Source organism: Methylobacterium sp. J-076 (assembly GCF_022829405.1).
Taxonomy (GTDB): domain Bacteria; phylum Pseudomonadota; class Alphaproteobacteria; order Rhizobiales; family Beijerinckiaceae; genus Methylobacterium.
Genome location: NZ_JAKSXW010000141.1, coordinates 52,028 through 98,972 on the forward strand (window position 1 = coordinate 52,028; position 46,945 = coordinate 98,972).

Genomic DNA, 46,945 nt, shown 5'->3' on the forward strand with positions numbered 1-46,945 from the left:
TCGGCCTCACCCCGCAGGCGGTGAACGTGATGGGCGGGTTCAAGGTGCAGGGCCGGGCGCCCGACGACGAGCGGCGCCTGCTGGAGGATGCCAGGGCGATCTCCGAGGCCGGGGCCTTCGCCATCGTGCTGGAGGGCATCGTCGAGCCCGTGGCCCGGGCCATCGCGCGCTCCCCGCAGGTGAGCGCCGCCACCATCGGCATCGGCGCCTCCTCCGTTTGCGACGGGCAGATCCTCGTGCTGGAGGACATGCTCGGCCTGTCCGAGCGGACGCCGAAATTCGTGCGCCAGTTCGGCTCCCTGCGCGGGCATATCGAAGGCGCGGTGAAGGCCTATGCGGAGGAGGTCCGCGCCGGCACGTTCCCGAGCGAGGAGCAGACCTACGGCTGACTGGGGGCCGTCATCGCCTTGCGACACGCGCGGTGAGGCAACGGCTCATCCGACCCGCCGCGAGGGCAGCCGCAGCCCCGGCGCCGGGCGTTCCAGCAGCACCTCCCGCCGGAACCGCACGAAGCGGGCGGGGCGCCCGGCCGCGCCGCTGGTCAGGCTCTCCGTCTCCTCGACGAGGCCCTGCTGGGCCACGAGGCGGCGGAAGTTCTGCTTGTGGAGCTGGATGCCGGACAGGGCCTCCACGGTGCGCTGCAGCTGCAGCAGCGTAAATTCCGGCGGCATCAGCTCGAACACCACCGGCCGGTACTTGATCTTGCCCCGCAGCCGGCCGATCGCCGTGGCGAGCACCCGGCGGTGGTCGAAGGCCATCGGGACCCCGGTCGGATCCCCCGCCCGGCCGGGGCCGGGATTGCCCCGCGACTCGGGGACGAGGGCCGCCTCGAACAGGAGCTCGTAGCGCTCCAGCACCCGCTCCTCGTTCCACGTCCCGCCATTCATGCCGAAGGTGAGGCCGAGGCGGTCGAGGCGCCGCTGGCGCAGGGCCTTGTCCGCCGCCTGCCCGGCCCAGGCCGTGAGCCGGGGCTCGATGGCGTCGAGCTCGGGCGGGCGGCCCCGGCGGAAATCCTCGTAGGGAAGGTAGCGGTACCAGTTGTGCCACGAGGCCTCGGCGAGGCCGGCGGGGCGCTCCTCCCGCACCAGGGCGAGGTAGGCCACCGACAGGGCGTGCGCCGCCGGGGCCTCCTCGCTCCCCGAGCGGTCCCGGTCGCCGAAGGTGTAGAGCTGCTCGACATAGCCGAGGCGCTGGTTGGTCTGCTGCTCGACCCAGGCCCGCAGGCCACGCTCCAGGGTGGCGTGCTCGGGCACGAGGGGGCCGGCGGGGAGCCCGTCGCCGCGGCAGGTCGCCTGCCCGGGGACGCGGATCGTCAGGGCGCGCGGCTCGCCGTCGGTCGCGGCGACGATCACCGCGACGAGGCCCACGGCCGAGCGATCGGTCACCGGCTGCCCGGCACCGCCCACCTCCGTCACGTCACCCGTCGTCTCCTCGGCGACCGGCATGCGTCCCGCGTCAGCCTCCAGCCTGCCCATCGCCGCCAGATGCGGGGCCATCCGGCGGGTATAGGCGCGACGACGGGGCATCCGTCAACGCGGCGGGTTGAACGGCGGGCCCCGCCGGGGCGGAAAACGTCCCGAACGAGGCGCGCACCCGGCCTGCGGGCCTCATCCGCCCGGCAAATGGGGAGGCCACGGGAATGTCATTGGGAAAAAAACGGCAAACACCGTTGCGTTTGGCGGGAAACCTAGATTGATTCCAAACTCAAGATGCCTGAACGCACCGCACCACAACTCTGGTGGCAATTGACCCCCGCGCAAAGGGCGATGCTGCGGCGCGTCTGGTGCGAGGGGCCCCTGCCGCCCCCCGATCCCAGCGAGATGCGCACCGTGCGCTCCCTCGTCCGCCGTGGCCTCCTCCGCACCCGTGACCGGGGGCGTGATCGGGCGTGCGAGCCCGGCTGCTGGTTCCTGACCGCGCGGGCGACCCGGCTCCTGGGGCAGGCGGAAGGCATGCCGCAGCCCGGCCCGTCGAAGATCGCGGCCCCCCGGGCGAGGGAGCGGGCGGGCGAGGGGGTGTGACGCCGGTTCGGGGCGGCACCGCTCGCCCGGGACCGCGCCCGTCTCGGCCTGTGCCGGGAGGCGACATGGCGCCCCCCGGATCGCTTCGTTGCCTCCGCGCCGCCGCCGACGGTCAGGCGCCGAGACCGCCGAGGCAGATGTACTTCACCTCCAGGTAGTCCTCGATCCCGAGGCGGCCGCCCTCGCGGCCAAGGCCCGATTCCTTCACGCCGCCGAAGGGCGCGACCTCGGTGGTGATGATCCCCTCGTTGACGCCGACCATGCCGTATTCGAGGGCCTCGGACACCCGGAAGGCCCGGCCCAGATCCTTCGTGTAGAAGTAGCAGGCGAGGCCGTACTCGGTGTCGTTGGCCATGCGGATCGCCTCGGCCTCGTCCCGGAAGCGGAACAGGGGGGCCAGCGGCCCGAAGGTCTCCTCCTTGGCGACGTCCATCGCCGGGGTGGCGTTCACCACCACCGTCGGCTCGAAGAACTGGCCCCCGAGCGTGTGGCGGTGGCCGCCCGCGATCACCCGGGCCCCCTTCGCGACGGCGTCGCGGATATGCGCCTCGGTCTTCTCCACGGCGGCCATGTCGATCAGCGGCCCCTGGGCGACGCCCTCTTCGGTGCCGTCGCCGACCTTCAGCGTGTTGGCGGCCTCGGCCATCCGCTCGGCGAAGGCGTCGTAGATGCCATCCTGCACGAGGAAGCGGTTGGTGCAGATGCAGGTCTGCCCGGAATTGCGGAACTTGGCGAGCATCGCCCCCGCCACCGCCCGGTCGAGGTCGGCGTCGTCGAAGACGATGAACGGCGCGTTGCCGCCGAGCTCCATCGAGACCTTCTTGACCGTGCCGGCCGCCTGCTGCAGCAGCACCTTGCCGACCTCGGTGGAACCGGTGAACGTGATCTTCTTGACCAGCGGGTTGCCCGTCAGCTCGCCGCCGATCGCCCGGGCCGGGCCGGTGAGGATCGACACCAGGCCGTCCGGGATGCCGGCCATCTGGCAGAGCTTGCCCCAGGCGAGCCCGGAGAGCGGTGTCTGCGAGGCGGGCTTGATGACGATGGGGCAGCCGGCCGCGAGCGCCGGGGCGAGCTTCCGGGCGATCATCGAGGAGGGGAAGTTCCAGGGCGTGATCGCCGCCACGACGCCGATCGGCTCCTTGGTGACCAAGATCTTCCGGTCGGCCCAGGGGGAGGGGACGGTCTCGCCGTAGACCCGGCGGGCCTCCTCGGCGAACCACAGGACGTAGGCGGTCGACATGCCGACCTCGCCCCGGGCCTCGGCCAGGGACTTGCCCTGCTCGGCGGTGAGGATCTGCGCCAGATCCTCTTGGTTCTCGGTGATGACCGCGGCGAGCCGGCGCAGGAGCACGGCCCGCTCGTTGGCGGTCTTGGCACGCCAGGCCGGATAGGCGGCGTGCGCCGCGGTGATCGCGCGCTTGGTCTCCTCGGCGCCGGCGCTCGGCACCCGCGCGATCACCGCGCCGGTGGCCGGGTTGGTGACGTCGATCCGGCCCGACCCGGATGTCGACCATTCCCCGCCGATCAGGCAGGATTCGACCAGAAGCTCGGGGTTCTTCAGCGTCGGGCGCGCACCGGTCTCAGGCATCCATCGGTTCCTTGGGCGGCGACGGCTCCGTCTGCGGCCGCAGGGGGACGCTTCGGGCCGCGCTGCGGGCCTGGGCCTCCGCGCGCGTCTCGAACACGTGGGGCGCAAGATCCCGCGATTGCAGGGAGACGCCGAGCTTCAACCGCATAAAGGCACTCGTCGTATATCGCGAGGCCGTGGCGTAGTAGCGGCTTTCCAGGTAGGCGATCATCGAGAAATAGGCTTCGGAAACCGCCGGATCAAGCTCGAACCCGTCGTAGTTGGCGATCAGGTGGACCCGCTTGCCGATCTCCTGACAAGTCCGCTCGAACTCGCGCCGGACCAGATCGACATCCTCGACAGTGCGGACCTGGAAGCCCTCGTAATTGGCAAACAGCGTATTGCGTTCGGCGTCGTAGGACATGCGCTCGGACAGGCTGAAACCCAGCAGCCACTGTTCGAGGCCCATCGCCTCGTCGCGGAACAGCCGCGTATCCATCGGCACCGGGTCGCGCACGATGGGCGTGAAATCCATGTGGGCGAGGATGTCCCGGTCGATGTCGATGCCGGGGGCGACCTCGACCAGCTCCATGCCCTCCGGCGTCCGCCGGAACACGCAGCGCTCGGTGACGTAGAGCACTGGCTGCCCGCGCTCGGCGGCGTAGGCGCCGGAGAAGGTCACCTGCTCCACGGTGCGTACGAACTTCTTGGAGCGCCCTTCCTGCACGATCCGCAGCCGGCCCTCGTCGATGGCGACGTCCAGGCCGCCCGCGGTGAAGCTGCCGGCGAAGACGAGGCGCTTGGCGTTTTGCGAGATGTTGATGAAGCCCCCGGCCCCGGCGAGCTTGGCGCCGAACCGGCTGACGTTGACGTTGCCCTCCGCGTCGGTCTCGGCGAGCCCGAGGCAGGCGAGGTCGAGGCCGCCGCCATCGTAGAAGTCGAACTGCTGGTTCTGGTGCAGCACCGCCGCCGGGTTCAGGGCGGCGCCGAAATCGAGCCCGCCCTGGGGCAGGCCGCCGATCACGCCGGGCTCGGCGGTCAGCGTCAGGTATTTCAGCACCCGCTCCTCGGCGGCGACCTTCGCGACGCCCTCCGGCACGCCGATGCCGAGGTTGACCACGCCGCCCATCGGCAGCTCGAAGGCGCAGCGCCGGGCGATCACCTTGCGGATGTCGAGGGCGAGGCCGCCGATCCGGTCGAGGGGCACCCGCTGCCGCCCGGTGAAGGCGTGGTTGTAGGGCGTCGCGTAGGTCTGGTGGTGGTTCTCCGGCTTGCTGAGCACCACGCAATCCACCAGCACCCCCGGCACCTGCACCTCCCGCGGGGCGAGCGACCCGTTCTCGGCGATGCGCTCCACCTGCGCGATGACGAAGCCGCCGGAGTTCTTCGCGGCCATGGCGGCGGCGAGGTTGTCCAGCGTCAGGGCCTCGCGCTCCATGGTGATGTTGCCGGCGGGGTCCGCGGTGGTGCCGCGGATCAGCGCGACGTTCACCGGGAAGGTCCGGTAGTGCAGCCACGGCTCGCCGTGCAGGTCGATGAGGCTGACGAGGTCCTCCGTCGTCCGGTCGTTGAGCTTGCCGCCGCCCTTGCGGGGGTCGACGAAGGTGTGCAGCCCCACCTTGGTGATGTGGCCCGCGGTCTTGGCCGCGATGTCCCGGTAGAGGTGCGAGACCACCCCGAGCGGCAGGTTGTAGGCTTCGATCGTCCCGCCGATCGCCATCGCCCCGAGCTTGGGCACCAGCGACCAGTGGCCGCCCACGACCCGGCGGATGAGGCCCGGCAGCGCCAGCCGGTTGAGGCCCCGGTCCTTGCCGTCGCCGGGGGCGGCGGCGAACATCAGGCCGAGGTCGCGGGGGCTGCCCGCATCCGTGAACCGGCGGGCCAGCGCCAGGATCAGCTCGTCCGGCGTGCCGATGCCGACGAAGCCCGAGACGGCCACCATGTCGCCGTCCTGCACGATGGCCATGGCCTCGTCGGCGGTGACGATCTTGTTCTTCAGGCCGGAGGGGATGCGTTGACCGTCAGCCACGGGCGGCGATCCACTCTGCGATGCCGGAGCCCAGCAGCTTCTGCGCCTTGCCGCCGACGAAGACGCCGACATGCCCGCCGGGAAGCCCGAGTTCGGTGTAATCCTCCGTGCCGATCTTGCCGCGCAGGGCCTGCGAGGTGGCGGGCGGGATGATGTGGTCGTCCTGGGCGAAGACGTTGAGCACGGGGCAGGTGATGTTCTTCAGCTCCACCGTGCGTCCGCCGAGTTCGAACGCGCTCCGTACGAGCTTGTTGTCCTGATACAGGTCCTTCAGCCATTGCTTGGCCGCCTCGCCCGGATGGTCCGGCCGGTCGGCGATCCATTTCTCCATGCGCAGGAAGTTCAAGAACTTCTTGCGGTCGTCCATGGCTTCGAGCAGATCGAGATTGTACTTGGTCATGGTGCGCATGGGGGTCATCATCGAGAAGATCGAGCCCATGAACTCGCCGGGGAGCGACCCCTGCGCCGCGATCAGCTGGTCGATGTCCTCGGCCGAGAGCGAGCGCACCCAGAGGTTGATGAAGCCGTGGCCGGGCCGGCTGTCCACCGTGTCGGCATGGAAGTCGACCGGGGTGATCGTCAGCACCATGGCGTTGACGGTGTCGGGGTAGAGGGCCGCGTAGCAGGTGGTGAAGACGCCGCCCTCGCAGATGCCGAGGAGGTTCACCGTCTCCCGCTCCGTCGCGTCGTTGATGAAGGCGACGCATTCGGCGAGGTAGCCATCGACGTAGTCGTCCATGGTGACGAAACGGTCGGCCCGGCCGGGATTGCCCCAATCGACCACGTAGAGGTCGAGGCCGAGGTTCAGCAGGTTGCGGACCAGGGAGCGGTCCTCCTGCAGGTCGGCCATCGTGTAGCGGCCTATGAGGCCGTAGACGATCAGCACCGGCGGCAGGCCCCGGCTCTCGGCCAGCGGCCGGTAGCGGTAGAGGCTCACCTTGTCCTGGCGCCAGACGAGGTCCTTCGGCGTCGTGGCGATCCGCACGTCCTCGTCGCGGATGCTGGCGAACAGCGTGGCGCCCTCGGCCATCTTGCGGCCCAGGGCGCTGACCTCCGCCAGCAGCTCGGCGGGCGTGAGGTCGAGGGGGGCGGCGACCGGCTTCCCCCGTTCGCCGCCATCGGTGGTGTCAGCCATGGCTTGCCTCCCCTGTCGCCCCGGTCTTCGCGCGCCGCGCGGCTGACCGCCGCTCTTTCTTGAGGGCCCGGACCTCCCGGCGAAGCTCGGTGAGGCTGCGGTGGACGTCGTCCAGTTCCGCCCGGGTCGGCTGGCCGTAGAGGTCGGCCATGAAGCCGGCCACGTCCTGCTGCGCGAGCCGCAGGTCGGTGGCGGCCTTGAGGACGTCGCGCTGGGACGCGAGGAACGGCTCGGAGCGCTGCACGTCGAGGAGCACGCCGTTGGCGGTCTCGATCCAGTGCTGCATCATGTCCCGGCCGGACGGGTAGGTCTGGCCCCGGGCGGCCCTGGCGTTCGCCTCACGGGCGAAGGCGCCCGCCGCCCGCGTCCAGGCGTCGAGCATCACGGCCTGATGCTTCCCCTGCGCCTGCCGGAGGGCGGCGAAGGCGTTGAACAGGGCGCCGAAGCGCTTCTCCGTCTGCCACAGGTCGGCGAGCTGCGGCCCCTCGGCCATCCGGTTGAGGGCCGCGCCGACATCCGTGGTGCCGCCGAGCCAGGCCTGCGGGTCGAAGATCCGCGCCAGCACGGCGCCCGCGGTCGGGTCGCCGGCGGGGCCCGCCCCCTGGACGGACGCGGTCAGCGTCTGCGACAGCGCCGTGGCCGCCGCCCAGGCGCGGGTGAGGGAACTCTGCGCCTCGGTGAAGCCGGCGAGGTCCGTGGCCTGCGGGAACGCGCCCCAGCCCCCCGTGCCGGGGCCCATGCCGGGCTGGGTCAGGAAGCCCAGGCCCGTCCGGGTCCAGAACTCGCCCATCGCCTTCAACGCGTCGAACTGGTCCATCCTGGCGTGTCCCCCGTCCGTGCTTATTCCGCTCTCGACCGCGGAGACTCACCGGAAAGCCCTTCGTTCCGATCCGTCCCCTCATCCTGAGGTGCCCGGCTTGCCGGGCACCTCAGGATGAGGTTTGGCGCAGGGAAAACGGGCTTCCCGATCGGGATCTCGGAACGAATCGGAGGATGGGCAGAGCCAACCCATCCTCCGGCATGGTCGTCAGGCCGCCGGGCGCGCCTCGCCGAGAGCCCCGGCATAGATCGCGTAGGCGTCGTCGTAGGTGACCTCCCGCGGGTTGTTCACGAGGAGGCGGGTCTGCTTCATGGCATCCGTCGCCATGCGCTCCAGATCGCCCGTCTTGACGCCGACTTCGGCGAGGGAGGCCGGCACCTTGCAGTCGTGGCAGATCGCCTGGAGGCACTCCACGAACCGGGCGGCGGCCGCGTCCTGCGGCAGGTCCGCCGCGGCGGGGTCGAGGATCGGCGCCAGCTCCGCGTAGAGCGCCCCGGCATGGCTGAGGTTGAAACGCATCACCCCCATCAGCACGAGGGCGTTGGAGAGGCCGTGCGGCACGTGGAAGATCGCCCCCACGGGGTAGGCGAGCGCGTGGACGGCGGCGACCGGCGCGTTGGCGAAGGCCATGCCCGCCAGCATCGAGCCGAGCAGCATGCCCGCCCGCGCCTCGACGTTCCGGCCATCGGTGCAGGCCGTGCGGATGTTGGCCGAGAGCAGGGCCAGCGCCTGCTTGGCGAGCTGGTCCGAGATCGGGTTCTTCTTGTTCTTGCTGGTGAACGCCTCGATGGCGTGGACCATGGCGTCGATGCCGGTGGCGGCGGTGACGGGGGCCGGCAGGCCCAGCGTCAGCTCGGGGTCGAGCACGGCCCAGTCCGGCAGGAGCTTGGGGGCGACGACGCCCTTCTTCTCAGTGGTCGGGGTGGTGACGATGGAGATCGGCGTCACCTCGGAGCCCGTCCCGGCGGTGGTCGGCGCGAGGATCAGGGGCAGGCGGTCACCCTTGGCGAGGCCGACGCCGTAGATGTCCTCCAGCCTCTCGTCGGACTTGGCGAGGTAGGCCACGAGCTTGGCCGTATCGAGGGCCGAGCCCCCGCCGATGGACAGGACGAGGTCCGTCCCCAGCTCCCGCGCGCGGGCGGCTGCGGCCTCGATCACCGTCGAGGGCGGGTCGGCGACCACGTCCTCGTAGACGTCGATGGTGACGCCCGCGGCGGCGAGCGCCTCCTCGGCCGAGCGGGTCAGCCCGGCCGCCCGGACACCCTTGTCGGTGACGAGCATCACGCGCTTGGCGCCGTAGCCCGCGACGATGTCGGGGAGCTTTTTAACGGCGCCGGCCTCGAACAGGACGTTCGGTGTGGTCTGGAAGGTGAAGGGATTCATGGGTTCGCCTCTCTTCCGTTTCAGTGCGCGTGCTCGAACGGCTTCACCTTGGCGCGCAGCTCCTCGACCAGCACGCGGGTGTTCTCGGAATAGTCGATCGGCACGGCCACGAGGTGGACGCCGCCCGCGTTGAAGGCCCTGTCCAGGGTCGGCACGAGGTCCTCCACCGCCTCGATGCGGTGGCCGCTGGCCCCGTAGGACTCGGCGTACTTCACGAAGTCCGGGTTGCCGAACGTCATGCCGTAATCCTCGAAATGATCGACGGCCTGCTTCCAGCGGATCATCCCGTAGGCCGAGTCGTCGAGGATCAGCACCACGAGGTTGAGCCGCATGCGCACCGCGGTCTCCATTTCCTGGCTGTTCATCATGAAGCCGCCGTCGCCGCACACGGCCATGACGCGCCGCTCAGGATAGAGCATCGCCGCCATCATCGCCGAGGGCAGGCCCGCGCCCATCGTGGCGAGCGCGTTGTCGAGGAGCAGCGTGTTGGCGACGTAGGTGCGGTAGTTCCGGGCGAACCAGATCTTGTACATCCCGTTGTCGAGGCAGACGATTCCGTCCTCGGGGATCACCTGGCGCACGTCGTGGACCAGGCGCTGCGGCGTGACCGGGAAGCGGTCCTCCGTGGCGCGGTCGGCGATGTGGCCGAGGATGTGCTCCCGGAGGGACAGGAGCGCACCCGCGTTCTTCAGCTTGCCTTCGAGCTGGTCCGCCAGGAGCTTCAGCGTCGGGCCGAGGTCGCCCACCACCTCCGCGTCGGGATAGTACACCTCCTCGACGTTGGCCGGCATGTAGCCGATATGGACCACCTTCTGGTCCTTCTGGCCCATGAAGAACGGCGGCTTCTCGATGGTGTCGTGGCCGATGGCGATGATCAGGTCCGCCCGGTCGATCGCCTCGTGGACGTAGTCGCGCTCGGAGAGCGCCGCGGTGCCCATGTACAGGTTGGTGCCGCTGCCGACGGTGCCCTTGCCCATCTGGGTGGTGAAGTACGGGATCCGGGTGCGATGCACGAAACCGCCGAGGTCGCCCGTGGCGCGGGGCCGGCTCGCGGCGGCGCCGAGCATCACGAGGGGCCGCTCGGCCTGGAGGATCATCTCCGCGGCGCGGGCGATGGCCCTCGGATGCGCCACCGGGATGTCGATCGGGTGCGAGGGCACGAGGCTGGCGTCGGCCTGCTCGGAGGCGATGTCCTCCGGCAGCTCGAGCAGGACCGGGCCGGGCCGCTCCTCCATGGCGACGCGGAAGGCGTCGCGCACGATGGTCGGGATCGAGGCGGCGGAGACGATCTGCCGGGCCATCTTGGTGATCGGCTTCATCGAGCTGATCACGTCCACGATCTGGAACTTGGCCTGCCGCGAGGACAGGATGCCCTTCTGGCCGGTGATGATGATCATCGGCATGGCGCCGAGATGGGCGTAGGCCGCGCCCGTCGAGAAGTTCAGCGCCCCCGGCCCGAGCGTCGAGAGGCAGACGCCGGGGCGGCCGGTCAGGCGCCCGTGGGTCGCGGCCATGAAGGCGGCGGCCTGCTCGTGGCGCGTCAGCACCAGCTGGATCTTGGAGGTCCGCAGGGCCTCGACCACATCGAGGTTCTCCTCGCCCGGGATGCCGAAGATGCGATCGACGCCCTCATTCTCCAGGGCTGCGACGAGGAGGTCTGATCCTTTGGGCATCGGGTCTTCCGCTGAGGTGACGGGGGGGCGGAACGGAACGTTCGGCTTGGCAGCGCAGCCGCCCGTCTCCTCGGCGGCCCGCTCGGCGGGATCGTGTCGGTCGGGAAGAAGCGCTCTTTCCCAGGTCCCCCGTTTAGAGGATTCCCCCGCCCGCCCGGTCAAGGGCCGGATCGGGCTGCGGGTCACAGATGGTGCCGGTTCTCATTCCAGGGCCGCGATGGTGCCGATCGGATCGGCGGCGGCATCCTCCCCCGCGAGCCGAACGAGCAGGTTGCGCAGCCAGCGGTGGGCCGGATCCCCATCGTAGGAGGCGTGCCACAGCATCGAGACCGCCACCTCCTCCAGGCTCACCGGCACGGGGCTGACGCTGAGGCCGAGCGAACCGGCGAAGGAGGTGGCGAGCCGGGCATGCATCGTGGCCAGCACCGGCGCCGCCCTCACGAGGAACGGCACGACGAGGAAGCGCGGGGTCGTCACGGCCAGCACCCGCGAGCGTCCGATCAGCGCCAGCGCGTCGTCCACCACCCCGTGGGCGGTCTCCCGCAGGGAGGTCAGGACGTGGGGGAAGCGGAGATAGTCGTCCAGCCCGATGGGTGACGACAGGCCCACGAGTTCGGCGTTGAACAGCACCACGTAGCTGTCCCGATAGAGCCGGCGTTGCTTGTGGTGGACCTGCCCCTTGCTGAACAGGCCCAACGCGAGATCGACCCGGTCCGCGTCCAGTTCGTCGAGGATGCGCACCGCCTCCACCGAGCGCAGCAGCAGGTGGATCCCGGGGGCGTGGGCGCGCAGGTAGGCGATCAGCCGCGGCCCCAGCAGGATCTCCAGGCTGTCCGGCAGGCTGACCGTGAAGGTCCGCTCCAGGGTCGCCGGGTCGAAGTGCTCCTCCCGGTGGACCAGGGCCTGGACCCCCCGAAGCACCCCCCGCAGGGGTTCGGCCAGGGCGATGGCCCGGGGCGTCGGCCGCATGCCCTCGGGGGCGCGGGTGAGCAACTCGTCATCGAAAAGGCGGCGCAGGCGCGCGAGGCTCGCGCTCATCGCCGACTGGCCGACCCCGATGCGGGCGGCGGCCCGGGTGACGCTGCGCTCCTGAAGCAGGGCGTCGAGGGCCACGAGGAGGTTCAGGTCGAGCCGGGCGAGATCGACGTAATCGATAGCCATTACCGATACAATCGATTTGAATCATGCTGCGGCGCACAGCACATTGCGAACAACGGCGGGGCCAAGGGGCCTCGCCACAGACGAAGAGAGCCAGCCATGACCGTTCGCCCCCTCATCCTCGCCGCCGCCCTCGCCGCATCCGTCGCCTCGGCTAACGCCGCCGAGATCCGCTCCGGCTCCGGCGGCAGCATCGACCTCGGCACCCTGGCCGGCGTTGCGTATTACACCCCCGACGCGAAGGGCTACCACGTCGTAGTGACCCTCGCCCCCCGCGGGGCGGCCCCGGCCCTGCGCCTGGAGACGACCCTCGCGGCCGAGCAGAGCGTCACGCTCTCGACCCCGCGGATGCAGGACGAGCCCGCCACCGCGGTAGAGATCGCCCGCCGCGGCGAGCAGGTCTTCGTCTCGAAGTCCGGCGCCGTCGAACTCCGCCAGGAGGCCGACGCGACGCATTGAGCCGGTGACCGACCGTCCCGGACGGCCGGTCACCCCCGACCCCCGGCGCGTCGCGCCGGGGGAGGAACCGCCCGGTGCGGACGACGTCGTCAGGACGATCCGTCCCGCCCGTCCTCCCCCGCGGTCCCCAGGGCTTGCGGGGGCTTGTACTCGGCGGCGGGCTCGGCCCGCTGCAGGGCGGCGTGGGCCGCGTGGAACCACCAGAGGGGCAGGTCGCGGTTCAGGCCGGCGAGGTCCGACACCCAGCCCTCCTTCGGCATCATCTCGGCCCTGTCGGCGAAGAGCCTGAGGGCCCCCTCGATCCGCTCGCGCTGGGCGCGCTCGCGGATCGCCTCGCGTTCCGCCGCGGCCTGGGCCTCGCCGGCCTCCACGAGGCGCTGGGTGGCGAGATCGTCCGCATCAAAGGCGAATTGCTGCCAGAACGCCTCCGCCTCCCGGGCGACGTCCCGCTCCCGTTCGAGGGTCGCGCGGGCCGTCTCGGCCTCGGCCCGGGCGGCCTCGGCCGTGCGGGCGCGGTCCAGCATCCGGTTGTTGGCCGCGAGGAGCTCCCGCTCCCGTTCCGCCGCGATCCGCTGGCGCCGGAGGACGCGCAACTCCTCCTCCAGTTCGCCGCTGTGCTGTGCCCCAAGCGCGATCCCGGCCAGGAGGTCGGCGACGGGGCCGTCGAGGAGCGCGTCGGCCCGCCCGCGATAGCGCCCGCGCAGGCCGGGATGCTCGGCATCGAGCCGGTCCCCGTCCCAGGGGGGCGCACCGCCGAGCCCGCTCGCGTCATGCTCGTACAGGGTACGGGCGATGGCCTCGCCCAATGGCGAAGAACCGGAGGCGGGCGCGCTCATGACTCGATACTCGGGGCTTGCGAGACGCTGACGATGGCGGCGCCGGTCCCGCGCCACCGGTGCAAGATTCGCTGCAGGGGGAGGATGCCGCCTCGCGGCTCACACGGGAAGGGCCTCGCGCGGCTCCGTGTGGTCGAACAGCCGGGGCGCCGGGATCTCGTCGAGGGCACCCATGCGCGCGATCAGGCGGTCGGCCACCCGCAGGGCGTTGGCGATGATGGTCAGCGTCGGGTTCACCGCGCCGATCGACGGGAAGAAGCTCGCATCCGTCACGTAGAGGTTGTCGAGCCCGTGGGCCTTGCAGTCCCGGTCGAGGACGGAGGTGGCGGGGTCGGTGCCGAAGCGCAGGGTCCCGGCCTGGTGGGCGGTGCCGCCGATGGGCACGTCCTTGCCGAGGTAGAGCGAACGGTCGAACAGGTGCGGGTGGATGTGGGTCTTGTCGCAGATCTCCTGCAGCTTGCGCCGCAGGCGCTTGTGCGCCTCCGCGTTGGTCTCGGTGAGGTCGAGGTGGACCTTGCCGTCCTTGTAGAACACCCGGTTCTCCGCCTTCGGGATGTCCTCCGAGGTCAGCCAGAAATCGACCGAGTGCTTGGCGATCCAGTCGAACGGCTTCTCCGGGAACCATTGCAGGAAGCCCGGCAGCCCCTCGCCGTGGACCTGCGCCCCGTCCGACTTGCCGACCATCTGGATGTGGCCGAGGGGGAAATCCCAATCGTCCTTCGTCGGGTTCGGGTCGCCGAAATAGAAGTCGTTGATCCCCAGCGTCTTCTGGAATCTCGTCGGGTTCGGGATCTTCGAGATCGCCAGCACCGTCGAGTTGTTGTGGCGCATGTAGTTGCGGCCGACCTGCCCCGAGGCGTTGGCGAGGCCGTCCGGGTGGCGGTCCGTGGCCGAGCGCAGCATCAGCAGGGCGGAGGACAGGGCCCCGCAGGCGACCACCACGAGGTCGGCGCTCGCCTCGAAGGGCTTGCCGGCGCGGGTGCCGGCGATCCCGGTGACGCTGGTCCCGGCGGCGTCGGTGACGAGGCGCTCCACATAGGTGCGGGTGGAGAGGGTGAGGTTCGGGCAGTCGCGCAGCGCCGGATCGACGCACATCACCTGCGCGTCGGACTTGCCGTTGGTGGGGCAGGGGAAGCCGTCGAACGATTCGCACTTCACGCAGGGCGACGTGGAGAGCGGCTGCCCGTCGCGCTCCTGGAGGCGCACCCCCACCGGCAGGTGGAACGGGTGGTGCCCCTCGCGCTTCAGGTCCTCGGACAGTTGCTCGATGCGCGGCTCGTGCGTGACGGGGGGATGGGCGTAGGGCTTCCTCGCCCAGGGCTCCGTCGGATCCTCGCCGCGCAGGCCGTGGACGTGGAACAGCTCCTCGGCCGCCTGGTAATAGGGCTCGAACTCGTCGTATCCGACCGGCCATGCCGGGGACAGTCCGTCCTGGTGGCGGATCTCGCCGAAGTCCCGCTCGCGCAGGCGGAACAGGATCGACCCGTAGAATTTCGAGTTGCCGCCGACGTAATAGTGCAGGCCGGGGCGGAAGCTCTTCCCGGCGGAGGAGTACCACGTCTCGTTGGTCTGGTAGTAGCCATCCACGATCACCGCCTGGCTGTCCCAGTTGCGCGGCTCCCGGCGCAGGTAGTCGCCCCGCTCCACGAGCAGGATCCGCTTGCCGGTCTGAGCGAGGCGCCACGCCATCGTGCCCCCACCGGGGCCCGAACCGATGATGATGACGTCGTAGCGTTCGCCGGGCATCCATGTCTCCGAAGGGCCGTGTCCGCGCAGGCAACGCCCGACTTGGCCGTCGGATCGCCAGCCCGTCCCGTTTTCACGTGTGGCGTGTATCCACAGCAACCAGTGGTTAAGTGCTTTTCCTGACGTCACCTTCAGGTTCGCCTGCGAACGTCCCCGCGACTACCCGGCGCGGAGGTGTTCATGCCGATCTTCGAACTCGTCCTGGCTGCCATCCTGCTCGTCCTCGCGGCCGGCGTCGCCGGCCTGTCGCGGGCGCGGCGGTGGAAGGGCACGGTCAGCGAGACCGAGGAGGAGAATTTGCACGACCTCGTCTGGCGCGCCAGCGAGGGCGAGGAGCGTTACCGCACCCTGGTGGCGGCGACCACCGACCACGTGGTGCAGCGGGACGTGGACGGCCGCATCACCTACGCGGACGAGGGCTATGCCCGCCTCCTGGGCCGGGGGACGGACGAGCTTCTGGGCGAGGCGATCGAGCCGGAGATCCTGGAGGGTGAGACGGTCGCCGTCCGGGACGACGGCCTGCGCCGGATCGAGACCCGGATCCGCGCCGCCGACGGGCGCGAGCGGTGGTTCGACGTGGTCGAGGTGCCCGTCTCCGCCGGGGAGGGCCCGATGCAATGGATGCGCGCGGGCCGCGACATCACCGAACGCGTCGAGGCGGTGAAGGCCCTTGACGCGGCGCTCGCCCGGGCCGAGAGCGCGAGCGTGGCGAAATCCCGCTTCCTGGCGACGGTCAGCCACGAGATGCGCACCCCCCTGAACGGCATCCTCGGCATGACCGACCTGCTGATCGGGACCGGGCTCGACCCGGAGCAGCAGACCTATGTCGAGGCGGTGCGGGCGAGCGGCAAGGCGCTCCTCGGCCTGATCGACGGCATCCTCGACTTCTCGCGGATCGAGGCCGGGCGCATCGACCTCGCCGCCGAGCCCTTCGACGCCGCCGCCGTCGCCGAGGGCGTGGTGGAGCTGCTGGCGCCCCGGGCCCAGGACAAGGGCCTGGAGATCGCCCTGGACGTCGCCGCCGAGGTGCCCGCCGCGCTGATCGGCGATGCCGACCGGTTCCGGCAGATCCTGCTCAACCTCGCGGGCAACGCCATCAAGTTCACCGAGCGCGGCGGCATCGGCGTCGCCCTGTCCTTCGGGGGGGAGGGGCTGGTCCTGTCCGTCACCGATACGGGTCCCGGCATCCCCGAGGAGCGGCTTCCGCGCCTCTTCGAGGAGTTCGAGCAGGGCGAGGACAACGCCGCCAACCGCCACGAGGGCACCGGGCTCGGCCTCGCCATCTCCCGGCGGCTCGCCACCCGCATGGGCGGGCGGATCGACGCGCAGTCGCGGGTGGGCGCCGGCTCCACCTTCCGCACCGTGCTGCCCCTCCCGGCCGCGCCGGCCGAGGCCGAGGTCGCGCAGGAGGCGCCCCGCCTCGCCGGGCGCCGCTGCCTGATCGTGGCGGACTCGCCGTTCCAAGCGCCCTACCTCGCCAGCGCGCTCGCCCGGCACGGGGGGAACGCGGTGATCGTCCGCGGGCTGGAAGAGGGGCTCGATGCCCTGTCCGCCGTCGCCTTCGACGCCGTCATCGCGGACCGCGCCCTCGGGGACGCGGCGGTGCGCCGGATCGCCGAGGCCGCCCGCAGCTGCGGCGTGCGCCGCCGCCTCGTGCTGCTGTCGCCCTTCGACCGCCGGGATTTCGGGGCGCCCACCTCGGCCGGGTTCGACGGCTACCTCATCAAGCCGGTGCGCGCGCGCTCCCTGGTCGAGCGGCTGGCCGCCACCCCCACCGTCGCCCCGCCGGTGCGCACGGCCCCGCAGCCCGCGCCGGCCAGCGCCGGCCTGCGCGTGCTCCTCGCCGAGGACAACCCGATCAACACGCTGCTCGCCACCCGCGCTCTTGAGCGCCTCGGCTGCCATGTGGTGCACGCCCCGGACGGGGTCGATGCGATGGCGTGCTTCAGGGATTCGGGCCCGTTCGACCTCGCCCTCATCGACATCCGCATGCCCCGGCTCGACGGGCACGAGGTGGCGCGGCACATCCGCGAGGCCGAGGCGGGCGGGACGTCGCGGCTGCGCCTCATCGCCCTCACGGCCAATGCGAGCCGCGACGAGGAGGCGAAGGCCCACGCGATGGGGTTCGACGGGTTCCTCGCCAAGCCCCTCGACCTCAAGGTCCTGCCGGAGCTGCTCGCCCTCCATCGCCGCCGGGCGGCGTAGCAGGGGCCCTTAGTCGTCGTCGGAGACCGGGCGGCGCGCCTCCGGGGGCGCCTCCTCCTCGTCGTCCTCGACGGGGATCGCGTAGCGCTCGTTGAACCAGCGGCCGAGGTCGGCGTCGGCGCAGCGCTGGGAGCAGAACGGGCTGAACTCCGGCACCGGGGGGCGCCGGCAGATCGGGCAGGGTGTGGCGCGCCCGCCCGTCACGCCGCCGTGCCCCAGGTCGCCCGCACGGGATAGCCCTCGCCGTCGAGCAGGCTGACGGTCTCGTAGAGGGGCAGGCCCACCACCGCGCTGTAGGAGCCGACGAGCTTCACCACGAACGCCCCGGCGATCCCCTGGATCGCGTAGCCGCCGGCCTTGCCGCGCCACTCACCGGAATCGAGGTAGCCCTGGATGTCCCGGCCGGAGAGGCGCTTGAAGCGCACCCGCGTCTCGACCACGCGCTCCCGCCGGCCCTTGGGCGAGAGCAGGCACACCGCCGTGTAGACCCGGTGCTGCCGCCCGGAGAGCAGCCGCAGGCAATCGGCCGCCTCGTCGGGCAGCTCGGCCTTCGGCAGCACCCGGCGCCCCACCGCCACCACCGTGTCGGCGGCGAGCAGCCAGGTCGGGGTGGCGTCCTGCGCCCCGTGGAGGGCGGCCTCCGCCGCCGCCAGCTTGTCGCGGGCGAGGCGGCGGGCGAGGTCCCGCGGGGGCTCGGACTTGCGCGGCGTCTCGTCGATGTCCGCGGGCAGGAGCGAGTCGGGCTCGATCCCCACCTGCTGCAGCAGGGCGAGCCGGCGCGGCGAGGCCGAAGCGAGGACGAGGCGGGTGGCGCGTGGGGGGGCGCCGACGGGATCGGGGGAGGCGTCCATGATGCTCCGGTTCGGGCCGGTCCAGGCCACCGCTCGGCGCTTGATAGGGGAAGGCGCCGGGCTTGTGAACCACGCCGGCCGGGACAGCCGCCGGGCGGCAACGAGGGTGCGAACAACTGAGAACGAGGGCAGCCATAGGCGCAAATGCCTCGCGTTAACGGCGTTTTAACCATGATCGACCACGCTCGTCTTCACGCCACCAGGTTCGAGCCCATGCCGAGCACCGACCCCCGCATCCTCCGACCGGTCCTCGTCAACACCTTCGGTGTCGCCCGCGCCATGGACGAGCTGCGGCAGAAGGCGAACTCCACCGGCGAGATGTGGCGCCTCCTGACCGAGCGTTTCGTGGTCGATCTCGATGCGGTGGCGACCCTGCTGCCTTCCGAGGAGCCCGAGACCTTCTGGTTGCCGGCCCGGGCCTGACGCATACCGGGCCGCGACGGCCCCCGCCGACACGCCGCAATCCCGCGTGGCACGGCCCATGCTTATGCTTTTCACGGATGGGGAGGACGTCCAGGCAACCAGAACGCGGTAGCTCGCACGCCGGAGCACTCCGCGGACCTTTCGATGTCTCGAAGACGAGGTCCGTCATGCCCGAGTTGTTGTCCGTCGCCCTGGTCTGTGCCGGGACCCTCATCGCCCAGGATTGTTCCCGGGACACCGCCCTCGACATCATGGTCTCGCCGGCGCACTCGCCGATGGAGTGCCTGATGCACGCCCAGGCGATGGCCGCCCGGGCCGGGTTGCCCGGCGGCGGAGACCGCTACCTCAAAGTGGCCTGCGAGCACCGCCGCGGCGATGCCGGCCGCCCGGCCGTCGCCCGCCGCGCCTCCTGAGCCGTGCCCGGATCGGGGCGCCCCCGTCGGGGACGCCTGTAAAGTATCCGCACGCGAAAATACCGGTATCCCGACGTTTCGGGAGCGTCACGGCCTTTTCGGCTTTCGCAGTGCGGTCGGTTTCTATACGGCAAGCCCATCGAGAGACCGACCGGAGCACGCGATGTTTCCCAAGCCTGCCTCGGGCCTGCGGCCCAACACCTTCACCTACGAGCAGCAACCTCTGGTGAAGCCGACGGGCTTCCGGGAATACGACGCGCGCTGGCTCTACCCCGGCGAGCTGAACCTGATGGGCGTCCAGGCGCTGGGCCTCGGCATCGGCACCCTGGTGCACGAGCTGGGCGTGCGGCCCGACATCGTCACCGGCCACGATTTCCGCAGCTACTCCTCCGCTATCAAGCTCGCCCTGATCGCCGGGATGCAGGCGGCGGGCCTGCGGGTGAAGGATATCGGCCTCGCCCTGTCGCCGATGGCCTATTTCGGCCAGTTCGCCCTGGATTGCCGCTGCGTGGCGATGGTCACCGCCTCGCACAACGACAACGGCTGGACCGGCGTGAAGATGGGCGCCAACCGCCCGATGACCTTCGGCCCCGACGAGATGGGCCGCCTGAAGGAGATCGTGCTGGGGGGCACCTACCAGTACCGCAGCGGCGGCTCCTACGAGTTCGTGGAGGGCTTCGCCGAGACCTACCTGAAGGACCTTAAGTCCCGGGCCAAGCCGATCTCCCGCAAGCTCAAGGTCGTGGCCGCCTGCGGCAACGGCACCGCGGGCGCCTTCGCCCCGCGCCTGCTGGAGGCGCTGGGCGTCGAAGTCATCCCCCTCGACGTCGAGCCCGACTACAATTTCCCCCGGTACAACCCGAACCCCGAGGACATGGAGATGCTCCATGCCATCGCGGCCAAGGTGAAGGAGACCGGCGCCGATGTCGGCCTCGGCTTCGACGGTGACGGCGACCGCTGCGGCGTGGTGGATGACGAGGGCGAGGAGATCTTCGCCGACAAGATCGGCGTGATGCTCGCCCGCGACCTCGGCAAGCTCCACCCCGGTTCGACCTTCGTGGTCGATGTGAAGTCCACCGGCCTCTACAACACCGATCCCGAACTCCAGGCGCTCGCGATCAAGACCGACTACTGGAAGACCGGCCATTCCTACATCAAGCGCCGGGTGAACGAGCTGGGGGCCCTGGCGGGGTTCGAGAAGTCCGGCCACTTCTTCTTCAACGAGCCGATCGGGCGGGGCTACGACGACGGCCTGCTCACCGCGATCAGCGTCATCGAGATGCTCGACCGCAACCCCGGCAAGTCCATGGCGGACCTCTACCGGGCCCTGCCCAAGACCTGGGGCTCGCCGACCATGTCGCCCCATTGCGACGACGAGGTGAAGTACGGCGTGGTCGAGAAGGTCACCGAGCGGTTCCGGGCCATGCAGGCCTCGGGCGAGCCGATCGCCGGCTCGCCGATCACCGACCTCGTCACCGTCAACGGCGTGCGGATCTCCACCGAGGACGGCACCTGGGGGTTGGTCCGCGCCTCGTCCAACAAGCCGGAGCTGGTGGTGGTGATCGAGAGCCCGGCTTCCGAGGCACGGCTGCATGCCATGTTCCAGGCGGTGGACGCGGTGCTGCGGGAGAACCCCGAGGTCGGACCCTACAACCAGACGATCTGAGACCCGGCCGAGGGCCGCTCCGGGGCGTGCCTCAGGAATCGGGGCGGGGTTGGCGAAACCCTGTCTCTGTCCAAGTGGTGGCGCCCGGGGGCGGCCTAACCCTCGCTCAAGGCCGCGGCCCCCCGCGGGATGTCGGCAGTTTCCTGCCGGAATCCCGGGGAGGTGGGCGAGGATGTCGCGGGCTACGCACTAAAATTGGTGCACCGAAGCCACAGGAGAGCGGTTTCAGGAGCATATTCTCCCGGAGGGGAGTTGCGGGGCGGACGGGCACGGCACATCGTCTGCGGCCATGCAGATGCATTTGTCCGTAAGGCCTTCGCCTCCGCCTCCTGACCTTGTCGCCCGCATCGCGGGCCGTGCACCTGCGAGCGCCCGACCGATGCTGTACGATGCGTTCGATCTGCAAAGCGATGTCGCCGCGCAGATGAGGGGCTGGGGCCGCCTGATCGATTCCGCCTGGACGCCCTGGGCGTCGTTCGGCCAGCCCATCGCCTGGATGTCGGCCAGCGCGCGCATGATGATGCGGGCGGGGCTGACCTTCTCCCGGCCCGCCTACGGCATCGAGACCGTGATGGTCGGCAACCGCGAGGTGGCCGTGGCGGAGGAGAAGGTCGAGGTGACGCCCTTCGGCACCCTGCTGCGCTTCCGCAAGGACATCGTGACGGAGCAGCCGAAGGTGCTGGTGGTGGCGCCCCTCTCCGGCCATTTCGCGACGCTGCTGCGGGCGACGGTGCGGACGATGCTGCCGGACCACGACGTCTACATCACGGACTGGCACAACGCCCGCGACGTGCCCCTCTCGGAGGGGCGCTTCGGCTTCGACGACTACGTCGCCCACCTCGTCGGCTTCCTGCAGACGATGGGCGAGGGCTCGCACCTCGTCGCCGTCTGCCAGCCGGCGGTGCAGGCGCTGGCCGCCGCCGCGGTGATGGCGCAGACGAAGGACGCCGCCGTGCCGCGCAGCATGACGCTGATGGCAGGGCCGGTGGATTGCCGCATCAACCCCACCGGCGTGAACGAGCTCGCCACCTCGAAGCCGATCGAGTGGTTCGAGAAGAACCTGATCTCCACGGTCCCGTCCCGCCACAAGGGCGCGGGCCGGCGGGTCTATCCGGGCTTCGTGCAGGTCTCCGCCTTCATGTCGATGAACGCCAAGCGGCACATCCAGGGCCACAACGACCTGTTCTGGCACTTCGCCAACGGCGAGGACGACAAGGCGGCGGCGATCGAGACCTTCTACGACGAGTATTTCGCCGTCCTCGACCTCGCGGCGGATTTCTACCTGGAGACGGTCAAGACCGTGTTCCAGGACTACACCCTCGCCAAGAACGAGCTGACGTGGCGGGGCGAGCCCATCGACATGCGCTCCGTGCGCAAGACCGCGCTGATGACCGTCGAGGGCGAGCGCGACGACATCTGCGCCGTCGGCCAGACCATGGCCGCCCACGACCTGTGCACCAGCCTGCCGCCCTACATGCGGACCCACCATCTCCAGGCGGGCGTCGGCCATTACGGCGTGTTCGCCGGCCGGAAGTGGGAGAACCAGATCTACCCGCAGGTGCGAAACTTCATCCAGTCGCACGCCTGAGTTGTCGCGTTGATTTGACCCGGCGTCGGGTCCGGCCCACCATGCTAGCCTTGCGGAATGGGCGCTCGGGTGCCTGGGCGGGGCGGCGGATTGGGCAGCGTGAACAGCAGCCAACGCGGTGACGAGACGGGCGGCGGGCAGGAGAGGTCCGGCGACGCCGCGCGGCTCGACCGTCTCGTCGCCCGGGCGAAGGCCGTCGTCCTGTGGGAGGCGGCGTGGCCGATCCTCTGGCGCAGCCTCGCCATCGTCCTCGCCTTCCTCGCCCTGTCCTGGGCCGGGCTGTGGCTCGACCTGTCGCCGGTCTGGCGGAAGGTGGGGCTCGCCCTCTTCGCCGCCGCCCTCGTCGCCACGCTGATCCCCCTCGCGCGCCTGCCGCGCCCCGGCCGACGGGCCGCCCTGGCGCGGCTCGACCGGGAGGCTGCGGGCCGCGACCCGATCTTCGCCCACGGCCCCGCCTCGGCCGCCGAGGACGTGCTGGCGGTCGGCGCGGCCGATCCGGGCACCCGCGCCCTGTGGGCGCTGCACCGGGCCCGGGCCGCCCGGGCCGTGGCGGCGCTGCGGGTCGGCCCTCCCAGGCCGGGCATGGTCCGCCGGGATCCCTTCGCCCTCCGCGCCGGGCTCATCGTGGCCGCGGTCGCCACCCTGTTCGTGGCCGGGCCGGAATGGCGCCAGCGCCTCGGCGCCGCCTTCGACTGGAGCACGCCGCCCGCGCCGGGCCCGAACTTCCGCATCGACGCCTGGATCGATCCGCCGCTCTACACGCGGATGCCGCCGCTGTTGATCTCCATCGGCGCGGGTGACCAGCACCTGCGCGCGCCGGTCAACTCGCAGCTCATCGTCCGCATCGCGGGGGCGGGCGAGGGCGTGCAGACCGCGCTGATGCCGGGCCGCGGCCTCGCCCCCATCCCGGGCCAGGCCCCGAGGCCGGACCTGCGCGAGGAGCGGTTCCGCGTCACGGGCGCCGCCGAACTGACGCTCAGTACCCCCGCGGGCACGCAGCGCCTCACCGTCGAGGCGATCCCCGACCACGCCCCCGAGGTGACGCTGGTCGGCGGACCGGAGGTGAACGGCCGCGGGACCTTCACCCTCACCTACCGGGCCAAGGACGATTACGGCATCGCTTCCGCCGAGGGACTGGTGGAGCCCCTGACGCCGGGGCGCTCCCTGGTGCCGCCGCCGCACATCGCCCTCGCCCTGCCAGCCGATTCGAGCGGCCAGGCGGACACGAAGTCCCTCGTGGACCTCACCGACAACCCCTGGGCCGGGGCCAGGGTGCGCTTCCACATCGCCGTGAAGGACGAGGCGGGGCAGGAGGGCGCCACGCCCGTCTCGGAGATGACGCTTCCGGGCCGTCCGTTCCGCGATCCCCTCGCCCGGTCCCTCGCCGAGGAGCGGCGACGCCTCGTCACCGAACCCGATGCTGGTCGACCGCGGGTCCAGACCGGGCTCGACGCCCTGCTCATCGCCCCGGACCTCTTCACGCCCCAGCCGGCGATCTACCTCGGCCTGCGGACCGCCGCGGGCCGCCTGCGCCGGGCGAGGACCGATGCCGACCTCACCGAGGTCGCCGACCTCCTGTGGGAGATGGCCCTCAAGATCGAGGACGGCGACCTGTCGGATGCCGAGAAGCAGCTCCGCCAGGCGCAGGACCGCCTGAAGGAGGCCATCGACCGGAACGCGCCGGACGAGGAGGTCAAGCGCCTCACGCAGGACCTCAAGCAGGCCCTCGACAAGTTCCTGAACGAGATGGCCCAGAAGCAGGGTCGCGAGCCCGGCGAGCAGAGCCAACAGCAGCGCGGCGACAATCAGAACTCGAAGACCGTCACGCCCGACGACCTCAACAAGATGATTCAGCAGATGACCGAGGCGATGCAGCGCGGCGACACCGCCGAGGCGCAGCGCCTGATGGAGCAGCTGCGCAACATCCTCGAAAACCTCCAGACGGCGCAGAAGGGCTCCCGCGGCAACGAGGCGGCCAAGCAGATGCAGCGCCAGATGCGTGATCTGGACCAGATGTCCCGGGACCAGCAGGAGCTGCGGGACGAGACGTTCAAGGAGGGGAGCGAGCCGCGCAAGGGCCAGCGTCCCTCGAACCGGGGCGAGTCGCAACAGCAGGGCCAGCGCGGTGGCCAGCCGCAGCAGCAGGGGCAGCCGAACTCCCCCGGCCAGCAAGGGCAGCAGGGCCAGCAGGGCCAGCGGCAGGGCAAGAATCAGAACGGCAGCCCCGGCGATCGCCAGCAGGCCCTGCGCGAGCGGCTTCAGGACCTCGAGCAGCGCATGAAGGAGAACGGCATGCGCGGCGAGCAGGGCCTTGCGGACGCCGAGGACGCCATGCGCGAGGCGGAGGAGGCCCTCAAGCAGGGCAACGAGGGCGACGCCGTCGATGCCCAGGGCCGCGCCCTCGACGGGCTCCAGCGCGGCGCCGAGGGCATGTCCCAGCAGATGCAGGAGATGGCCCAGGGCCCGGGCGAGGGCCAACAGGGCGAGGGCCAGCAGCCCGGCCAAGAGGGTCAGGCCGGTGCCCGCGACGACGACCCGCTCGGCCGCCCGACCCGGGGCCGGGAGATGAGCGACGGCCGGGTCCGCGTGCCCACCGCCGACGAGTCGGCCGTCCAGCGCGCCCGCCGGATCATGGAGGAGTTGCGCCGCAAACTCGGCGACCCGAGCCGCCCCCAGGAGGAGCTCGACTACTTCGAGCGGTTGCTGCGCCGGAACTGACGCGCGGGCGGTGATCGCGGGCGCAGTGCGGCGTCCCGGGGCGGTGGGCCGTTCCCGGAAGTGGCGCGTCCCTGGATTGCTTCGCTTCGCTCGCAAGGACGGCGGTGGCGTTTGTATGCACTCCCGTCACTGCGAGCGCAGCGAAGCAGCCCAGGGCGGCGGGCTGTTCTCGGAAGTGGCGTGTCCCTGGGTTGCCGCTCTGCGCGCGAGGAGGCCGGTGCCGGGTCCCGCCTCGGTCAGCCCGTGGCGTAGCCGGCGAGGTAGAGCATCAGCCCCGCCGCCGCGCAGCCGCCCAGCACCGTGGCCAAGCCCAGGCCGAACCGCAGGGTGGCCACGACGGCGACGAGCGAGAGTGCGAGGGCCGCGGGGTCGAGGCTGCCCATGACCGGCACGTCGAGGGCGAAGCCGAGGCCCCGCACGGGCTGCACCTCCCGGAAGATCGTGTGCAGGGAGAACCAGACGGCGAGGTTGAGGATCACCCCGACCACCGCTGCCGTCACCGCGTTGAGCGCGCCGACGACCCGGGCGTTGCCGCGCAGGGCCTCCGCAAAGGGTGCGGCCAGGAAGACGAACAGGAAGCAGGGCACGAAGGTGACCCAGGTGGCGAGCAGGCCGCCGAGGATGCCCGCCGTCAGCGGCGCCAACTCGCCGGAGTTGCGGTAGGCCCCCAGGAAGGCGACGAACTGCATCACCATGATGAGCGGCCCCGGCGTCGTCTCCGCGAGGCCGAGCCCGTCGAGCATCTCCCGCGGCTGGAGCCAGTGGAAGTTCTCCACCGCCTGCTGGGCCACGTAGGCCAGGGCGGCATAGGCCCCGCCGAACGTCACCACCGCCATGGTGGAGAAGAACGTCGCGATCCGCGCAAACACGTCGCCCGACCCGCGCGCCAGAAGGATCGCCCCCACCGGCACGAGCCAGAGGGTGAGGCAGAGGGCGGCGGTGCGGAAGGCGCCGCGCCGGTCCCTCGTATGGGCGGGGAGCGCATCGCCGAGCAGGCTGCCGCCCCCGGCCGGTGGCCCCGTCCCGGCGAAGGCGGCCGAACCGGCCTGCGCCGCGGCGAAGCCGATCAGCCCCGCGGCCAGCACGATGGCGGGGAAGGGCAGGGCGAACAGGAAGATGCCGAGGAACGAAGCGGCGGCCAGGGCCCATTGCGCCCGCGTCCGCAGGGCCCGGCGACCCACCCGCAGCACGGCCTGCAGCACGATCGCCAGCACGGCGGCCTTCAGCCCGAAGAACAGGGCGCCGATGGCGGGGACCTGGCCGTATAGGGCGTAGACGATGGACAGCGCCATGATCGAGACGGCGCCGGGCAGGACGAACAGCACCCCGGCGATCACCCCGCCGGCCGTCCGGTGCATCAGCCAGCCGAGATAGGTGGCGAGCTGCTGCGCCTCCGGGCCGGGGAGCAGCATGCAGACGTTGAGGGCGTGGAGGAAGCGGCCCTCATCGACCCAGCGCCGTTCCTCCACGACGATCCGGTGCATCACGGCGATCTGCCCGGCCGGGCCGCCGAACGACAGGGCGGCGATCCGCGCCCACACCACCGTCGCCTCGCGGAGGCTCACGCCGTGGTGGGGCGGGGGGACGGTCATGAGGTCGGCGGCATCCACGACGCCTCCGCCTCGACCTTGCCGAGGCAGCACTTCTTGAACTTCTTGCCGGAGCCGCAGGGGCAGGGGTCGTTGCGGCCCACATCCTTGTACGGGTTGCGCTGGGGCTCGCCGAAGCCCTCCCGGGTCCAGTCGAGGGCGGCGACGGCGTCATCGAGATAGCCGTACTGCTCCGGGGGCAGCCGCTCCCGATCCTCCGGGTGCCGCTCGGCCTCGCGCAGGGCCTCCCGGAACCAGTCCGGGTCGCTCGAGGCCGGGTCGATGCGGCCATCCTTCCGGGCGGCCTCGACCCGGGGGGCGAGGTCGCGCAGGCCGAGATAGGCGATGGACTCCTCCCAGGCGCCCCAGCCGATGTCGCCCTCCACGGCGGCCTTGGCATCGTCGAACCGCACGAGCAGCCGGTGCAGCCGCTCCCGCTCGATCCGCCCGTCGATGCACAGGAAGGTGCAGGCGTCGAGGACAGCCTGCCGGATCGCATCGTCCAGGCTGCTGTCGAGGATCAGGCGGAAGAGCGGCTCGGTCTCCCCGTCGAACAGGCTCGCCAGCACCCGCGCGAGGGTGCCCGAGACCGCATCGCCCAGCACCGCCTCCACCACCTCGAGATCCTGCCGGAGGAGGGCGAGGAGCGGGGTAAGGGCGCGGGTGTCCCGGGCCTGCGCCATGACGTGCACGCCCCAGAACAGGAGGTTCGCCTCCCGCTCGTCCAGCTCGGCCCCCGTCGCGGCCTTCTCCAGCAGCGGTAGCGCCGCCCCGGCGATGGCATCCGGATGCTCGCACGCCTTGCGCAGGGCGGCGGCCGGCAGGTGGACCGCCCCGGCCAAGTCCTCGATGAGCAGTGCCAGGGTGGTCATGCCGGCGTCAGCCTCTCAGGGTCGCGCCGGTGCGGCGGGACACCTCCGCGACGATCTTCGCGCTGACGGCCTCGATCTCCGCATCGGTGAGGGTCTTGTCCGTGGGCTGGAGGCGCACGGCGACGGCGATGGACTTCGCGCCCTCGGCCACGCCCGGCCCCTCGTAGAGGTCGAACACATCGACCCCGGCGATCAGCTTGCGCTCGGCGTTCTGGGCCGCCTTCACGACATCGCCCGCCGGCACGTCCCGGCCGACGACGAAGGCGAAGTCGCGGGTGAGCGGCTGGAACTCGGACAGGGCCAGGGCCGGCTTCGCCTTCGTCGGCCTGGGCTTGGGAAGGGGCAGGGCGTCGAGCACCAGTTCGAAGGCGACGAGGTTTCCCTTGAGGTCGAGGGCCTGCATCGTCCGCGGGTGGACTTCCCCGAACCAGCCGATCTCTGTCTTGGGCCCGAACCGCAGGGTGCCGGACCGGCCGGGGTGCAACCAAGCCGGGCCGCCGGCCGCCACCTGCAGGCCGCCGGTGGGGATGCCGAGGCTCGCGAGCAGAGCCATGGCGTCGGCCTTGGCGTCGAAGGCATCGACGCCGCGCGCCGCGCCGTCCCAGTGGCGGCCCGCGCCGAGGAGGGCGGCGGTGCCGCGCCGCACGCCGGCCGCGCGGGTGGTCTGGCCCTCGGGCTCGTCGGTGGCGAAGCACTGCCCCACCTCGAACAGGGCGGCATCGGGGTAGCCCCGGTCGGCGTTGCGCTGGGCCGCCCGCAGCAGGCCCGGCACGAGGCTCGGGCGCATGTCCGACAGGTCCGAGGCGATGGGGTTGGCGAGCCGCAGGTCCTCCCCGCCGCCGCCGAACCGCACGGCGTCGTCATGGGGGATGAACGACCACGTCACCGCCTCCATCAGGCCACGGCTGGCCAGGGCCCGCTTGGCGGTGCGGGTGCGCTTCTGCATCGGCGTGAGCAGGGGGCGGCCGACGCCCGCCGGGCGGGGGAGGGGCTTCGCCTCGATCCGGTCGAGGCCGGCGATGCGGATCACCTCCTCCACGAGGTCGGCCTTGCCCTCGATGTCCGGGCGCCAGGAGGGGGGCAGCACCGTCACCCGGTCGCCCGTGCCGGAAACGCGGAAGCCCAGCGCCTCCAGCGTCCCCTTCATCTCGGGCGTGGGCAGGTCGAGCCCCGCGAGGCGGCGCACCTCGGTCCAGGGGAAATCGATGGTCCGCTCCGTCGCGGGGGGCTCGCCCGTCACGCTCGCCTCGGTGGCGGTCCCGCCGCAGAGGTCGAGGACGAGGCGCGTGGCGAGATCGAGGCCCGGCAGGGTGGAGAGCGGATCCACGCCCCGCTCGAACCGGTAGCGGGCATCGGTGACGATCCCGAGCCGCCGCCCGCTCTGGGCGATGTTGGCCGGGTCCCACAGGGCCGACTCGATCAGCACGTCGGTCGTGCCTTCGTCGCAGCCCGACGCCTCGCCGCCCATGATGCCGGCGATCGACTCGACGCCGGCCTCGTCGGCGATCACCACCGTATCGTCGGTGAGCGCGTGCGTCTTCCCGTCGAGGGCCAGCAGGGTCTCCCCCGCCCGCGCCCGGCGGAGGGTGAGCGCGCCCTTCACCTTGGCCGCGTCGAAGACGTGGAGCGGACGGCCCCGGTCGAAGGTGACGTAGTTGGTGATGTCCACCAGGGCGTTGATCGGCCGGAGGCCGATGGCCCGCAGGCGCGCCTGCATCCAGGCCGGCGACGGGCCGTTCTTCACCCCGCGCACGAGGCGCAGGGCGAACATCGGGCACAGCCCGGCCTCCTCCGCCGCGAAGTCGCGGACGACCGGCACGGGGCAGGGGCCTTCGCCCTGGATCTGCGTCGCGGTCTCGCGCTTCAGGACGCCCACGCCCGCCGCCGCGAGGTCCCGGGCGATGCCGTGGATCGAGGTGCAGTCCGGCCGGTTCGGGGTGAGGTTGATCTCGATGACCGGGTCGTCCAGCCCGGCGAAGGCGGCGTAGGGCGTGCCGGCGGGTGCCTCGGTCGTCAGGTCGATGATGCCGTCATGGTCCTCGCCGAGGCCGAGTTCGGCCGCCGAGCAGAGCATGCCCCGGCTCTCGACGCCGCGGATGGTGCCCACCGACAGGGTGATGTTCTTGCCCGGCACGTAGGTGCCCGGCGGCGCGAACACCGTGCGCATCCCCGCCCGGGCGTTCGGCGCGCCGCAGACCACCTGCACGGGCGCGCCCTCGCCGACATCGACGGAGCAGACCCGCAGCCGGTCGGCGTTCGGGTGCTGCTCGGCGGTGAGGACATGGGCGATGACGTAAGGCCTCAGCGTCGCCGCCTTGTCCTCGATTCCCTCGACCTCCAGGCCGATGCGGGTGAGCGCTTCGGCGACGGTGTCGAGGGACGCCTCGGTCTCGAGGTGATCCTTGAGCCAGGAGAGGGTGAATTTCATGGAAGCCGAGCGTGGAGGATGGGTTAGCGTGTCTTCGCGATGAGGAGGATCGCGAGTTTGAGGCGATCTTGGGCGGGAAGGCCCTCGATCATGTCGACGATCCGTCGCGCGTCAGCAATAAGGCTGAGCGCCCAATCGCGGCTGACGGGCATGGCCGGAGTCCTGTAGTCGGATTCGTGTCGCGCCTCCTGCAGGTCTTTGAAGAGCGTGCCGATCTGCAAGATGGCGGGCGAGATGGTGGCTGCGTCCTTGCCGGTCAGGCGATTCCGGGCCGCTCCATGGTCGAGAAGGCGGTAGACGGGCTCTAGCAGTTCGGTCGGTTTCGTCCATATTTTGAGCTCGTCGGCGCAGACGTAGCAGAGTTCGTGGAACACCGCATAGTAGGCGCTGCTCACGGCCCGACGCATGGCCGCTTTGCGCAAGTTCAGCCTGCCTTTTTGCGCGACGAGAAGTTCGGCGACTTCGAGCAGATCTGGAACCAGCGGGTTCTTCAAACCCGCCATTACGGCGTCTCCGCCTCGTCGTCCCCGAGGATCTCGTCCCCTGGGAAGTGCTTGCGCACATAGGGAAACCGATCCTCATCGAGATCGAGCAGCCGTTGTCTCAGTTCCGCATGCGCCCTTGATGTATCAGCGACATCGCGCGGGTCGACCCCCGGCTTGAGATAGAGGGCCACAAAGAACGACGGATCGCCGTAATGATCCCGCCCAAGCTCGACATCGAGGTGGTCGAAACGATCCGGTCCCAGGGCCCTTGAGAAGATATCGCGGGCCACATCCCGCACGTCGGTCTGCTTCAACATCTCCCGTCTCCTGAGCTGGATAGCTGGCTCAGTAAATCACCCCGTCAGCCCGCCCACCAGACTCGGCACGTCGAGGGGCCGGAAGCCGTAATGGTCCAGCCAGCGGACATCCGCCTCGAAGAACGGCCGCAGGTCCGGCATCCCGTATTTGAGCATGGCGATGCGATCGAGGCCGACGCCGAAGGCGAAGCCCTGCACCACGTCCGGGTCCAGCCCGCAATTGCGCAGCACGTTGGGGTGAACCATCCCGCAGCCGAGGATCTCCAGCCAGTCGGTGCCCTCGCCGAAGCGGATCTCGCCGCCCTTGCGCGAGCACTGGATGTCCACCTCTGCCGACGGTTCTGTGAAGGGGAAGAACGACGGGCGGAAGCGCATCTTCACCGCATCGACCTCGAAGAACGCGCGGCAGAACTCCTCCAGCACCCACTTGAGCGTGGCGATGTTGGCCGCCGTGTCGATCACCAGCCCCTCGACCTGATGGAACATCGGCGTGTGGGTCTGGTCCGAATCGTGCCGGTAGGTGCGCCCGGGGATGATCACCCGGATCGGCGGCTGCTGGCTCCGCATGGTGCGGATCTGGACCGGGGAGGTGTGGGTGCGCAGCACCTTGCGCTTGCCGTTCGCGTCGGGCGCCAGGAAGAACGTGTCGTGCATCTCCCGCGCCGGGTGGCCGGGCGGGAAGTTGAGGGCGGTGAAGTTCAGCTCGTCCGTCTCGATGTCCGGCCCTTCGGCCACCGCGAAGCCCATGTCGGCGAAGATCGCGGTGACCTCGTCGATCACTTGGCTGATCGGGTGGATGCGCCCGCGGGCCTCCGGCGCCTCGCGGGTCGGCAGGGTGACGTCCACCCGCTCGGAGGCGAGGCGCGCCTCCAGGGCCGCCTCGCCGAGGTCGGTCTTGCGGGCCGTGAGCGCCGCCGAGACCCGGTCGCGCAGGCCGTTGATGAGGGGGCCGCGGGCCTTGCGCTCGTCCGGCGTCATGGCGCCGAGGGTCTTCAGCAGGTCCGAGACGCTGCCTTTCTTGCCCAGCGCGGCCACGCGCACGGCGTCGAGGGCGCCCTCGTCGGGGGCCGCGGACACCTGGGCCAGGAGATCGCGTTCGAGGCTGTCGAGATCGGTCATCGCTTCATTCGGATCGCGCGGGCCACGCCGCCGACGGATGTGCTTTTGCGCGCCCTTTGCGATCGCGCAACCCGTGCGCACGCAAATTCAGCGCACGGCCTGACACGACGAAGGCGCGGCGCCCCTGGGGCACCGCGCCTTCCGTCAGCTCATCGGGGAAGGCGCCCTCAGGCGGCCTTCTTCTCCGGCTCGGCCGGGATGGCGGCCTTGACCTTCTCCACCACGGCGGCGAAGGCGGCTGGCTCGTGGATGGCGAGCTCGGACAGGGCCTTGCGGTCCACCACGATCCCGGACTTCGCCAGGGCGTTGATGAAGCGCGAGTAGGTCAGGCCGTGCTCGCGGACCGCCGCGTTGAGGCGCTGGATCCACAGGGCGCGGAACGTGCGCTTCTTATTCTTCCGGTCGCGATAGGCATACTGCATGCCCTTCTCGACCGCCTGCTTGGCGATCCGGATGGTATTCTTGCGCCGGCCGTAATAGCCCTTGGCGGCCTTCAGGACTTTCTTGTGCTTCGCGTGACTGGTCACGCCGCGTTTGACGCGGGCCATCGGTGATCTCCTGGATTATGACTGAAACAGAATCGGCGTGCGTGAAGGCCTACCGTGCGTTCGGCAGGAAGTACTTCTTCACGTTGGCGGCATCACCCTCGAACATGGTGGTCGTGCCGCGCAGGTTGCGGATCTGCTTCGTCGTCCGCTTGATCATCCCATGGCGCTTGCCGGCCTGGGCGTACATCACCTTGCCGGTGCCGGTGATTTTGAAGCGCTTCTTCGCGCCCGATTTGGTCTTCAGCTTGGGCATTTGGCTCTCCGTGGTGCGCGGAACGCAAAGCCGGCCCGCGAGGACCGGGGTGTGTTTGCGCGATGATGCTTCTGAAGGAGCAGCATGAACCGCCACGGCAGCCCTTGATCGGCCGGGCGGTTCAACGCGGGGTGGCTTATGGCAGAAACCGCCCGATCCGGCAACGGCTTCGTGACATCGCGCGGATTGCAAGCGCACTCGCGGTCACGGGGGGATGCCGGGGAAAGCGGGGACGGGGCGCCCGCATGGGTCACAGGGCCGTGACGGACCAGGGCCGAGGAACCATAACCTTGGCTTTCCGTTTCATTCATGTCCCGCTCAGGCCGACGTCGGTAGAGACGCCGCAAAGTCGGTCACGCAAGGAGACACTTCGTGCGCATTGCTCAGATTGCTCCGCTCTCGGAGGCGGTCCCCCCGAAGTTCTACGGCGGCACCGAGCGCGTCGTGAGCTGGATCACGGAGGAGCTGGTCCGCCAGGGCCACGACGTAACGCTGTTCGCGAGCGGTGACTCGGAGACCTCGGCCAAGCTCGCCGCCTGCACCCCGGAAGGCCTGCGCCTGCTCGGCTACCGCGACCATACCGCGAGCCACCTGGCGATGCTGCATCAGGTCCACCGCCGGGCGCACGAGTTCGATGTCCTGCACTTCCACATCGACCTGCTACAGTACCCGATGTTCGAGGACATGAACCACAAGTGCATCACCACGATGCACGGCCGCCTCGACGTGCCGGACTTCATGCCGGTCTACCGCACCTTCACGGGCATGCCCCTGGTGTCGATCTCCGACAACCAGCGCCTGCCGATGCCGCCGAACGTCAACTGGCTGTCGACGATCCATCACGGCCTGCCGGCCCAGAACTGCCCGTACTATCCCGAGGCGAAGGGCGGCTACCTCGCCTTCCTCGGGCGCATCTCCCCCGAGAAGCGCCCCGACCGCGCCATCGAGATGGCGATCCGTTCGGGCACGCCCATCAAGATCGCCGCCAAGGTCGACAAGGCAGACCAGGATTACTGGAACGAGGTGATCGAGCCCATGATCCACCACCCGCTGGTGGAGTTCATCGGTGAGATCAACGAGGAGCAGAAGAAGGACTTCCTGGGCAACGCCCTGGCGCTCGCCTTCCCGATCGACTGGCCGGAGCCCTTCGGCCTCGTGATGATCGAGGCGATGTCCGCCGGCACGCCGGTGATCGCGTTCCGCAACGGCTCCGTGCCCGAGGTGATCGCCGACGGCGTCAGCGGCGTGCTCTGCGACGACATGGACGATGCCGTCGCCGCGGTCGCCAAGGTGAAGGCCATGAGCCGCGCCGGCGTGCGGCGCCACTTCGAGGGCGGCTTCACCGCCGAGCGGATGGTGCAGAAGTACGTGGCGGCCTACGAGGAGCTGCTGTCCCGTTCGGCCGACGTGATCCGGCTGCCGAAGGCGACCTTCAAGCCGGTTCCGTCGGACATCAACGGCTCCTCGCGCCCGGCGATGCCGGCCGCCGCCTTCCCGGCCTGAGCCGGTTTTTCGGGCGGCATCGGGCTTGCGAGGGACCGGCCGCCCGGCCTAGCGTCGCGAAAGCGACTCATCCGACTGCTTGAGACAGGGCCGCCGCATCGAGGCCGATGCGGCGGCCCTCTCGATTCGTCACGACACGCACCCGGAGATGCCTGCATGGCGGCAAAGACTGACCTCGCGACGGACGACGCGGCCGGAGCCGCCGGGTCCGGCCAAACGGCCTCCCCCCTCGGGCGGGGCTTCCTGGATGCGGACGAGGTTCTGCCGACCTACCACATCGAGGCGCAGACCTCCCTGGTCGAGCGCCCGCTGCGCTCCCTCAAGTTCGGCGAGGCCTTCGGCGTCCTCGATTCCTACGGCGACATCGGCGTGCAGCCGGGGCCGGAGGGGCTGTACTTCCAGGACACGCGCTACCTCTCGCGCCTGGAGGTGAAGGTCGAGGACCAGCGCCCCCTCATGCTGTCCTCCGTGATGCAGGACGACAACGGCGCGCTCAGCGTCGACATGACGACCCCCGACATCCGCCTCGACGCCCATGACGAGACCTCGCTCCCCCGGGAGACGGTGGCGATCGAGCGCACCAAGTTCCTGTTCCGCGGCGCCTGCTACGACCGGATCGGCCTGCGTTCCTACGACACCAAGCACCGCCGCCTGCGCATCTCGGTGGCCTTCGATGCCGATTACCGCGACCTGTTCGAGGTGCGCGGCACCGACCGGAAGGAGCGCGGCAAGCGCGGCGTGCTGGTGGCCGGCCCCGCCGAGGTGCAGTTCCGCTATGTCGGGCTGGACGACGTGGTGCGCACCACCAGCCTGCATTTCGGGCCGAAGCCCACGGTGCTGGAGCCTGGCCGGGCCGAGTTCGAGATCTCGCTCTCGCCGGGGGCGCAGACCTCGGTGTTCATCCGCGTGGTGTTCGAATCGCACCGCGCCTTCACCAAGCCCCCGTCCGAAACCATGATCGGCGAGGATGCCGCCGCGCGGCTCACGCTGGTGGCGAACGGCGGCGGCTCCCCCCGCCACGCGAAGGGTCTCGGCGAGGGCATGATCTTCGCCCGGGCCTACCGCGATTCCCGGCGCGACCTGCGCACGCTCACCGCCGGCATCACCACGATCATCTCCTCGAACGACCAGTTCAACGAGGGGCTCTGCCGCGCCACCGCCGACCTCTACATGCTGGCGAGCCGCACGCCGGAGGGCATCTACCCCTTCGCCGGCATTCCCTGGTACTCCACCGTATTCGGCCGCGACGGCATCATCACCGCGATGATGGCCCTGTGGATCGACCCGAAGTTCGGCCGGGGCGTCCTGCGCTACCTCGCCGCCACCCAGGCGAAGGCAGTCGATCCCGCCGCCGACGCCCAACCCGGCAAGGTCCTGCACGAGACCCGGCGCGGCGAGATGGCGATGCTCGGCGAGGTGCCGTTCCGCCACTATTACGGCACCATCGACGGCACGCCGCTGTTCGTGATGCTGGCCTGGGAATACTACCTCGTCTCCGGCGACCTTCAGACGATCAAGGACATCTGGCCCGCCCTCGAACTGGCGCTCGCCTGGATGGACCAGTACGGCGACCGGGACGGCGACGGGTTCGTGGAATATGCCCGCGACACCGAGAAGGGCCTGGAGAACCAGGGCTGGAAGGACAGCCACGATTCGATCTTCCACACCGACGGGCATCTGGCCAAGGGGCCCATCGCCCTGTGCGAGGTGCAGGGCTACGTCTACGCCGCCAAGAACGGCATGGGGCGCCTGGCCGCCCTCCTCGGCCACGACGCCCTGGCAGAGCGCCTGTCCGGCGAGGCGCAGGATCTGCGCGAGAAGTTCGATGCCGCCTTCTGGAACGAGGAGATCGGCACCTACGCCCTCGCCCTCGACGGCGCCAAGAAGCAGTGCGCCGTGCGCTCGTCCAACGCCGGCCATGCCCTGTTCACCGGCATCGCCAAGCCCGAGCGGGCGGAGCGGGTGGCGCAGACCCTGCTGAGCAACGACGGGTTCAACGGCTGGGGCGTGCGCACCATCGCCAAGGGCGAGGCGCGCTACAACCCGATGTCGTACCACAACGGCTCGATCTGGCCGCACGACAACGCGCTGATCGCGATGGGGCTGGCCCGCTACGACCGCAAGGCCGAGGCGGCGCGGATCTTCCAGGGGATGTTCGACACCTCCCTCTACCAGGACCAGAAGCGCCTGCCGGAGCTGTTCTGCGGCTTCATGCGGCGGCCGCAGCGGGGGCCGGTCTCCTACCCTGTGGCGTGCAGCCCGCAGGCCTGGGCGGCGGCGGCGCCCTTCGCCTTCCTGGCGGCCTGCCTCGGCCTGGAGCTCGACCACGACCGCAACCGGGTGCTCCTGAAGAACCCGATCCTGCCGGACTTCCTCGACGGCGTGACGCTCTACAACGTCAAGCTTCGGGATTCGCGCCTCGACCTGCGCTTCCAATGCTACGACGGCGACGTGACGGTGAGCGTCCTGCGCCGCCACGGCGACGCGCAGGTGGTGGTGACGAAGTAGGGGGCGCGACCCGACCTCTCCCTCCCCCCTCTGCGGGGGGAGGGCACTTGCCCGAGCCACCTGAAGCCCCCGCGATGACCCCACCCCCCACCGCCCTCGACCTCGCCCAGGCCCTGATCCGCTGCCCCTCCGTCACCCCGGAGGATGCCGGCGCGCTCGGTGTCGTGGCGCAGGCGCTGGAGGCTGCGGGTTTCACCGTCGCGCGGCCGGTCTTCTCGGAGGCCGGACAGCCCGACACGCCGAACCTGTTCGCGCGGATCGGGCGCGCGGGACCCTGCCTCGCCTTCGCCGGCCATACGGACGTGGTGCCGGTGGGCGATGCCGCCGCGTGGCGGCACGACCCGTTCGGAGCCACCGTCGATGGCGGGATGCTCTACGGCCGGGGCGCGGCCGACATGAAGGGCGGCGTCGCCTGCATGATGGCCGCGGCCTTGGCCTTCGTCGCGCGGCGGGGGCCGGACTTTCCCGGCTCCATCGCCTTCCTCGTCACCGGGGACGAGGAGGGGCCGGCGGTGAACGGCACCGTCAAGCTCCTCGAATGGGCGCGGGCGCGGGGCGAGCGGTTCGACCATTGCCTGCTCGGGGAGCCCACCAACCCGGCCCGCCTCGGCGACATGATCAAGATCGGCCGGCGGGGTTCGCTCACCGGCAAGCTGACGGTGCTCGGCCGGCAGGGGCACGTCGCCTACCCGCACAAGGCCGAGAACCCGATCCCCGGCCTGCTGCGCCTGACCACGGCGCTCATCGCCGAGCCGCTGGACGGCGGCACCGCGCATTTCGATGCCTCGAACCTCGAATTCACGACGATCGACGTCGGCAACACCGCCACGAACGTGATTCCCGCCACCGCGCGGGCGACATTCAACATCCGCTTCAACGACGATTGGACGGCCGACAGCCTCGGCGCCGAGATCCGCCAGCGGCTGGAGAAGGCCGCCGGCAACGCGGTGCGCTACCTCCTCGACCTCCAGCCCTCGAACTCGCCGGCCTTCCTCACCGAGCCGGACGCCTTCGTCGGCCTCGTCTCGGAGGCGATCCATGCCGAGACCGGCCTGACGCCGGTGCTGTCCACCACCGGCGGCACCTCGGACGCGCGCTTCATCAAGGATGTCTGCCCGGTGATCGAATTCGGCCTCGTGGGCGAGACGATGCATCAGGTCGATGAGTGCGTCGCGGTGGCCGACATCGCCCGGCTCACGGCGATCTACGGCCGGGTGCTGGACGCCTATTTCCCGTAGGACGCGCCGTCGTCGCCACCCGCCGCGTCGGCGCGGGCGCAGCGAAGCGATCCGGGGCCGCGGAGGGTTCCCAAGCGTGGCGGATTCCTACTCGTAATCCACCCCGACGAACGTCAAGCCCGCGGCCGGCGCCAGCGGGCCGCAGCGGGTCTTGTCGCCCGTCCTGAGGATGTCGGCCACGTCGTCCGCCGTGAGCCGGCGGCAACCGGCCAGCATCAGCGTGCCGACCATCGCCCGCACCTGATGGTGCAGGAACGAGCGGGCGCAGGTCTCGATCACGATCTCCCCGTGCAGCCCCATCCATTGATGGGTCACGTCGAGCCGTTCGAGGGTCCGCATCGGGCTCTTCGCCTGGCATTCGGCGGCACGGAAGGCGGTGAAGTCGTGCAGGCCGAGCAGCCGCTGCGCGGCCTCGTGCATCGGCTCGGGATCGAGGGGCCAGGGCACCTGCCAGACATGGGCGCGGGTCAGCGCCGCCGGGCTGCGCCGGTTGAGGATGTGGTAGCGGTAATGCCGCCGGATCGCCGAATGGCGGGCGTCGAAGCTCTCGGGCACCAGGGCGGCCGAGAGGATCGCCACCGGAAGCGGGCGCAGGTGGGCGTTGAGGGCGTCGCGCACGGTGTCGGTCCGCCATGCCTTGGCGAGGTCGAGATGCGCCACCTGATGGGTGGCGTGGACCCCCGCATCCGTACGCCCGGCGCAGGTAAGGCGGGCGCCCTCGCCGCAGAAGCGCGTGACGGCCGCCTCGATGGCGCCCTGCACGGTCTGCGCGTCGGCCTGACGCTGCCAGCCGCTGAACGGGCCGCCGTCGTATTCGATGACGAGCTTGTAGCGGGGCATCTCAGGACCGGACGGTCGCTCTTTCCCCCCTCTCGCCGGGGGACCCTCCCCGGCAGACGGGGGAGGGGGTGGCCGTGGCGATCCTCATCCGAGCCTCGCCCCCGGGGCGAGACGGGCCCCGCGGACGAACTCCGCCCCCGATGCGCTGCCGCCCTTGCCGGCCCGCCGCAGTTCGGTGAGCCGCACGGCGCCCGTGCCGCAGGCGATGGTGCCGTCCCCGTCGAGGAGGGTGCCGGGCTCGCCCGCGCCCCCGGCAGGGAGGGCGCGCAGGACCTTCACCCGCTCCGCCCCCTTGCCGAGGTCGGCCTCAAGGAAGGCGCCCGGGAACGGGGAGAGCCCGTTGATGTGCGCGGCGACGGCGGCGGCGTCCCCCGACCAGTCGATCCGCGCCTCCTCGTTGGTGATCTTGTGGGCGTAGACGACGCCCTCGGCCGGCTGTGGGGTGAAGGTGAGCGCACCGCCGTCCAGCGCCGCCAGCGCCTCGGCCATCAGCCCGGCGCCCAAAGGCATCAGCGCGTCGTGCAATTCGCTCGCCGTCATGCCCGGCGTGATCGGCACGCGAGCCTCCCGGGCGACGGGGCCGGTGTCGAGCCCGGCCTCCATCCGCATCACCCCGACGCCGCTCTCCGCATCGCCCGCCATCACCGCGCGCTGGATCGGCGCCGCGCCGCGCCAGCGCGGCAGCAGCGAGCCGTGGAGATTCAGGCACCCGTGGCGGGGCAGGTCGAGGATCGCCTGCGGCAGCAGCATCCCGTAGGCCACCACCACCGCCACGTCGGCGCCGTGCCCGGCGAAGGTCTCGGCGGCGTCGGGCGTGCGCAGGGTCGAGGGGGTCAGGACCGGCACGCCGAGGCTGTCGGCCAGCGCGTGGACCGGGGAGGGCCGCAGGCTCATCCCGCGGCCGGCGCGGGCGGGGGCGCGGGTGTAGACGGCGGCGATCGTGTGACCGTCCGCCGCCAGCCGCGCCAGGGTCGGCACCGCGAAGTCCGGGGTGCCCATGAAGACGACGCGCATGGCCGGGTCAGGCCGCGTCGCGCTTGGCCGCCTTGGCGAACTTCTTCGTCACCCGGTCACGCTTCAGCTTCGACAGGTGGTCGATGAACAGCACGCCGTTCAGATGGTCGATCTCGTGCTGGATGCAGGTGGCGAGCAGGCCGTCGGCCTCGATCTCCCGCGCGGCGCCATCGAGGTCGCGGAACTTCACCCGCACCCGGTCGGGCCGCTCGACCTCGGCGTAGTATTCCGGGATCGACAGGCAGCCCTCGTCGTAGACGCGCATCTCCTCGGAGGCCCAGACGATCTCCGGATCGATGAAGACCCGGGGCTCCCGGGCGTTGTCGTCCTTGGAGGTGTCGATGGTGACGATGCGCTTGGCCACGCCGATCTGGATCGCCGCGAGGCCGACGCCCGGCGCGTCGTACATCGTCTCGAACATGTCGGCGACGAGGGTGCGGATCTCGGCTGTGACGGGCCCGACCGGCTCGGAGACGAGCTTCAGCTGAGGGTCGGGCAGGATCACGAGCGGGCGGATGGTCATGGCGTCTACCGGGAGGGGCGCTGACGGGCGCCTTATTCAGTCCTGGCAATATGGCGATGCCCGGAAGTGGTCAAATTCCGGATCGCGGCGCGGCGCCCTTATCGCCCGCGATGGCCGCGATGGCCGCGGTGCGCCCCTAGAACGCCGTGCGGCTGCGGATGGCGGCGGAGAGGGTGCCCTCGTCGAGGTAGTCGAGCTCACCGCCCACCGGCACCCCGTGGGCGAGGCGCGTGATCTTGCGGTCGAGGTGGCGGATCGCCTCCGTCACGTAATGGGCGGTGGTTTGCCCGTCGACGGTGGCGTTCAGCGCCAGGATCACCTCGCTCACCACCGGGTCCGCCGCCCGCTCGACCAGCCGGGCGATGTTGAGGTGCTCCGGCCGCACCCCGTCGAGGGCGGAGAGCACCCCGCCGAGGACGTGGTAGCGCGCCTTCACCGCCCCGGAGCGCTCCAGCGCCCAGAGGTCGGACACGTCCTCCACCACCACCAGCGTCGTCGGATCGCGTCCGGGGTCGCGGCAGACGGTGCAGGGATCCGAGGTGTCGACATTCCCGCACTGGGCGCACACGACGATGCGCTCGCAGGCGATCCGCATGGCCTCGGCGAGCGGCGCCAGGAGGGTGTCGCGCTTCTTGATGAGCTGGAGCGCGGCCCGGCGGGCGGAGCGCGGGCCGAGGCCCGGCATGCGCCCGAGGAGCTGGATCAGGCGCTCGATCTCCGGGCCGGCGACGGCTTGGGGCATCGGGTCTCGTCGGTTCGGGGCGGCTCCGCTGGGGCTCGGGCGGCTTCGGCCGTTGGTCTAGAACGCTCCCGGCCCGAGGGGAAGCCGGTGCCGTGCGGGGACGCGCATGGGACTATATCCCGCGTCAATCGTGAGAGTTGGCGCATTTTGTAATGGTCTTGGCAAGTGCGACCGTGTTCAGGTTACTGGCGGATTGCTGTGCTTGATTTTATGAAGCTGCGGTGTGGTGTGTGTATTCGAGGCTGAGGCTGCGTTGCGATTGCCCCACCGGGGTCATATCGACGGCGATGCCTCGCCGTCGTCGCAGCGGGGGCCGGTCGGTGGCGGGTTGGCGCGGATGGATCCTGCGGGATCGCGCACAGTCTCTCCGGCCAATCGGAATGGCTTTGCCGTTCGCCTTCGAGGTCACGCCGCGCGCAGGTGCCCGGGAGATTCGCAGTTGAACAATATCGGTGATCACAACGCGGCCCATGGCGCCGAAGCGGCGGGTTTCCGCGAGCTCAAGGCCGTCCACTGGAACTTCGAGGCCCCCCGGCTCTACGAGGAGGCGCTGACCCGCAAGGAGGGCGAGCTGGCCCGCGGCGGCGCCCTGGTGGCCACCACCGGCAGCCATACCGGCCGCTCCCCCAAGGACAAGTTCGTGGTGCGCGATGCCGCCACCGAAAACGAGGTCTGGTGGGACAACAACGGCGCGATCACGGCCGAGCAGTTCGACACCCTGCGGCAGGATTTCCTGAAGCACGCCGAGGGCAAGGAGCTGTTCGCCCAGGACCTCTACGGCGGCGCCGATCCGGCCCACCGGGTGAAGGCCCGCGTCTTCACCGAGTTCGCGTGGCACTCCCTGTTCATCCGCAACCTGCTGATCCGGCCGGACCGATCGGAGATCGCCGGCTACGTCCCGGACCTGACCATCATCGACCTGCCGAGCTTCCAGGCCGACCCGGCCCGGCACGGCTGCCGCTCCAAGACCGTCATCGCCATCGACTTCTCGAAGAAGCTCGTGCTCATCGGCGGCTCCGCCTACGCGGGCGAGATGAAGAAGTCGGTCTTCACCTATCTGAACTACATCCTGCCCGGCCAGGGCGTGATGCCGATGCATTGCTCGGCCAACGCGGCACTGGACGCCGAGGGCGGCTCGGCGATCTTCTTTGGCCTCTCCGGCACCGGCAAGACCACCCTGTCGAACGACTCGTCGCGCCAGCTGCTGGGTGACGACGAGCACGGCTGGTCGAACGAGGGTATCTTCAACTTCGAGGGCGGCTGCTACGCCAAGACCATCCGCCTCTCGCGGAACGCCGAGCCCGAGATCTACGCCACCACCGAGCGCTTCGGCACGGTGATGGAGAACGTCGTCATCGACCCGCTGTCCCGCGTGCCGGACTTCGACGACGCCTCGCGCACCGAGAACACCCGCTGCGCCTACCCGCTCGACTTCATCGCCAACGCCAGCAGCACCGGCCGGGCCGGGCATCCGAAGAACATCGTGATGCTCACCTGCGACGCCTTCGGCGTGATGCCGCCGATCGCCAAGCTCACCGGCGCCGAGGCGATGTATCACTTCCTCTCCGGCTACACCGCGAAGGTGGCGGGCACCGAGCGCGGGCTGACCGGGCCGGAGGCGACCTTCTCCACCTGCTTCGGCGCCCCGTTCATGCCGCGGCACCCGAGCACCTACGGCAACCTGCTGCGCGACCTCATCGCCAAGCACAGCGTCGATTGCTGGCTCGTCAACACCGGCTGGACCGGCGGCGGCGTCGGCACCGGCCGTCGCATGCCGATCCGCGTCACCCGCCGCCTGCTGGCGGCGGCGCTGGACGGCTCCCTCTCCTCGGCCGAGTTCCGGCGCGATCCGTATTTCGGCTTCGCGGTGCCGGTCTTCGTGCCGGGGGTCGAGCCGCACATCCTGCAGCCGGTGAAGACCTGGGCGAACAAGAGCGCCTTCGTGGAGACGGCGGCCCGGCTCGTGAAGATGTTCGAGGACAACTTCAAGCGCTTCGACGCCCATGTCGACGCCGATGTCCGCGCCGCCGGCCCGAGCGCCCAGGCCATCGCCGCCTGACGACGCGCCACGCCCACCCCGCCCCCTCCCCACACGGGGAGGGGGCGCACACCGCGCCGCGCGGGGACCCGGTCCTGGTTACAGCGGCGGCGATCTAGAGGGCGTCCAACGCCGCTTCCAGATCCGGCACGGACAGCGAGAAATCCCGGCGGGCGATCGTGTCCTCCCGGTCGCTCCACCGGCCGTGGACCGCCGCGTAGGGGTGTCCGCACACCGCGGCGAGGTCCCAGAAGAACGGGTCGGTCCAGCCGCGGTCGGGCGCGATGTACAGGATCCGCGCCTGGGGCGGGCAGAAGATCGTGTTCACCATCGCCGCGCCGGCGAGGCCGACCACGACCCGCGCCCTCGCGAACTTCACGATCTGCTGGCGCGGGCTGTACCGCTCGGGGTCGATCACCTCGAAGCCGCGCCTCTCCACCGCCGACACGACGTCGCTGCGGTTGACGAGGGTGCGGCCCCTGGCCCCCGAACGGTCCACGAACAGGCGACGGCCGCTCCCCGGCGAGGTGATGCGGCGCAGGGCGGACTCCGCCCGGGCGACACGCGTCTGGCGCAGCAGGCGGGTCCGCACGGCGGCGACCGCCTCGGGCGACTTGCCGTAGGGCTGCTGGCTGCAGGGGGTGGCGAAGTACAGGCGGGGGACCGCGTAGACCCGTTCGCGGTCGTAGAACACGGCCCGCCACCCCTCGTCGGCCCCGAGATAGAGGGCGATCATCCGGCGCCGGACCTCGTCCATGTGCGCGCCGTAGGCGGGCAGGAGGATCGTGATCGTCCGCCCCGGGTGGAGCCGCCGCAGCACGAAGAACCCCTCGAGCCGGGGCAGGTCGTCCACCAGCCAGTGGCCGTAGTTGAACGAGCCGACCGAGCACAGGAGGAAATACAGCCCGTCCGCGGCGAGGTGCTCGTCCACCCGGTCGCCGTCGAGGCCGATGGCCTCGATCATCTTCAGGTCGCTGAGCCGGTGCGTCTCGTAGAGCACCCGCACGGCGCCGTTTTCGCGGTAGTGCAGGACGTTGCCGCCGAGGCGCAGGTCGGTCGTCTCGCACAGGACGGTCGGCGGAAAGCGCCGGTAGGTCTCGTCCAGCTCACCGAACCAGTCGGCGAGCGCCCGGAGACCCGGCCCGTCGGGGCCGGTCAGCCGGCGCGGGGCCGGCCGGCGATAGGAATAGGCCGGGAACAGGGTCGCCACCGCGCGGGTCCGGGGGCAGACCCGGGACAGCATGGCCCCGTAGAGATCCGCCGCGCCGGGAAAGCTCGCCTGCGCCCCTGCCGCCGTCTCCGCACAGGAGAAGACGAGGCAGTCCGGGTCGAGCCCCGTGGCCAGCCGCGCGGCCGGACGAGCGGTCGGCGAATCCGAGGCGCCCATGGGGTCGCGACGGGGCGGCCGCTAGAACGGCAGCTTCATGCCGGGGGGCAGGGGCAGGCCCTTGGTGAGTTCGGCCATGCGCTCCTGCATCACCTGCTCGGCCTTGCCCCGGGCGTCGTTGCAGGCGGCGACGATCAGGTCCTCCAGGATCTCGCGCTCGTCCGCCACCATCAGCGTGGGATCGATGCCGACCCGGCGCAGCTGGCCCTTGGCCGTCATCGTCACCCGCACCGATCCGCCGCCCGAGGCGCCCTCGACCTCGACGGTGTCGAGCTCGGCCTGCATCCCGGCCATCTTCTCCTGCATGGCCTGAGCCTGCTTCATGATGCCCATCAGGTCGCGCATGCGGGAAACCTCATCTCGGTGTCTGGTTGCCTCGAAGCCGGCGGGGCTGCGCCCCCGGGCTCCTTCGAATGATCCGCGCCGGCCCGGTTACAGGTCGTCGCCTTCCGCGTCCTCGGCCCGGGCCGCATCCGCATCCCCGAGGATCTCCTCCTCGGCGGTGGCACGGGCGTCCGACGCCGTCTCCCGGACGTCCACGATCTCCGCGCCCGGAAACCGCGACAGCGCCTCGCGGACGAAGGGGTCCGCGGCGGCGTTCTCCCGCCGCGTCTCGGTCGCGGCGCGGACGTCCTCGGCCAGCGTCGGCGCTCCCTCCTCCTGCGAGAGGGAGACGATCCAGCGGCGGCCGGTCCAGGCGGTGAGCGCGGCCGACAGGTCGGTGGCGAGGCTCGGGCGCCCCCCGGCCGCCAGCCGCACCTCGATCCGCCCTTCCTCGAACCGCACGAGGTGGACGTCGCGCTCCATGGCCGCCTTGAGCAGGATGTCCCGCCGGGACTCGGCCAGGGCCACCACATCCTCGAACCGTTGGAGCCGCGGGCCCGCCGCGGCGGCCGGTGCCGGGCTCCGGGCTGGGGGGGCGGGCCGCAGGGGGGCGGGCGCCGCCTGCGCCCGCGCCTGCGCGGCCATCACCTGCGCCGGGGCGGCGGCGGGGGCGGCTTGGCTCAGGATCGGCCGTGGCGCGTGCGCGACGCTGCCCGGGTCGTTCGTCGGCGCCGGCATGGTGATCGCCTGCCGCGGTTCGGCCCCGCCGCCCGACGCGCCCTCGTCCCGCAGCCGGCGGAGGGCCTCGTCGGGGGTCGGCAGGTCGGCGGCATAGGCGAGGCGGACGATGGCCATCTCCGCGGCGGCGAGCGGCCGGGGGGCGGTCTGCACCTCGGGGATCGCCTTCAGCAGGATCTGCCACGCCCGCGACAGGGCCCGCATCGACAACCGGCTCGCATAATCCGCCCCGCGGACGCGCTCGGTCTCGCTGAGTGTGGGGTCGGCGGCGGCCTCGGGGACGATCTTCAGGCGGGTGACGAGGTGGGTGAAGGCCGCGAGGTCGACCATCACCACGGCGGGGTCCGCACCGGAATCGTACTGCGCCCGCAACTCGGCGAAGGCGGCGGGCACCGCCCCGCGCATCACGGCCTCGAACAGGTCCACGATCCGGGCGCGGTCGGCGAGCCCCAGCATGTCGCGCACGCCCTGCGCCGAGACGGTGCCGGCCCCGTGGGCGATGGCCTGATCGAGGAGGGAGAGCGAGTCGCGCACCGAGCCTTCCGCCGCGCGCACCAGGGCGCCCAGGGCCTCGTCCTCGACGCCCACGCCCTCGGCGGCGCAGATCCGGGCGAGGTGGGCGCGCAGCGACGGCGCCTCCACCCGCCGCAGGTCGAACCGCTGGCAGCGCGACAGGATCGTCACCGGGACCTTGCGGATCTCCGTGGTGGCGAACACGAACTTCGCGTGGGGCGGCGGCTCCTCCAGGGTCTTCAGGAAGGCGTTGAACGCCTTCTCCGAGAGCATGTGGACCTCGTCCACGATGTAGACCTTGTACCGGGCCGAGACCGGCCCGTAGCGGATCCCGTCGATGATCGCGCGCACGTCGTCGATGCCGGTATGGGAGGCGGCGTCCATCTCCAGCACGTCCATGTGCCGGGATTCCATGATGGCTGCGCAATGGATGCCGAGTTCCGGCATGTCCACGGTCGGCCCGGTATCGGGCGCGCCGGCCAGGGCGTAGTTCAGGCCCCGGGCGAGGATGCGGGCGGTGGTCGTCTTGCCGACGCCGCGCACGCCGGTCAGCATCCAGGCCTGGGGGATGCGCTTGGCGGTGAAGGCGTTGCCCAGCGTCCGGACCATGGCCTCCTGGCCGATCAGGTCGCCGAAATGCGTGGGGCGGTACTTGCGCGCCAGGACCCGGTAGGGCGCCGGCTGCGACGCGGGGGCAGCGAAGCCGGGGAGCCCCGGCTCGTCGTCCGGCGTGCCGGTCGAAGCGTCCATGACGTGTCGGGTCCGGGTGCCGCGCCCTGAATCGGAGGTGGGAGGCTGGACAGAGACCCGCTCGGTCTCGTTAGGGCTGCTTCCTTCCGGACCTGACCCGGTTGGCGAGTGAAACGTCCCCCGCCAACCCCCCGCCGGCTATATGGCCGGCTCGCCCGGCGAACGCAAGCGCGGGAGGCCCCATTCGCGCCTGCGCCCCAGCCGCTATGGTCGTTGCAAGCGGAGCGAAGCAATCCAGGGCGGCGCGAGGGTGTGAGGCGTCCCGCTTCCCTGGGTCGCTTCGCTGCGCTCGCGATGACGGGGGGACATCGTGAGACGGCGGCGCCCGGACGCCACCGCCCTCCGTCGAGCCGCCTGCGTCGTTGCGAGGGGAGCGAAGCAATCCAGGGCGGAGCTATGGTGTGAGGCGGCCCGCTTCCCTGGGTCGCTCAGCTGCGCTCGCGATGACGGGGCGGCGCATCGGGAAACGTCGGCTCCCGGTGTGTCCACTCCCTTCTCCAGTCGTCTACGTCCTTTCGGGATACG

Annotated in this window: 40 protein-coding genes and 1 other RNA gene (1 of these 41 only partly in view); 13 read left to right on the forward strand and 28 right to left on the reverse strand. The window is 70.9% G+C overall.

The features are described from left to right. On the forward strand, nt 1-389 hold the 3' portion of the coding sequence (gene panB, locus MKK53_RS19025; protein WP_243930271.1) for a 3-methyl-2-oxobutanoate hydroxymethyltransferase. 430 nt of this gene lie to the left of the window's left edge; 389 of the gene's 819 nt are visible here — the last part of the coding sequence; the start codon falls outside the window, past its left edge; its stop codon occupies nt 387-389. Nucleotides 390-434: 45 nt separating this feature from the next. Here the strand turns inward: panB and MKK53_RS19030 are convergent, their stop codons facing one another. Then, on the reverse strand, nt 435-1,526 hold the full coding sequence (locus MKK53_RS19030) for an NUDIX hydrolase (protein ID WP_243930273.1): 1,092 nt from the start codon (nt 1,524-1,526) through the stop codon (nt 435-437). 240 nt (nt 1,527-1,766) lie between these two features. Here MKK53_RS19030 and MKK53_RS19035 point away from each other — a divergent pair, with 240 nt between their 5' ends. Then, nucleotides 1,767-2,021, forward strand: a complete 255-nt coding sequence (locus MKK53_RS19035; protein ID WP_243930275.1) for a hypothetical protein — start codon at nt 1,767-1,769, stop codon at nt 2,019-2,021. Between the two features lie 112 nt (nt 2,022-2,133). Here MKK53_RS19035 and MKK53_RS19040 read toward each other — a convergent pair whose 3' ends face one another. The 7 genes from MKK53_RS19040 to MKK53_RS19070 form a co-directional block, all read right to left on the reverse strand. Further along, a complete protein-coding gene (locus MKK53_RS19040) occupies nt 2,134-3,609 on the reverse strand; it encodes an NAD-dependent succinate-semialdehyde dehydrogenase (RefSeq protein WP_243930277.1) in 1,476 nt (491 codons plus the stop codon). Next, entirely contained in the window at nt 3,602-5,554 is a 1,953-nt protein-coding gene (locus tag MKK53_RS19045) for a CoA-transferase (protein ID WP_243930340.1), read from the reverse strand. The genes MKK53_RS19040 and MKK53_RS19045 overlap by 8 nt, the downstream gene beginning before the upstream one ends. A 55-nt stretch (nt 5,555-5,609) precedes the next feature. Continuing rightward, nucleotides 5,610-6,752, reverse strand: a complete 1,143-nt coding sequence (phaC, locus tag MKK53_RS19050) for a class III poly(R)-hydroxyalkanoic acid synthase subunit PhaC (protein WP_243930279.1) — start codon at nt 6,750-6,752, stop codon at nt 5,610-5,612. Next, nucleotides 6,745-7,569, reverse strand: a complete 825-nt coding sequence (locus MKK53_RS19055; RefSeq protein ID WP_243930280.1) for a poly(R)-hydroxyalkanoic acid synthase subunit PhaE — start codon at nt 7,567-7,569, stop codon at nt 6,745-6,747. The genes phaC and MKK53_RS19055 overlap by 8 nt, the downstream gene beginning before the upstream one ends. Nucleotides 7,570-7,779: 210 nt before the next feature. After that, entirely contained in the window at nt 7,780-8,955 is a 1,176-nt protein-coding gene (locus MKK53_RS19060; RefSeq protein WP_243930281.1) for an iron-containing alcohol dehydrogenase, read from the reverse strand. A gap of 20 nt (nt 8,956-8,975) precedes the next feature. After that, nucleotides 8,976-10,628: an acetolactate synthase large subunit gene (locus tag MKK53_RS19065; protein ID WP_243930283.1), complete on the reverse strand. Its 1,653-nt coding sequence runs from the start codon at nt 10,626-10,628 to the stop codon at nt 8,976-8,978. A gap of 201 nt (nt 10,629-10,829) precedes the next feature. After that, nucleotides 10,830-11,789 carry a LysR family transcriptional regulator gene (locus MKK53_RS19070; protein WP_243930284.1) on the reverse strand — a complete coding sequence of 320 codons (960 nt, stop codon included), beginning with the start codon at nt 11,787-11,789 and terminating at the stop codon, nt 10,830-10,832. 96 nt (nt 11,790-11,885) lie between these two features. On the opposite strand from MKK53_RS19070, the gene MKK53_RS19075 reads away from it, so the two are divergent. Beyond that, the gene (locus tag MKK53_RS19075; RefSeq protein ID WP_243930285.1) at nt 11,886-12,245 is read left to right on the forward strand and encodes a hypothetical protein; all 360 of its coding nucleotides are present in this window, start codon (nt 11,886-11,888) and stop codon (nt 12,243-12,245) included. 89 nt (nt 12,246-12,334) lie between these two features. Here MKK53_RS19075 and MKK53_RS19080 read toward each other — a convergent pair whose 3' ends face one another. Together MKK53_RS19080 and MKK53_RS19085 are read right to left on the reverse strand one after the other, a co-directional pair. Then, on the reverse strand, nt 12,335-13,081 hold the full coding sequence (locus tag MKK53_RS19080; RefSeq protein WP_243930287.1) for a hypothetical protein: 747 nt from the start codon (nt 13,079-13,081) through the stop codon (nt 12,335-12,337). A 99-nt stretch (nt 13,082-13,180) separates the two neighbouring features. Further along, nucleotides 13,181-14,827, reverse strand: a complete 1,647-nt coding sequence (locus tag MKK53_RS19085; protein WP_243930289.1) for a GMC oxidoreductase — start codon at nt 14,825-14,827, stop codon at nt 13,181-13,183. Between the two features lie 180 nt (nt 14,828-15,007). On the opposite strand from MKK53_RS19085, the gene MKK53_RS19090 reads away from it, so the two are divergent. Next, nucleotides 15,008-17,032 (forward strand): PAS domain-containing hybrid sensor histidine kinase/response regulator, encoded by a 2,025-nt coding sequence (locus tag MKK53_RS19090; RefSeq protein WP_243930291.1) that lies wholly within the window; start codon nt 15,008-15,010, stop codon nt 17,030-17,032. Between the two features lie 9 nt (nt 17,033-17,041). Here MKK53_RS19090 and MKK53_RS19095 read toward each other — a convergent pair whose 3' ends face one another. Together MKK53_RS19095 and MKK53_RS19100 are read right to left on the reverse strand one after the other, a co-directional pair. Further along, nucleotides 17,042-17,236 carry a DNA gyrase inhibitor YacG gene (locus MKK53_RS19095; RefSeq protein WP_409564368.1) on the reverse strand — a complete coding sequence of 65 codons (195 nt, stop codon included), beginning with the start codon at nt 17,234-17,236 and terminating at the stop codon, nt 17,042-17,044. Continuing rightward, nucleotides 17,233-17,883, reverse strand: coding sequence for a Maf-like protein (locus MKK53_RS19100; RefSeq protein WP_243930292.1), 651 nt, complete (start codon nt 17,881-17,883; stop codon nt 17,233-17,235). The genes MKK53_RS19095 and MKK53_RS19100 overlap by 4 nt, the downstream gene beginning before the upstream one ends. Before the next feature lie 213 nt (nt 17,884-18,096). On the opposite strand from MKK53_RS19100, the gene MKK53_RS19105 reads away from it, so the two are divergent. From MKK53_RS19105 to MKK53_RS19125, 5 genes are all read left to right on the forward strand, one after another. Next, nucleotides 18,097-18,306 (forward strand): hypothetical protein, encoded by a 210-nt coding sequence (locus tag MKK53_RS19105; RefSeq protein WP_243930293.1) that lies wholly within the window; start codon nt 18,097-18,099, stop codon nt 18,304-18,306. Nucleotides 18,307-18,473: 167 nt separating this feature from the next. After that, nucleotides 18,474-18,719 carry a hypothetical protein gene (locus MKK53_RS19110; RefSeq protein WP_243930294.1) on the forward strand — a complete coding sequence of 82 codons (246 nt, stop codon included), beginning with the start codon at nt 18,474-18,476 and terminating at the stop codon, nt 18,717-18,719. A 163-nt stretch (nt 18,720-18,882) separates the two neighbouring features. Then, entirely contained in the window at nt 18,883-20,385 is a 1,503-nt protein-coding gene (locus MKK53_RS19115; protein ID WP_243930296.1) for a phosphomannomutase/phosphoglucomutase, read from the forward strand. Nucleotides 20,386-20,764: 379 nt separating this feature from the next. Next, complete coding sequence (locus MKK53_RS19120; protein ID WP_243930297.1) at nt 20,765-21,973, forward strand: polyhydroxyalkanoate depolymerase; 1,209 nt, start codon at nt 20,765-20,767, stop codon at nt 21,971-21,973. 57 nt (nt 21,974-22,030) lie between these two features. After that, on the forward strand, nt 22,031-24,691 hold the full coding sequence (locus MKK53_RS19125; protein WP_409564371.1) for a TIGR02302 family protein: 2,661 nt from the start codon (nt 22,031-22,033) through the stop codon (nt 24,689-24,691). A gap of 236 nt (nt 24,692-24,927) precedes the next feature. Here the strand turns inward: MKK53_RS19125 and chrA are convergent, their stop codons facing one another. The 8 genes from chrA to rpmI all read right to left on the reverse strand — a co-directional run bounded on the left by chrA (nt 24,928) and on the right by rpmI (nt 32,302). Continuing rightward, entirely contained in the window at nt 24,928-26,301 is a 1,374-nt protein-coding gene (chrA, locus tag MKK53_RS19130; RefSeq protein WP_409564372.1) for a chromate efflux transporter, read from the reverse strand. Beyond that, entirely contained in the window at nt 26,280-27,152 is an 873-nt protein-coding gene (locus MKK53_RS19135; RefSeq protein WP_243930300.1) for a DUF1186 domain-containing protein, read from the reverse strand. The genes chrA and MKK53_RS19135 overlap by 22 nt, the downstream gene beginning before the upstream one ends. A 7-nt stretch (nt 27,153-27,159) precedes the next feature. Beyond that, on the reverse strand, nt 27,160-29,580 hold the full coding sequence (pheT, locus tag MKK53_RS19140) for a phenylalanine--tRNA ligase subunit beta (protein WP_243930301.1): 2,421 nt from the start codon (nt 29,578-29,580) through the stop codon (nt 27,160-27,162). A 23-nt stretch (nt 29,581-29,603) separates the two neighbouring features. Further along, nucleotides 29,604-30,083, reverse strand: coding sequence for a hypothetical protein (locus MKK53_RS19145; RefSeq protein ID WP_243930302.1), 480 nt, complete (start codon nt 30,081-30,083; stop codon nt 29,604-29,606). Continuing rightward, nucleotides 30,083-30,382 carry a hypothetical protein gene (locus MKK53_RS19150; RefSeq protein WP_243930303.1) on the reverse strand — a complete coding sequence of 100 codons (300 nt, stop codon included), beginning with the start codon at nt 30,380-30,382 and terminating at the stop codon, nt 30,083-30,085. The genes MKK53_RS19145 and MKK53_RS19150 overlap by 1 nt, the downstream gene beginning before the upstream one ends. Before the next feature lie 36 nt (nt 30,383-30,418). Continuing rightward, a complete protein-coding gene (gene pheS, locus MKK53_RS19155; protein ID WP_243930304.1) occupies nt 30,419-31,501 on the reverse strand; it encodes a phenylalanine--tRNA ligase subunit alpha in 1,083 nt (360 codons plus the stop codon). A gap of 167 nt (nt 31,502-31,668) precedes the next feature. Further along, the gene (gene rplT, locus MKK53_RS19160) at nt 31,669-32,049 is read right to left on the reverse strand and encodes a 50S ribosomal protein L20 (RefSeq protein ID WP_243930305.1); all 381 of its coding nucleotides are present in this window, start codon (nt 32,047-32,049) and stop codon (nt 31,669-31,671) included. Between the two features lie 49 nt (nt 32,050-32,098). After that, nucleotides 32,099-32,302, reverse strand: coding sequence for a 50S ribosomal protein L35 (gene rpmI / locus MKK53_RS19165; protein ID WP_243924925.1), 204 nt, complete (start codon nt 32,300-32,302; stop codon nt 32,099-32,101). Between the two features lie 372 nt (nt 32,303-32,674). On the opposite strand from rpmI, the gene MKK53_RS19170 reads away from it, so the two are divergent. The 3 genes from MKK53_RS19170 to dapE all read left to right on the forward strand — a co-directional run bounded on the left by MKK53_RS19170 (nt 32,675) and on the right by dapE (nt 37,551). Continuing rightward, on the forward strand, nt 32,675-33,805 hold the full coding sequence (locus tag MKK53_RS19170; protein WP_243930306.1) for a glycosyltransferase family 4 protein: 1,131 nt from the start codon (nt 32,675-32,677) through the stop codon (nt 33,803-33,805). A gap of 156 nt (nt 33,806-33,961) precedes the next feature. Then, a complete protein-coding gene (locus MKK53_RS19175; protein ID WP_243930308.1) occupies nt 33,962-36,313 on the forward strand; it encodes a glycogen debranching N-terminal domain-containing protein in 2,352 nt (783 codons plus the stop codon). A gap of 74 nt (nt 36,314-36,387) precedes the next feature. Further along, nucleotides 36,388-37,551 carry a succinyl-diaminopimelate desuccinylase gene (gene dapE / locus MKK53_RS19180; protein WP_243930310.1) on the forward strand — a complete coding sequence of 388 codons (1,164 nt, stop codon included), beginning with the start codon at nt 36,388-36,390 and terminating at the stop codon, nt 37,549-37,551. 87 nt (nt 37,552-37,638) lie between these two features. Here dapE and truA read toward each other — a convergent pair whose 3' ends face one another. The 4 genes from truA to recR form a co-directional block, all read right to left on the reverse strand. Continuing rightward, complete coding sequence (gene truA / locus MKK53_RS19185) at nt 37,639-38,391, reverse strand: tRNA pseudouridine(38-40) synthase TruA (protein ID WP_243930312.1); 753 nt, start codon at nt 38,389-38,391, stop codon at nt 37,639-37,641. Between the two features lie 84 nt (nt 38,392-38,475). Next, entirely contained in the window at nt 38,476-39,405 is a 930-nt protein-coding gene (gene fmt / locus MKK53_RS19190; protein ID WP_243930314.1) for a methionyl-tRNA formyltransferase, read from the reverse strand. A 7-nt stretch (nt 39,406-39,412) separates the two neighbouring features. After that, the gene (gene def, locus MKK53_RS19195) at nt 39,413-39,928 is read right to left on the reverse strand and encodes a peptide deformylase (protein WP_243930316.1); all 516 of its coding nucleotides are present in this window, start codon (nt 39,926-39,928) and stop codon (nt 39,413-39,415) included. 136 nt (nt 39,929-40,064) lie between these two features. Continuing rightward, the gene (recR, locus tag MKK53_RS19200) at nt 40,065-40,670 is read right to left on the reverse strand and encodes a recombination mediator RecR (protein WP_243930318.1); all 606 of its coding nucleotides are present in this window, start codon (nt 40,668-40,670) and stop codon (nt 40,065-40,067) included. A 439-nt stretch (nt 40,671-41,109) separates the two neighbouring features. Here recR and MKK53_RS19205 point away from each other — a divergent pair, with 439 nt between their 5' ends. After that, nucleotides 41,110-42,729 carry a phosphoenolpyruvate carboxykinase gene (locus MKK53_RS19205; RefSeq protein WP_243930320.1) on the forward strand — a complete coding sequence of 540 codons (1,620 nt, stop codon included), beginning with the start codon at nt 41,110-41,112 and terminating at the stop codon, nt 42,727-42,729. Between the two features lie 94 nt (nt 42,730-42,823). Here the strand turns inward: MKK53_RS19205 and MKK53_RS19210 are convergent, their stop codons facing one another. The 4 genes from MKK53_RS19210 to ffs form a co-directional block, all read right to left on the reverse strand. After that, complete coding sequence (locus MKK53_RS19210; protein WP_243930322.1) at nt 42,824-44,095, reverse strand: glycosyltransferase family 61 protein; 1,272 nt, start codon at nt 44,093-44,095, stop codon at nt 42,824-42,826. Nucleotides 44,096-44,116: 21 nt separating this feature from the next. Continuing rightward, the gene (locus MKK53_RS19215) at nt 44,117-44,440 is read right to left on the reverse strand and encodes a YbaB/EbfC family nucleoid-associated protein (RefSeq protein WP_243930324.1); all 324 of its coding nucleotides are present in this window, start codon (nt 44,438-44,440) and stop codon (nt 44,117-44,119) included. Between the two features lie 87 nt (nt 44,441-44,527). Then, a complete protein-coding gene (locus MKK53_RS19220) occupies nt 44,528-46,420 on the reverse strand; it encodes a DNA polymerase III subunit gamma/tau (RefSeq protein WP_243930326.1) in 1,893 nt (630 codons plus the stop codon). A gap of 35 nt (nt 46,421-46,455) precedes the next feature. Beyond that, an RNA gene (gene ffs / locus MKK53_RS19225) (signal recognition particle sRNA small type) lies at nt 46,456-46,554 on the reverse strand. Nucleotides 46,555-46,945 lie beyond the last annotated feature (391 nt).

Coding starts and splice junctions, on each gene's coding strand:
- MKK53_RS19065 (WP_243930283.1), bottom strand. CDS start 10,628: ATGCCCAAAGGATCAGACCTCCTCGTCGCAGCCCTGGAGAATGAGGGC.
- MKK53_RS19120 (WP_243930297.1), top strand. CDS start 20,765: ATGCTGTACGATGCGTTCGATCTGCAAAGCGATGTCGCCGCGCAGATG.
- MKK53_RS19035 (WP_243930275.1), top strand. CDS start 1,767: ATGCTGCGGCGCGTCTGGTGCGAGGGGCCCCTGCCGCCCCCCGATCCC.
- def (WP_243930316.1), bottom strand. CDS start 39,928: ATGACCATCCGCCCGCTCGTGATCCTGCCCGACCCTCAGCTGAAGCTC.
- pheS (WP_243930304.1), bottom strand. CDS start 31,501: ATGACCGATCTCGACAGCCTCGAACGCGATCTCCTGGCCCAGGTGTCC.
- rplT (WP_243930305.1), bottom strand. CDS start 32,049: ATGGCCCGCGTCAAACGCGGCGTGACCAGTCACGCGAAGCACAAGAAA.
- dapE (WP_243930310.1), top strand. CDS start 36,388: ATGACCCCACCCCCCACCGCCCTCGACCTCGCCCAGGCCCTGATCCGC.
- MKK53_RS19210 (WP_243930322.1), bottom strand. CDS start 44,095: ATGGGCGCCTCGGATTCGCCGACCGCTCGTCCGGCCGCGCGGCTGGCC.
- truA (WP_243930312.1), bottom strand. CDS start 38,391: ATGCCCCGCTACAAGCTCGTCATCGAATACGACGGCGGCCCGTTCAGC.
- MKK53_RS19100 (WP_243930292.1), bottom strand. CDS start 17,883: ATGGACGCCTCCCCCGATCCCGTCGGCGCCCCCCCACGCGCCACCCGC.
- MKK53_RS19085 (WP_243930289.1), bottom strand. CDS start 14,827: ATGCCCGGCGAACGCTACGACGTCATCATCATCGGTTCGGGCCCCGGT.
- MKK53_RS19145 (WP_243930302.1), bottom strand. CDS start 30,083: ATGGCGGGTTTGAAGAACCCGCTGGTTCCAGATCTGCTCGAAGTCGCC.
- MKK53_RS19055 (WP_243930280.1), bottom strand. CDS start 7,569: ATGGACCAGTTCGACGCGTTGAAGGCGATGGGCGAGTTCTGGACCCGG.
- MKK53_RS19030 (WP_243930273.1), bottom strand. CDS start 1,526: ATGCCCCGTCGTCGCGCCTATACCCGCCGGATGGCCCCGCATCTGGCG.
- MKK53_RS19125 (WP_409564371.1), top strand. CDS start 22,031: ATGGGCGCTCGGGTGCCTGGGCGGGGCGGCGGATTGGGCAGCGTGAAC.
- MKK53_RS19090 (WP_243930291.1), top strand. CDS start 15,008: ATGCCGATCTTCGAACTCGTCCTGGCTGCCATCCTGCTCGTCCTCGCG.
- MKK53_RS19215 (WP_243930324.1), bottom strand. CDS start 44,440: ATGCGCGACCTGATGGGCATCATGAAGCAGGCTCAGGCCATGCAGGAG.
- MKK53_RS19070 (WP_243930284.1), bottom strand. CDS start 11,789: ATGGCTATCGATTACGTCGATCTCGCCCGGCTCGACCTGAACCTCCTC.
- MKK53_RS19040 (WP_243930277.1), bottom strand. CDS start 3,609: ATGCCTGAGACCGGTGCGCGCCCGACGCTGAAGAACCCCGAGCTTCTG.
- MKK53_RS19075 (WP_243930285.1), top strand. CDS start 11,886: ATGACCGTTCGCCCCCTCATCCTCGCCGCCGCCCTCGCCGCATCCGTC.
- MKK53_RS19110 (WP_243930294.1), top strand. CDS start 18,474: ATGCCCGAGTTGTTGTCCGTCGCCCTGGTCTGTGCCGGGACCCTCATC.
- fmt (WP_243930314.1), bottom strand. CDS start 39,405: ATGCGCGTCGTCTTCATGGGCACCCCGGACTTCGCGGTGCCGACCCTG.
- MKK53_RS19045 (WP_243930340.1), bottom strand. CDS start 5,554: ATGGCCATCGTGCAGGACGGCGACATGGTGGCCGTCTCGGGCTTCGTC.
- MKK53_RS19080 (WP_243930287.1), bottom strand. CDS start 13,081: ATGAGCGCGCCCGCCTCCGGTTCTTCGCCATTGGGCGAGGCCATCGCC.
- MKK53_RS19105 (WP_243930293.1), top strand. CDS start 18,097: ATGCCGAGCACCGACCCCCGCATCCTCCGACCGGTCCTCGTCAACACC.
- recR (WP_243930318.1), bottom strand. CDS start 40,670: ATGCCCCAAGCCGTCGCCGGCCCGGAGATCGAGCGCCTGATCCAGCTC.
- MKK53_RS19175 (WP_243930308.1), top strand. CDS start 33,962: ATGGCGGCAAAGACTGACCTCGCGACGGACGACGCGGCCGGAGCCGCC.
- MKK53_RS19135 (WP_243930300.1), bottom strand. CDS start 27,152: ATGACCACCCTGGCACTGCTCATCGAGGACTTGGCCGGGGCGGTCCAC.
- MKK53_RS19115 (WP_243930296.1), top strand. CDS start 18,883: ATGTTTCCCAAGCCTGCCTCGGGCCTGCGGCCCAACACCTTCACCTAC.
- MKK53_RS19150 (WP_243930303.1), bottom strand. CDS start 30,382: ATGTTGAAGCAGACCGACGTGCGGGATGTGGCCCGCGATATCTTCTCA.
- MKK53_RS19220 (WP_243930326.1), bottom strand. CDS start 46,420: ATGGACGCTTCGACCGGCACGCCGGACGACGAGCCGGGGCTCCCCGGC.
- rpmI (WP_243924925.1), bottom strand. CDS start 32,302: ATGCCCAAGCTGAAGACCAAATCGGGCGCGAAGAAGCGCTTCAAAATC.
- MKK53_RS19060 (WP_243930281.1), bottom strand. CDS start 8,955: ATGAATCCCTTCACCTTCCAGACCACACCGAACGTCCTGTTCGAGGCC.
- phaC (WP_243930279.1), bottom strand. CDS start 6,752: ATGGCTGACACCACCGATGGCGGCGAACGGGGGAAGCCGGTCGCCGCC.
- pheT (WP_243930301.1), bottom strand. CDS start 29,580: ATGAAATTCACCCTCTCCTGGCTCAAGGATCACCTCGAGACCGAGGCG.